Origin of the sequence: Pseudomonas sp. WMBT8 (assembly GCF_050916005.1) — a bacterium.
Classification (GTDB): domain Bacteria; phylum Pseudomonadota; class Gammaproteobacteria; order Pseudomonadales; family Pseudomonadaceae; genus Aquipseudomonas.
Genome location: NZ_CP188096.1, coordinates 5,966,269 through 6,022,924, shown reverse-complemented (window position 1 = coordinate 6,022,924; position 56,656 = coordinate 5,966,269). Strand labels below are relative to the sequence as shown.

Sequence of the window (56,656 nt, the reverse complement as noted above, 5' to 3'; positions counted from 1 at the left end):
GAAGACCAGCGCCGCATGGCGTTCCGACGTGCAATTGAAGATCGCTGTGAACAACGCCAACTGCTGCAAAGCATCAGTGACTACCCGGAGTTGCATTGGCAGGCACCCGCGGCTGCCCAGCGAAACGTTCAGCCAGCGCGCTGATCTGCACCCGTTCGCTGCGGATAAAGCCCAGGAACGCATGGGCCACCGGTGACAGGCGCTTGGCCTTGGCCTGCACCAGGCACCAACTGCGGTACAGCGGCAGCTCTTCCACCGGCAGCTCCTTGAGCCCACCGGTGGCCAGCTCCAGATTCAGGGCGTGGCGCGTCAGCAGTGCCACGCCCAACCCCGCCACCACGCACTCGCGCTGCGCCTCGGCCGAGGCCACTTCCACCGTCTGGGTGAAGTGCACGCGCTTTTCCTTGAAGTATTCCTCGCAGGCCAGCCGTGTCCCTGAGCCCGGCTCGCGCAGCAACAAGGTGTAAGGCTCCAGGTCCTGCAGGCGCAGCGGCCCTTGCAGGCTCAGCGGATGGTCCGGCGGGGCCACCGCCACAATCGGGTTATTGAGAAACGGCAGGAATTCCAGGCCCATGTCCTGGGGCACCATGGACATGATCACCAGGTCATCACGGTTGTCCGACAGCCGGCGGATCACCTGGGCGCGGTTGACCACCGTCAGGTGCAACTGCACCTCCGGGTGCTGGCGCTTGAAGGCGGCGAACAAGTGCGGCACGAAGTATTTGGCGCTGGATTCCACGGCCAGCTTCAATTGCCCCTGCAGCGAGCCTTGCATGTCCGAGAGCTGCATATCGAGGTTTTCCAGGCGCCCGAAAATGTCCCGGCTGGCCCGTTGCAGGGCTTCGGCGGCTTCGGTCATGTAGAGCTTTTTGCCGACGTAGTCGAATAGCGGCTGGCCGATCAGCTCTTCAAGCTGGCGAATTTGTAGGCTGACGGCGGGTTGCGTGAGGGACATTTCCTCGGCAGCGCGGCTGTAGGAACGCAAGTCGCAGACTTCATTGAAGATTTGCAACTGGCGTAATGTCATACGCATCAATGACTTACGCATAATTCAAGACGGCTCGCTGGGTTTGTACGGCCAACTATAAGTCTTTACTTATACACAACCCAATAATTATTGATTTTTGTTAATCCCTAAGTGCGCATAGTGTGTGTCTCGCGACTGGCTTGAAACATTTGGTCACGCGCCGACCTGGTCTAGCAGGTCGATGAACGCAGCAATCGGCTCAAGGGAATTTCCAAGTGATAACAAAGATCCTGATCGCCAACCGTGGTGAGATTGCCGTCCGCATCGTGCGGGCCTGTGCCGAAATGGGTATCCGTTCGGTGGCGGTCTATTCCGACGCAGACCGGCATGCCTTGCACGTCAAGCGCGCCGACGAGGCCCACAGCATTGGTGCCGAGCCCCTGGCCGGATACCTGAACCCGCGCAAGCTGGTGAACCTGGCGGTGGAAACCGGCTGTGATGCATTGCACCCAGGCTACGGCTTCCTGTCGGAAAACGCCGAACTGGCGGATATCTGCGCCGAACGCGGCATCAAGTTCATTGGTCCATCGGCCGAAGTGATTCGCCGCATGGGCGACAAGACCGAAGCGCGTCGCAGCATGATCAAGGCCGGCGTGCCGGTGACGCCGGGCACCGAAGGCAACGTCGCCGACATCGCCGAGGCGCTGACCGAAGGCGACCGCATCGGCTACCCGGTGATGCTCAAGGCCACCTCCGGTGGTGGCGGGCGCGGCATTCGTCGCTGCAACAGCCGTGAAGAACTCGAACAAGCCTTCCCCCGCGTGATCTCCGAGGCCACCAAGGCCTTTGGTTCGGCGGAAGTGTTCCTGGAAAAATGCATCGTCAATCCCAAGCACATCGAGGCGCAGATCCTCGGTGACAGCTTTGGCAACGTGGTGCATCTGTTCGAGCGCGATTGTTCGATCCAGCGCCGTAACCAGAAGCTCATCGAAATCGCCCCCAGCCCCCAGTTGACCCCCGAGCAGCGCGCCTATATCGGCGACCTGTCGGTGCGTGCGGCCAAGGCTGTGGGCTACGAGAACGCCGGCACCGTGGAGTTCCTGCTCGCCGAGGGCGAGGTGTACTTCATGGAGATGAACACTCGGGTGCAGGTGGAGCACACCATCACCGAAGAAATCACCGGCATTGATATCGTCCGCGAGCAGATCCGCATCGCTTCCGGCCTGCCGCTGTCGGTAAAACAGGAAGATATCCAGCACCGTGGCTTTGCGTTGCAGTTTCGTATCAACGCCGAAGACCCGAAGAACAACTTCCTCCCAAGCTTCGGCAAGATCACCCGTTACTACGCCCCCGGCGGCCCTGGCGTGCGTACCGACACGGCGATCTACACCGGCTACACCATCCCGCCGTTCTACGACTCCATGTGCCTGAAGCTGGTGGTGTGGGCGTTGACCTGGGAAGAAGCCATGGACCGCGGCCTGCGTGCCCTGGACGACATGCGCCTGCAAGGCGTGAAGACCACCGCCGCCTACTACCAGGAAATCCTGCGCAACCCGGAATTTCGCAGCGGCCAGTTCAACACCAGTTTTGTGGAAAGCCACCCTGAGCTGACCAACTACTCGATCAAGCGCAAACCCGAAGAGCTGGCCCTGGCCATCGCCGCCGCCATCGCCGCCCACGCAGGCCTGTGAGGAACATTCCAATGTCTAAGAAAATCTTCGTAACCGACACCATCCTGCGCGACGCCCACCAATCGTTGCTGGCCACCCGCATGCGCACCGACGACATGCTGCCGATCTGCGACAAGCTCGACAAAGTCGGCTACTGGTCCCTGGAAGTCTGGGGCGGCGCGACCTTTGACGCCTGCGTGCGCTTCTTGAAAGAAGACCCGTGGGAGCGCCTGCGCAAACTGCGCGCCGCGTTGCCTAACACGCGCCTGCAAATGCTGTTGCGTGGGCAGAACCTGCTGGGCTACCGCCATTACAGTGACGATGTGGTCAAGGCCTTCGTCGCCAAGGCCGCGGTAAATGGTATCGACGTGTTCCGCATCTTCGACGCGATGAACGACGTGCGTAACCTGCGGGTGGCCATCGAAGCGGTGAAAGCTGCGGGCAAACACGCCCAGGGCACCATCGCCTACACCACCAGCCCGGTGCACACCATCGAGGCGTTCGTGGCCCAGGCCAAGCAGTTGGAGTCCATGGGTTGCGACTCCATCGCGATCAAGGACATGGCCGGCCTGCTGACCCCGTACGCCACCGGTGAACTGGTCAAGGCGCTGAAGGCCGAGCAGAGCCTGCCGATCTTTATCCACTCCCATGACACCGCTGGCCTGGCCGCGATGTGCCAACTCAAGGCCATCGAAAACGGTGCCGACCATATCGACACCGCCATCTCCAGCTTCGCCTGGGGCACCAGCCACCCGGGCACCGAGTCGATGGTCGCCGCCCTCAAAGGCAGCGAATTCGACACCGGCCTGGACCTGGAACTGCTGCAGGAAATCGGCCTGTACTTCTACGCCGTGCGCAAGAAATACCACCAGTTCGAAAGCGAATTCACCGCCGTCGACACCCGCGTGCAAGTCAACCAGGTGCCGGGCGGGATGATTTCCAACCTGGCCAACCAGTTGAAAGAGCAGGGCGCCCTCAACCGCATGAGCGAAGTGCTGGCGGAAATCCCACGGGTGCGTGAAGACCTCGGCTTCCCGCCGCTGGTCACGCCAACCTCGCAGATCGTTGGCACCCAGGCGTTCTTCAACGTGCTCGCTGGCGAGCGCTACAAAACCATCACCAATGAAGTGAAGCTGTACCTGCAAGGCGGCTACGGCAAGGCGCCGGGCACCGTGAACGAGAAACTGCGGCGCCAGGCCATCGGCAGCGAAGACGTGATCGACGTGCGCCCAGCCGACCTGCTCAAGCCGGAAATGACCAAGCTGCGCGGCGAGATCGGCGCATTGGCCAAGTCCGAAGAAGACGTGCTGACCTACGCCATGTTCCCCGATATCGGGCGCAAGTTCCTGGAAGAGCGCGATGCCGGCACCTTGTCCCCTGAAGTGCTGCTGCCGATTCCTGAAGCCGGTGGTGTAGCCCGTGCTGGCGGTGAAGGTGTGCCGACCGAGTTCGTCATCGACGTACACGGTGAAAGCTACCGCGTGGATATCACCGGTGTTGGCGTCAAGGCCGAAGGCAAGCGCCACTTCTACCTGTCCATCGACGGGATGCCGGAAGAAGTGGTGTTCGAACCGCTCAACGAGTTTGTCGGCGGCGGCACCAGCAAGCGCAAGCAGGCCAGCGCGCCGGGCCATGTGAGCACGGCGATGCCGGGCAATATCGTCGATGTGCTGGTCAAGGAAGGCGACGTGGTCAAGGCCGGCCAGGCCGTGCTGATCACCGAAGCGATGAAGATGGAGACCGAAGTGCAGGCGGCCATCGCCGGCAAAGTCACCGCCGTTCACGTAGCCAAGGGCGACCGGGTCAACCCGGGCGAAATCCTGATCGAAATCGAAGGCTGATATCCAGCCTTCGACACTACCGCTTAATCCTCGGGGGGCATGTTGCCCCCTTTTTTTTGCCTGTAATAAAGCGCCAATCAGAAGCTCAGGGTCCATTGGCCCATGACGGCCTGGCTGTTGCTGCGGGCGCCAAAATCGCCGGTGTAGGTCAGGCCGACGCTTTGGCTGGTGGAGATGCCCAGGCCCAGCCCGGCTTGCAGCGCCATACTGTCGCGGTCCAGGGACGTGCCTTCGATGGTGAAGGTGCTGTTGAACTCGTCCTTGTTCACCCATGCCGACGACTGGCGCACGCGGCTGTCGACGTCGCCGTACAAGTGCTTCCAGCTGGCGCTGGCGTGGGGTTTGAGGGTCATCTGGTTGTCCAGGGTATAGAGGCTGGTCATGCGCAGGCCGAAGGTGCTGTTGAGGTTCGCCTGGGTCTGCTCGCCGACATTGAGGGCGCTGAGGCCGCCTTTTTCCTTGAAGCGCTCGCGTTGGTAACGCTGATAACCGACGCCCGCGAACGGTTCGACGGTGAAACTGCCGTGGTCCACGCGATAGCCCAGCTCGCTGAAAAGCGTCTGGCTTTGCGCAGAATACTTGCCCTTGAGCTGCTCTTGATGGTCGATGAAATCAAAATCGACACTGCGCTTGTTCAGCCCGGCGTGGTGGCTGTGGATTGCCCCCAGGCGCAACGCCAACGGTCCGTCCTGGCGCACCGCGTATGCCCCCAGGTGCCAGCTGTCGAGCGCGGCCTTGAAGCGTTTGGCGCTCAGGTCACTGGTCGTCTTGGCCCCCATTACACCCACGCGCCAAGCGGGGTCCACGGCCCAATCGGCGCCCAGCACCAGGCCCTGGTTACGCTGTTGCAAATCACCACCGCCGTGCTGGCCGTCCAGGCTGCCGGCGTTGCCCAGGCCTTGCAGCCAGACGCGGCTGTTGGCGTCGCCGTTCATCTCGCCCATGGCCGACAGCAAACTGCTTTGCAGTGGCTTGAGGCTGCTTTGGGTGACGTTGCCCAGGTTGGCGTTCTGGCTGCCGGCCAGTTGCTCAAGCACCGCGCCGATTCTTCCGGGGGCCAGGTTGCCCATATAGCGGGCGTCATCTGCAATCAGATACTGCTCGCGCACGCTCAGGTTGCCTGACTCCAGCAAGGCATCCACTGCACGGTCCAGCACCTGGGCCACGCCCCGGCCATTGCCGGTGGTGGCGTAGTCAATGAAATAAAAAGGGCTGGCCGGGTCCGGTTCGCTGGGCGGTGGCCCCATATCCCCGCGTGCGGCGGCCAATTGAATGCTAAAGGCACTCAGCATGAAAGTGATGGCAAGGGCGAGTCGCTTGGATGTGCAGTGCATAGGGTCCGACCTCTGATATGTGAGGCGGGGAATTTAGCGAGGCGGCGGAGGGATAACTGTCAGGAGCAGCGTTTTAGGTGGGAGGGAGATGTCTTTAGTCCGGGGCGAATACATACGTGCGGGTTGTGGCCTGGACACGCGCTTTGTTGATCCAGAGCGCAAAGCAGGGCCTGGCCGAAGGCACCCTGCAGATCGGCGAAGCCGTGCGTCGGCTGGGCGTGGACGCCACCGGAGTGCACCAGAGCCAATGCGCCAGGATGTGCAAGATTTCCCTGCGCACCCTGGTGCATATCGAGCATGGCGAGGGCAATCAGACGCTCAAGTTGTTGAACGCGGTGTTCCGGCCGTTCGGTTTGCAGATGGGTGTGGTCAAGGTCCGGCGGTCGCTGAACTGACCGTCAGCCCCGGCATTGCGCCAGGCTTTTCGCCTGCCCATCCGCTGTCTGGTTAGTCTCGGATAGCCACGCCTCAAACCCCGCGCCTACCTTCGGCCATTCCCCATCGAGGATCGAGTACCACGCGGTATCGCGGTTCTGCCCCTTGACCACCATATGCTGGCGGAACACCCCTTCAAAACTGAATCCCAGCCGCTCGGCGGCGTATTTGGAGCGGGCGTTGCCGTTGTTGCACTTCCATTCCAGGCGGCGGTAGCCCAGCTCGAACGAGTGCCGCGCCAGCAGGTACACGGCCTCGGTGCTTTTGGGCGAGCGCTGCATCGGTGCGCCGAAGGTGACGTGGCCGATTTCGATGCGGCCCTGGGCCGGGACGATCGACATCAGGCTGAGGATGCCCTGCACGTCGCCGCTGGCGCGGTCGATCACGCTGAAAAAGTATGGGTCGCTGTTGGCCGCGTGGTTGTTCAACCACGCGTCGAACGCGGCGCGCTCGGGAAACGGGCCGTAGGGCAAATAGTCCCACAGCTTGGGGTCGGCGCCGGGGCCCTGGAGGGCTTGCCACAAGCCATCGGCGTGGCGGGCCGGGTCGAGTTTTTCCAGGCGGATAAAGCGTCCTTCGATCAATTGGGCGGTGGGCGCGGGGGCGCCTTTCCAATCTGCAAGTGAGGTCGACATGGGATACTCCTTAAAGGCCTTTGCGAAATTGGATAAAGCCGGGACGTTCGGCAATGCGTTCATACAACTGGATCGCCGTGGCGTTGCTCTCATGGGTCAACCAGTGGACCTTGGCGCACCCCTCGGCCTTGGCGGTGGTGTAGACGAACTCGATCAGTTGGCGACCAACCCCGGTGCCGCGTTGGCCGGGCTCCACGAACAGGTCTTGCAGGTAACAGGAGTTTTCGATGCTCCAGTTGGAGCGGTGATAGATAAAGTTGACCATGCCCACCGCCTTGCCATCCTGCCAGGCCAGGGCCGAATGGGTCGGTTCGCTGGGGTCGAGCAGGCGTTGCCAGGTGCTGGCGCTGACCGCGTCAGGCAACTCGGTGTTATAGAAGCGCAGGTAGGCCTGCCACAGCGGTAACCAGGCGGCGTGCTCGGTGGCTGCTACCCGGCGGATTTCGATCTGGCTCATGTGCGGTCCTTGGGAATGAATCGGGCGAGGGTTTGGTCACGCATATCAACGCTGGCGGCCAGTCCTTCGCGCACCCCGGCAATGTCGGCCGCGCTGCGGTTCTGGCTGAGCTTGCGTTTGCCGATCAGGCGCTCGATTGGCAGGACGAAGCCGACGATGGCCTTGAGCATGCCGTCAATGTAGCTGGCCGGGGCGTCGCTGACTTTCCATGGCTGGACGCGGTGGCCTTCATGGCGATCGGTCAGCGCACTGACCACCGCCAGCAAGCGCTCGGCATCGGTAAACACCTGGGCCTTGCCGTAGGCGTGTACCGCCAGGTAGTTCCAGGTTGGCACCACTTTGCCGTGTTCGGCCTTGGCCGGGTAGAACGCCGGGCTGACGTAGGCCTCGGCGCCCGCGAAGATCACCAGCGCTTCGCTACCATTTTGTAGGTCGCGCCACTGAGGGTTGGCCTTGGCCAGGTGCCCGTAGAGGGTGCCGTTGGGGCCCTCGTCGGGGTTGAGCAGCAGCGGCAGGTGGCTGGCTTGCAGGCCTTGTTCGCCAAAGGTCACCAGTTGCGCCAGGCGCGTGTGCTGGATCAGTTGCTGCTGTTCGGGCAAATCGTCGAGAGCAAAGGCGGACGGTGTGTACATGAATATTTTCCTTGGCGAATACGTGCATCCTAGGCAGGCTAATGGTCCGTTGTAAGAGCCATCTCAGACCAATTTCATAGGTCCAATATGTCGCCCATGTCGTTTAACCCTGCTGGTATCGAGCTTGATCGTCGCCAAGGCCTGACACGCCAGTTGTACGAGGCGCTGCGCCAGCGCGTGCTGGATGGGCGACTGGCCAGTGGCACTCGCCTGCCGGCTAGCCGCGACCTGGCAGCGGCCCTGGGGATTTCCCGCAATAGCGTGGTGCGGGCCTACGACCAGCTGTATGCCGAAGGCTTTATCGAAGGGCGGGTGGGTGACGGGACCTATGTGGCGCAATTGGAAAAAAAACTATCCACAAAAGTGTCCACAGGGTTATCAACAGGCTTATCCCCAGCTTTATCCACAATTCACGCCGACCTGCCTGGATTTTCATCCAGTGCAGTTATCCACAGCGGCGCCTTGGGACGTCTGGAAAGCAACCATTTACCCTTGCCGCCGGCTGGCCCGCCACGGGCTTTTCGCGTGGGTGTGCCGGCCTTCGATCTGTTCCCGTTTGACGTGTGGGCCAAGCTGAATGCGGCTTTTTGGCGCAAGCCGAACCTGCAGCAGTTGTGCTACGGCGACCCGGCAGGGGACGCGCGCCTGCGCGGGCTGATCGCCGCCTACTTGCGTAGCTCGCGAGGCATGCAGTGCACTGCTGAGCAAATAGTGATCACCAGTGGCGCGCAACAGGCGATCAGCCTTTGTGCACAGCTGCTGGTGGAGCCCGGGGATGGAGTGGCGATTGAAAATCCCGGTTATCGGGCGGCCGGACATGCGTTCGCCATTGCCGGGGCGAAACTCCAAGGCGTGGCAGTGGACGCTGGCGGCATCGACTGCACCGCGTTGAACGCGCTCAGCGATTGCCGCCTGGCCTACGTCACGCCCTCGCACCAATACCCGACGGGAGTGGTGATGAGCCTGGCCCGGCGCCTGGAGCTGCTGGCCTGGGCCGAGCGCACCGGTGGCTGGGTCATCGAGGACGACTACGACGGCGAGTACCGCTACAGCGGCGCGCCCTTGGCCCCGCTGGCCGCCCTGGACCGCAGTGGCCGGGTGCTCTACGTGGGCACCTTCGGCAAGGTGGCGTTCCCGGCGTTGCGCCTGGGCTATCTGGTTTTGCCCCAGGCGCTGGTGAGTGCCTTCACCCGCCGCCGCGCCGTGGATGTGCGGCACTCTGAGGTCAGCACCCAGGCAGTGATGGCTGAGTTCATGGCAGCGGGGCACTTCCAGCGGCATATCCGCCGCATGCGTCGCGCCGCCCTGAGCCGGCGCAATGCCGTGCTGGCCGGCTGGCCGGCCGATGTGCCGGGCGTGGGGAGCCTGCCCGGTGTCGCGGCCGGCTTGCACCTCACCGTGCGGGTGCAGGGCCTGGCCCGTGAAGCGCAACTGGTGGCCCAGGCCTTGGCCGCGGATGTGGAGATCAACGCCCTGAGCAGCTACTGGCTGCCCGATACCGGGCCGGCACCGGAGCTGCGTGCCGGCCTGGTGCTGGGGTTTGCCGCCGTGCCCGAAGAGGCTATTGCCCAGGCGCTGGCCCGGTTGCGCCGGGCCTGGCAGGCCGGTTGAGCCTCAGTTCTGGAAGAACAGGGCACGCGCCAGTGGCGGGCGGATTTCACTGCGATAAATCGCGATCTGGTCGCGCTCGCTCAAGCCCGTACGGTGGATCGCGCCGCCGAGCTTTTGCTGGTCGCGGGTCTTGAGGTGGCCGGCGGTGTAGTTGTCGAGTTCGGCTTGCGGCGATTCGTAGTGGAAGTGCGCATACCACAGCACTTCCTGGCTTTGGTGATCGCGGATGGCGTACTCATCCAGATAGTTTTTGCCGGGCCCCTTGAGGCGTCGGCGGGTGACCACCTTGACGATGTTTACCTGCCCCAGGCTGTGCAGCCATTCCACCCGTTCGGCGGTGGGCAGTTGCTGCTTGGTCATGCTGATACGGGTGTTGGTGCCCAATTGGTAGAGGCGTTGCGCCGCCTCGTTGAGTTTGCGGTTGAGTGTGGCAGCAGAGGGACGATCGCTTTCGGTGAGGTTGCGCTGGGTCAGCGCCTCCTCGACCGTGTTAACCGCCTGCTCCAGGCGTGCCGCGTACTGATGCAGCATTTCTTCGATCTCTACCGGGATGCGTCCGGCTTTTTTGGCATGCGCCAGCACCCGCTGCGTGGCGGCGGGTTCCTCATCCAGCAGGTGCTGACCATCGTTCATGCTGGTATTGAGGTCGGCAGCCTGTGGCTTGGGCAGCTTTGCGGCAGGCCTTGCGCGTTCCACCCACACGCCGGGGCTTTTTTCGTGGAAGGTGGCAATGACCTTGCCCGTCACCGGCGCCCTGACATCCAGCAGGCCTGCCTCGTCAGGCCGCAACTCCCCCACCAGCACGCCGCTGAAACGGGTCTTGATAACCTTTTTTTTCGGCGTCTGCGGCGTTCTGGACGAGCCGGCCTTGGGTTCCGGGGGCTTGCGCTCACGCAGCAGCAGCACCAGTTCGTGAGTCGCCTGCTGGTTGAATTCGTCGATCCGCTGGCGCAGGTCTTCCAGGGGCTCTCGCTGCACGTGTTCAGGGTATTCGGCGTGCAGGTCCAGCAAGCGCTGGTCAATGATGGCGAACTGTTCTACCAGGCTGTTGAGCACATCGAGGCGCTCGTCCGGGTTGCTGATGGTCGATTCGCTCAGGGTCTCGACCCAGGTCAGGATGTTGATATCGGCGCAGTTGACGATTTCATCGAGCTGGCGGTGCGCATCGGTGAACGCTTCGCCGGTGCCTGGCGTGATGCACAGGTAGCGGGTCAGGGTGATTTGCAGGGCTTTGAGGTCGTACAGCTTGAAGTGGGGCAAGGCGCGCAGCGTGGTCTGGATGATTTTGGTGCCCTCGATACCGAGCTTTTCCAGCTCGCGATAACGCGACTCGGCGTATTGCAGGCGCTTGATCATGTCCAGGTTGAGCTTTGATACCGTTCCGGCGAGCTGCGCCTGAAGCTTGGCGTCCCGCGAGGTGATCGTTTCCAGCTCCTGGAGCGTGGTCAATAGCTTGGTGCGAAACATGGGCAGGCGTTGCGCAACGGCCGAACGGGTCAGCAGCAGTTGTTGGCTCAAATAGTCAATCATGTTGCCCTGGTAATTGGGCACCGTGTCGATGATGTTCAGTGCCCGCAGTTGGCGGATGGGCACGTCGTATTCGGCCATGCGGGCGTCGACCTTGTCGATGTACGCCTCGCGCTGGCGCTCGGAGGAGGGGCCTGGCTTTGGCTCTATCGCCGCATGTGCCTGGGTGATTTCGGTTTGCCCGCGTCGCTGGTCGGCGTTGAACGCGTTGAGTTTTTGCCGCAGGTCGAGGATGCGCGAAGGTGCTTTGGCTTGTGCGGCTTTGCGGCGGTTCCTGAACCCGGCACCGCGCAGGCGCAGGCGGGTGTCGACAAACCATTGGCCGGCCAGGTTGCTTAGCAGCAAGGGGCCGTTGTGGGTGGGGCGTTTGGGGTCGATGATCATGACGTTGTCGTTCTCATCCACCGTCACCTCGAACCAGCGTGGGCCGACCGGTGCGTACCATTTATCGGCAAGGGCATAGAGATGCAGGTGCACCCCGGCCTCCGTGATCGGCTCCCCCAACCCCTCGGGTTTGTCAATTTTGAAGCGATCCAGGGTCGCCCCCAGGCTTGAGGGCGCACGACTGAGTGCGCCGCTGCTGTGCAGGGGGCCTTGATGACGTGCGGCCAGGTCGCTCTCGGACACGTTGGCTTGCTGGCTGACGAGGACTTTGGGCGACGGCGGCAGTGCTTTTTGCGTCTTTTCCAGAACCGTGGTTTCAGGTTCTACCGGTGTGGGTTCAGTCTCCACCAGCGCCACCTTTTGCGCTGCTCGCTCAGGTGGATGGCGCAAGGTCACGTGCAGCACCAGGGCCATGCCCAGGTTGAGCAGCAGGTCGACCTGAGCCGTCCAGGAAACCTCCCCATCGGGCCCCGGTTCGGCCTGGGCCGTGGCTTGCAGGTCGTCCATGATTTGCCAGATCCATGCGGCGATCCCCACCGTGCGCCCCAAAAAGGGCAGCGCCGCGCCGAAGATCATCCAGCCGGCCTGCCGGTAACTGGCCCAGCGCTTCTGCACATTGGACACCGATTGGCGGTTGGCCAGCTCCACCAGCGCATTGGCGTTGTCCGTGAACAACGTCGCCAGGGCATCATTGCCCAGCACTTCGTCGCTCAGGGCCATGGGGCCACTCATTTGCAGCACCACTTGCGGTTCCACCAGCGCGCGCACCACCGTCCATGGCGAGGGCAGGGCGGCGGGGAACACGTACTGCTCGTAGTTAAAGCGTATGTCTTCGGCCAGCCAGGCCAGCACCGAATCGCGCAGGGTGCGCTGATGCTTGATCGCATACAGCAGGTTTTGCCGGGACGGGAACTGGATCAGCACCGGAGCCAGCAACGGGCGATACAGCAGGCACGGGCCCTGGGTGTGGTCGCGGGGGCCGATCACGAACATATTCGCCACCCCATCCTGTTCCTTGCTGGGGCGCAAGGTCGGGACAAAGGCCAGGCGGCGGAACACGATCTCTTGCCCTTCCACCTGGCGCTCGTGCGCCTCTGCCTGCACGGCCGCCGCCACATAGCGGTAACCGCGCTCGTCGATGCCATGCAGGCGCTGGATTTTCCACTGCAAGGCCAGCAGCGGCAGTTGCACCCGCAAGTGCGAGGTGTAGAGGGTCTGCCGGCTCTTCGACTCAGCAGGGTCGTCGAGCAGGGTGCGTTTGATCAGCGCCGGGTAGTGTTCGCCGATATCGAGGGTTTCGATCAGGTCCTTGAGGTAGGTGTAGGTCAGCCAGGTCGGGCTCTTGCCGCCGTTGTAGAGCACGCTGGTTGTTCCTGTGGGCAGCCCGGTGAGGTTTTCCAGGGCCAGGTCGATCAGGCTGCGCCGGGTGATGTCGCTGGCCCCGGGCAGCACAAAAGTGCCCCAGACCACCGGGCTCTCGATGCTGATCTCGACCTTGTCCAGGTTCAGGCTCGCGCCATTGGGTTGCTGTTTGAGTGTGCCTTGCAACTGCTCCCGGGCGTAGTCGCGGATTGCCGGGATACCGTCCTGGAACGTGCGCCCGTGGTTGTGGGTGTGCAGTTCGGCCAGGTCGATCAGGTAGCGGCTGTAGGTCGAGATGTCGAGGTCTGAGGCGCCGGTCAGCCACTCGGGAAGCTCTTCATGTATCTGGCGGATGTTCGACAGTGAGTGGCTGCTCAGGTCCTCAATCACCGGCAGGATGCGGGCGACCGCCTGGCCGCCGACCGCTGCTGCGGGAGGTGCTTCGATGCCGGACGAGCCCACCGAGCCGATGGCCTCCAGTTGCAGGGCGACCAGGTTACACGCCTGGCTCTCGAAGAAATCCCCCTGCGGTTCGTACAGGCGCCATTGCACGTTCACCTGCGCCGCACTTTGCGTCAGGCCTGTGGGCAGGGCTTGGCCGAAGGCGTCCAGGGAGTCGAATTTCGCATAACCAGTGCTCAGCGAATACGTGAGGATGCGCTGCTGTTGCTCGTGTACGCCGATCAGCACCGCGATATCCGACAGGCCAACGTGAATGGACTGGTTTTCGTGGCTGGCATCAATGTCGACCAGGTAAGCGTGGGTCTGGAAGGTATCGGAGGTTTTGCGCCTGGCCAGCTGCGGGAAGTGGAACAGCGTCCTGGCCATGGCGCAATCTTGCTCATCCCAGCCTTCCTGGGCCGTAACGTTCCATACGTTGCGCAAGGAATGGGCGAGTGTCTGCCAGCGGGGGCCTGCCAGGCCGTTGGAGGCATTCCAGTAGTCCAACTGCTGCTCCTGGAAAGCGCTGAAGATCAGGGCCGACAGCTCGTTGACCAGCCGTGCGATAGCATCGATCTTCACGGGCAGGTGGTCGGGGGGCTGGGCTGCGGGCTCCAGGGTGAGGAAATGCTCGCCGTCGATATAGATCACCGGCTCAGGCGACAGGGCCTGGTTGGCCAGGACCGAGGTCAGTGATTCGGTAGACGCCGGCGCTGCCTGGATCGCATCGCCGACGATGCGCCAATGCGGTGTGACGACCATGGCCAGGTCCGGCTCGATGTTCAGTGTCGGGTATTGCTCCTTGAGGGCTGCACGTAGCAGGTTCGCGGCGACTTCACGGATGGAGGGGCCGGTACTCAATTGCATCAGCAGCTCATAGGCACTTGGCGGACGGTTGTGGGGGGCGGGTGAGTCGTTGGGCATTTGCAGCTCCTTGGCCAGTGGAAGGCTTGAAGAGCTGCACGGTAGTTTCTGCGGCGGCGGCGAAGACGGTAGATAAATACCCTGGCCGGGGCCGGCGCGCCCAGGCCAAGGTCGATCAGGTGCCGGACTTGATCTTGCTCCAGGCCCGGGTCCGCGCACGCTCGGCGTCGCGCTCCAGGGGCTTGAGGGTGTAGAGCGTGGCCATCGCCGCCTCGGTGGGATACAGGTTGGGGTTGTTGCGAATCGCCGGGTCGACGTGCTCGGTCGCATCCTTGTTGGGGTTGGGGTAGCCGACAAAATCACTGATGGGCGCGATCACCTGGGGTTGCAGCAGGTAGTTGATGAAGGTGTAGGCGTCCTGCGGGTTTTTTGCACCCTTGGGAATGGCCAGCATATCGAACCAGATCGGCGCGCCTTCCTTGGGCAGGCGCATGTCGACAATCACCCCGTTCTTGGCCTCCCGGGCGCGGTTGGCGGCCTGGGAGAAACTGCCGGAGTAACCGACGGCCACGCAGATATCCCCGTTGGCGATATCGGCCATGTATTTGGATGAGTGGAAGTAGGTGATGTAGGGGCGGATCTTCATCAGCAACGCTTCGGCTTTGAGATAGTCCTTGGGGTTGCTGCTGTTGGGGTCCAGGCCCAGGTGCTGCAGGGCCAGGGGCAGGATTTCCGACGGTGAGTCCAACAGTGCCACGCCGCATTGCTTGAGCTTGCTGATGTGCTCTTCTTTGAAGATCAAATCCCAGCTGTCCACCGGTGCGTCGGCGCCCAGGGCGGCCTTGACCTTGTCCGGGTTGAAGCCGATGAGGATGGTGCCGTACATGTAGGGCACCGCGTGTTTGTTGCCCGGGTCGTTGGCCTCGATCAGCTTCATCAGCTTGGGATCGAGGTGGTTCCAGTTGGGCAACTGGCTGCGGTCCAGGGGTTGGAACACCCCGGCTTCGATCTGCTTGGCCAGGAACACATTGGACGGCACCACCACGTCATACCCGGAGTTGCCGGTCAGCAACTTGGCTTCCAGGGCTTCGTTGGTGTCGAAGATGTCGTACACCAGCTTGATCGCCGGGTTCTGCGCCTTGAAATCTTCCAGGGCCTTGGGCGTGATGTAGTCGAACCAGTTGTAGACCCGCAGGGTTTTTTCTTCGGCGTGGGCGGCGCTGCTGAGCACGGCGGCGCAGAGCACAAGCGACTTGAGCATGTTCATTGGGCTGCCCCTTCAAAACCTTCGAGAACGTTGACGGCATTGATGCCGATTTCTGCCACCGCGTAACCGCCTTCCATCACAAACAGCGTCGGCTTGCCCAGGCGGGCGATACGCGCGCCCATGGCCAGGTAGTCCGGGCTGTCGAGCTTGAATTGCGAGATGGGATCGTCCTTGAACGTGTCCACGCCCAGGGACACCACGATGATGTCGGCGCCATAGCCCTCGATCTCCCGGCAGGCCTGCTCCAGTGCCGCGCTCCAGGTGTCCCAGGCGGCACCAGCCGGCAGCGGGTAATTGAAGTTGAAGCCTTCGCCGGCACCCTCGCCCAGCTCGTCGGCATAACCGAGGAAAAACGGAAACTCGGCCTGCGGGTGCCCGTGGATCGAAGTGAACAGCACATCGCTGCGCTCATAGAAGATCGACTGGGTGCCGTTGCCGTGGTGGTAATCCACGTCGAGGATCGCGACCTTTTTGTGGCCCTGGTCGATAAAAGCCTGGGCGGCGATGGCGGCGTTGTTGAGGTAGCAGTAACCGCCCATCAAGTCGCCAGCGGCGTGATGCCCCGGTGGCCGGCACAAGGCGAAGGCGCTGTGGGCGCCTTGTTGGATCGCCTGCTGCGCGGTCAGCGCGACCTGCGCCGCGCTGTAGGCCGCCTGCCAGGTACCGGCGGTGATCGGCGCACCGCCGTCGAAGCTGTAATAGCCCAGTTGGCCGTGCAGGCTGGTGGGCAGCACGCGGCGCAAGGTCCGGGCGGGCCAGGTGTAGGGCAGCAGGTCGCCGTCCTGGCCGAATTCGACCCAACGGGCCCAGGCACCCTGGAAGAACTCCAGGTAGTCGCGGCTGTGGATGCGCTGCAGCGGCGCCAGGCCAAAGTCCTGGGGCGCTTGCACCGGGCCCAGTGTACGGTCCTTGACCCGTTGCAGCACATGGTCGGCGCGCGAAGGCATTTCGAAGCAGGGCATCAACTGGCCGTCCATCAATTCGCAACGGCCATGGTGCAGGTGGTGATCGTGCGAGTAGATCGTCAGCATTTTTATTGTTCTCCGCAGGCAGGTTGGGATGCCTTGCAGTGTTGCGGTGCGCGCAGGTTTGGAGAACGGCAGGAGCGGCCAAAAGGGGATAAATATGGCCAAATTGTCTGTCCGAAATTCGCCCCTGCATGGGGCGTCATGCTCGAAATTGACTCGGCGCTACACCGCTCCAGCGTACAAAGGCATGCCGGAAGCTCGCGGTCTCACTGAAACCCAACTGCTCGGCGATGCGGTAGATCGGCCACTGGTCTTGCGCCAACAACTGCTTGGCGCGCTCGAAGCGCAGTTCGTCCAGCAGTTCCTGGTAGCTGCAGCCCAGGTCATGCAAGTGCCGGCGCAGGGTGCGCGGCGAACAGTTCATCTGCTGGGCCAGGCCATCGAGCCCCGGTGCGGCGTGCAGTTGTGCCGCGAGCAACTGGCGGACCCGCCCCAGCCAGGCCTCGCGCCCGGTGAATTCGGTGTTCTGCTTGCGGCAGCGTTCGGCCATGGCCCGGTGGGTCACGGTGTCGGCCAGGGGCAAGGGTTGGGCGAGCCAGCGCTGGTCGAAGGCGAACGCATTGGCCGTGGCCTGGAACTGCAACGGGCAGTCAAAACACTCGGCATAGCGCGCCTGGTAATCCGGCGCAGTATGCTCAAAGCGCGCGCCCAGCAAGGGCAGCGGATGGCCGAGCAGGTCGTCGCAGATCACCTTCAGCGACCCCAGGCACAGCTCCACGTTGAAGGCGGTCAGCGCCGGGCTCTCGCGGTAATCGCTGGCGGTGAACCAGATACGCTCGCCGTCTTGCTCAAGGCTCAGTTCGAACAGTGTTCCCAACAGCGCCGGATAACGCAGGGCCAGGCGCAAAGCGTCACCGAAAGTGGCACTGGTGAGCAGGGCATAGCCGAGCATGCCGTACGCCGATACGTGCATCCGTCGCCCCACGATCAGCCCGATATCGCGCTGCAAGGCCACGGCATTGGCGCACACTTGCATTTCCTGGTGCGTGGCGATGCGTGTGTCGGCGCGGCTCAGGTCCGCCGCACAGATGCCACTGCCGGCCAGCAGCGCTTCGGCGGGCAAGCCTTCGGCCTTGAAGGTGCTGAGCACCAGGGAAACGGCGTTGAGGGTAGTGAGGTGGGAGTGCAGCATGGGAACTTCCAGCCAGGGGATGGCTGGAAGTGGAGCAAGTTATATGCCGCTCAGCTCAGTTCGCCGCACAGGTCCAGCTCGACCAGGCGCCGTACTTCGTCGTTGGGCAGCCCGGCGCCGAGCAAGGCTTGCAGCTTGCCGAACACGGCTTCGCGGGTCATGCCGCCACCGGACAACACACCGACCCCACGCAGGCGGCTGCCCGCTTCATATACGTCCAGTTCCACACCGCCTTCATGGCATTGGGTGATCGCGACGACCACGATGTGCCGAGCCTGCGCACGTTGCAGGCTGGCGAGGAACGCCGGGTTATCGCTGGGCCCGGTGCCGCTGCCAAAGCATTCGAGCACCAGTGCCTGGATGCCGCTGTCGACCAGGGCATCCAGTTGCCCGGCATCAATGCCCGGCACCAGCGGCAATACGCCGACATTGGCCAGGGCCTTGGGCTGGCGGTAGTCCAGGGCGGCAGGTAGCGCCTGGGCCTTGGCCACGCCGCCGTTGCGCTGCAGTGCAGCAAAGGGATGGCGACCAAAACTGCGGATTTTCGCACAGCGGGTCGGCGCCATCAGTGCGCCGTGGAAGTACAGGTGCACCCCGGGCGCCAGGCCTTCACCCAACGCTGCCAGGGCGCCGCTGACGTTTTCCCAGGCATCGCTGTCGGGCACGCCGGCCGGCAGCATCGAACCGGTGAACACCACCGGCGCCGGCAGGCCCAGCAGTTGGAAACTCATGGCCGCCGCGCTGTAGGCCAGGGTGTCGGTGCCATGCAGAATCAGCACGCCATCGCAGCCCTCGTCCACAGCCTCGACCACAGCGCTGCGCAGGTGCTGCCAGTAGGCGGGCGTCATATTGGCGCTATCGATCAGCGGCGACATTTCCCGAAAGCGCCAGGCTGGCGCTGGTAGGTGGGCAAGCTGTTCGCGCATGCGCGCTTCAAAGCCCGAAGCGGGCGCCAGGCCGTTGGCGCTGGCTTGCATGCCGATGGTGCCGCCGGTGTAGAGCACCATGAGGGTGTTAGCTTTGGACATCGAACAATCTCCTGAACGAAAAACGCCGCCGGGCCCAGAGCATGCCCAAGGCCGGGCGGCGTGTCATCTATCTAGGCTCAGCGTTGCACTTGGGCGTTCAGCTCAGCAGTCGCTTGAGCGGTTGGCTCAGGCTGCACCGGGTTGGCCGGCCAGGCTTTGCGGTCCAGGTCCAGGTCCGGGAACTGGCTGGAGTCGAACACCGGGGTCTTGATGCCCGCCGCGCGCTGGTTGTCGTAGTCGTTGAGGATACGCATGGCGATCTTGAACAGGAACGCCAGGGCGAACAGGTTGACGAACGCCAGCATGGTCATGGTGATGTCGGCGAACGCGAACACGGTGCTCAGGTTCTCGATCGAACCCCAGAAGATCAGCACCAGTACCAACGCGCGATAACCGATCAGCACCTTGCGGTTGTTGCCCACCAAAAAGCGCAGGTTGCTCTCGCCCAGGTAGTAGTTGTACATGATCGATGTAAACACGAACAACGCCAGGGCCACCGAGATAAACATCCGCCCCCAGTCACCGACCACCGCTGCCAGGGAGTTCTGGGTCAGGGCAATGCCGTCGCCTTCGAAGCCTGGGGTGTAGAAGCCCGAAAGCAGGATCAGCAGGGCGGTGCAGGTGCAGATGATGAAGGTGTCGAGGAACACGCTGAACGCTTGCACCACACCTTGGGCGACCGGGTGTTCCACCGAGGCCACCGCGGCCACGTTGGGCGCGCTGCCCAGGCCCGCTTCGTTGGCGAACACGCCGCGCTTCACACCCATGATGATCGCGCTGCCCACCAGGCCGCCGAAGGCCTGGTCCAGGCCAAAGGCGCTCTTGACGATGGTCGCGAGCATGGCCGGCACCTGGTCGAATTGCAGCACGATCACGTAGACCGTCACGGCGATATAGACCAGGGTCTTGACCGGCACCAGCAGGTCGGCAATCGAGGCAATGCGCTTGATCCCGCCGATAAACACCAGGCCCAGCAACACCGCCAGCGCCAGGCCGGTGTAGGTGGTGTCGAAACCAAAGGCGTTATTGAGCGAGTGGGTCACGGCATGGGCTTGCAGGCCGTTGAAGGCGAACCCGAAGGTCACCAGCAGCAGGAACGCCATGACCATCCCCAGCCAGCGTTTTTGCAGGCCGTGCTGGATGTAATAGGCCGGGCCACCACGGTAGGTGCCTTCGGCGTCGGTGCGTTTGTAGAGCTGGCCCAGGGAGCACTCGATAAAGCTCGACGACATGCCCACCAGCGCGGTGACCCACATCCAGAACACTGCGCCCGGGCCACCCAGGGTCACGGCAATGCCGACCCCGGCGATGTTACCGGCGCCCACCCGCCCGGCCAGGCTGAGCATCAGCGCCTGGAACGAACTGAGTTGGCCGGCGCTGCTTTTGAGGCTGTCGCGAAACACCGCGAACATATGAAAGAAGTGACGAAACTGAACGAAACGCGAGCGGATCGTGAAGTAACCACCGAGCCCGACAATGAGCACGATCAGTACTTTTCCTGAGAGGAAGTCGTTGATGACTTCTAGCATGGAGTATTCCTCGCTGTTTTTTTGTAAAGGCAAAAGCCGGACGGGTCGAAACATCGCGTTACACACCGTCGCGCAGGCAGCACGATAGGTGGGGCGAGTGCTCGTCCCGGTTCCAAGTCGCGGGTTGTTATTAGTTCGGCGTTCGCATGCGGTTGACGATCGTGCATGCGAAGAGGGGCGGCACTATACCTAGGTGTGCGCCAGCCGTCTGCAAGCAGCGCAACTGACGAAGCGTCACACTGGCCTGATGTGGGGGCTGTGGAGCTTTGGTGAGGCTGCGATAGGCATGAATCTCTACGTGACTCTTTTCTCTGGTGCTTTTTGGGTTTGTGTACATATCCGTTGCTGTGGTCATGGCCACTTCGGGTTCCGCCCTTACGGCGGCTCACTTTGGAAAAGCCCCAAAGTAAGCAAAGGGCTCTTGCCCCACCACTCGGCACCTCGCCTAGGCTCGGTGTGCCCGTCATCCGACATTGATTTGGGGGGCCGCCGCGATGGGCCATCCCTGGCCCAGCGCGGCTAACCCGGCGTCCTGCCGGGTTACCCCCCAAATCAATATCGGATGACGGCCAGCGTGGTTTAACGGGGCGCTGGGATCAAAATCACAAGCAACGCGAGGCGGCCTGACAGCCGACCTGATCGTCAAGGCGTACGCGTACCCTGTAGGAGCTGGCTTGCCTGCGATAGCGGTGTATCAGTCGATGAATCTGTTGGCAGACCTGCCGCCATCGCAGGCAAGCCAGCTCCTACAGGGGAATGCAGCTTCGCGCTCTGGCTTTGCTGTTGCTCTGTTTTTGATCTGGCTTTTGATCTTAGGCGCCCCGTTAACCACGATGGCCGCAGGCAGGTATTGCGCAGTGGGCACCCCGGCAGGATGCCGGGGTAGCCGCGACACGGCCATGGATGGCCGATCGCGGCGGGCCCACGGAGCAATGCCTGACTGCGGGCATGCCGAGCCTAGGCGAGGCACCGAGTGGTGGGGCAAAAGCGCTTTGGTTACTTTCGCGCTTTTCGAAAGTGACCCGCCGTAAGGGCGGAACCAATAGCCGCCATGACCGCAGCAACGGATATGTACTCCCCCCCCACCTTTGACTTTTGTTGTCTGGTTAGAAGTAGTAACCAATATTCACGTTGGTGCGGTAATACCACTCGTTGCTGCCCACCGAACTGGTGTTGGTAAAACCACTGCCATTCTCTGCGCCGCCATAGGGGTTGGCGTTGCGCGCCCAGGTAAAGTCGACCCAGGCCATCACCGGCATGGCCAGGAACTGCGCGCCTACGGTGAACATCTGCGAATCATCCCATTCGCTCTTGTCTTTCATCATCCGGCTGTAGTCGGTGTACAGCTTGACCTTCTTCAACTGCCCCAGCCTAGGCGTGTAGACGTCGTAGCCGAGGTTGATCGACGCCAGGCTGGCCTTGGACGCGATCAGGTAGGCCGGGGTCAGGCCGTTGCCGCCCATCAGTACCGAGTCCTTGCTGACGCCGGTGGGGTTTTCGGGATCGTATTCGTAGCGGATGGCCTGGGTGGTGACGGTCCACAGCCCCTTGTTGATGATGGCGTGTACACCGGCGGCCCAATAGTCGCCATCGTCCTTGGTGGTGGCGTTGTACAGCTGGGCGGTGGCCAGCGAGGCGCCGATCTCGGTTTTCCAGCCATTGCTGTTGAAGGTGCGCGCCACGCGGGCGTTGAGCTGGTTGCGCTTCTCGTTGTCCTGGCGCGACTGGGTGAAGGCAATCGCGTTGTCGTTCAGGTCGGCGTAACGCCCGACTTCAGGCGAGTAGCGAAGGTCGCTGGGCAACATGCGCGGGAAAAAGCCAAGCTGCACGTCCCAATCCTGATCCTTGTAGCTGTACTTGAGGCCGGTGCCGGCACTCGAGGCATAGCCCATGAAAAACGGCAGGTGGTAGCTCCAGCCAAATTGCGGATACGGCTCCAGGCCAAACGGCTTGAACGGTGCGCCCAGTTGCAGGTTGGAGTTGGCATTGAGCCGATAGCCAACGAAGCCACGGTCGATGGAGCGCTTGCCGTCGTCCTGGAACCAGTAGCCGATATCGCTATAGAGGCTCTTGTAGGTGGCCTGCACGTCCAGGCGGAATGTGTCGAAGAGGAAGCGGCCATTGTTCTCGGTGGTGTCCCAATGCTCGTCGCGATAGTTGGTGCGCAGCGCGCCGCCGATGTCCAGGCTGGCGTCCCCGGCGTCACTGCGCCAGGCAATATGCGGGAAAGGTTTATTGGCGGCGTTGGCCCGCACCGGCTCGGAAGGGATGGGTTCTGCGGCGAAACCGCTGAAACTGGCAAACATCAATCCTGCACATAAGACACGCTTCATAGAGACCTCTCTACCGGGTGATCGGCAACACTCGTCCGCTTGCCTTTAAAGGCAACTAAGGAGGGAGCGGGTCTTACCGGGTTTAAGTGTTGGTTCTTATTGTTTTATCGGCGAAACGCCGTTTAATCAGTGGATGCACGGGAGTAGAGCAGGAAGTGTGCCAGGCGGTAAATTAGTTTGGATTTTATAAAAAACCGCTTAAAAACAATTGTTTATATGGGAAACAAAGCGCTGTGTATAACCCATGAAACAATCCGTAAGTGCGGTAACAAAGTTGCCCGTGATAGGTGCGTCTTTATTGCACGCTGCCAATGAAACGGGCACTTTGCGGGTGATCCTGTAGGCGCGAGCGAAGAACTTGAGGGTAACGCGGTTATTCAGGATAAACCGCGTTATCGTTAACGTTCTTCGCGAGCAAGCTCGCTCCTACAGGGGGGCTAGAGGTCCAGCACCAACCGTTGGCTCTTGCAGCCCGAAACACACACCATCATCGATTTGTTCGCCGCGCGCTCGGCCTTGGTCAGCACCCCGTCGCGGTGGTCGATCTGGCCTTCCACCACCCGGGTTTCACAGGAGCCGCACACCCCCTCGCGGCAGCTGTGATCGATGTCGCAACCGGCTTCGAGCAGCACATCCAGCAAGCTCAAGCCGGGTTCCACCGACAGCGTCTTGCCGGACTTTTTCAACTCCACGCTATAGCGGTTCTGCGCATCTTCGCTGGGCGGCAGTTCGGCGGCGGTAAAGCGCTCGATATGGGCATGGGGATAACCCAGGCGCTCACAGGTGCCCTCGAACGCATCCAGCATCGGCGTTGGGCCGCAGCAGTAGAAGTGCGTATCCGCAGGTTGGCCGGCGAGGTAGGCGGCGAGGTCCGGCGGCACGCCTTTTTCGTCGTTGAAGTGGTACACCACCCGCGCATCCAGGCCGTTCAAGGCTTCCACCAATGCCGCTTCCTGGCGCGAGCGTGCGCAATAGATCAGCTCGGCGGATTTGCCCTGGGCCAGCAGTTGGCGAAACATGCAGTAGATCGGCGTAATGCCGATGCCACCGGCCACCAGCACACTGTGGCTGGCGCTCAGGTCCAGCGCGAAGTTGTTGCGCGGCGCCGAGATCGACAGCGCCATGCCGACCCGCAATTGGCTGTGCACATACTCCGAGCCGCCGCGGCTGTTGCGGTCACGCAGGATGCCCACGGTGTAGCGCCCCTGGTCGCTGGGAGAATTGAGCAGCGAGTAGCTGCGCACCAGGCCGTTGGCCAGGTGCAGGTCGATGTGCGAGCCGGCCTCGAACGGCGGGAACACGGTATCGCCCAACGGCCGAAACTCCACGCTGATGATGCCTTCGGCTTCATAGCGCAGGGTGTGTACGCGGGCGTTGAGCAGGGAGGGCTTAGACATCATTCACCTCTGTGACGGTACGCAGGTCGACATCGAGCCGGGCACTGGCCTCGATCTCGACCCGAAGTTCAGGAAACACCAGCGCGCTGACGGCCACCAGGGTGGACGTGGGAAATACGGCCTGCCCGGCGAAGAAATCGCGGCGTGCGCGGCCCACCTGGTCCTTGTCGGCGATATCGGTGAGGTACACCGTCAGCCGGTAGATATTGCCCAGATGCCCACCGGCCGCCGTCACCAGCGCCTGGATCTTGCCCAGCACCACCAGGGTCTGGGCGTAGCAATCCAGGGTCGCCTCGCGGCTGGCGGGGTGTGCGGTCATCCCGGACATCACCACCTCGCGGCCGATCAGCAGCGCACTCGACCAACTGGCCCCGGCGGGCGCCACCACGACCGGGTTCATGGCAGTTGCTTCGCGTCGATCAGTTCGAGCTGGGCCTTGGCCGCGTTCTTCAGGTAACGGCGCATGCGCACCACACCCAGGTCGTGCTGGTAGAGGTTTTCGCGCTGGTTGGCGTCCGGTTCCATGAACTCCAGCAGCACCCGATCCTGCTCCAGCACGGCCCAGTGCCGCGCTTCCAGGCGGTTTTTGTAGAGGAAGCGCCAGGTGTCGCGCTGCCAGCCGGTCAGCGGTCGGCAGCGCCAGTGGAACACCGCCGAGAGCGCGCGGCTGCTTGGGGTGTAGCTGCCGATAATGGTGAAGTTGCCGCCCGGGCCGCCGGTTTTCGGGTAGGGGATTTCCAGGCGCAGCCAATGGCAGCCGTTGTCCATGAACTCGGTCCAGTCGAAGTTCACCCCGCGCTGGCCTTCCTTCTCGAAGAAGAACCCGTTGTCGGTGTCGCGGGTGACGAACTTGGCGGTGGCTTCGCCTTCACTCATCGAGTGCGACATCTTGTGCAGGTAGGTGCCGTGCATCGGGTCCATGACGTTGTCGATCACGTAGCGGTAGTCGCCTTTCCACTCGGTGTAGCAGACGAAGCTGCTCCACTCCGGGGACGTCAGTTGCTCGGGCAGCACCAGGTCCGGCGGGGTCGCTAAATGCGGGTCGGTGGCATTGAACAAAAAGATCGCGCCTGCCGCTTCGCGGGTATGGAACATGCGGGTCGGGCGGCTGCCTTCGAGTTTGCAGCCGGGGCTGCCCGGTACCTTGGTCACGGTACCGTCACAGCGCACTTCGATGCCGTGATACGGGCATTGCAGGCGATCACCCAACACCGGGCCCTGGGACAGCGGCGCACCGCGATGGGGGCAATGGTCTTCGAGGGCGTGCACGCGGCCATCGTTATCGCGCCACAGGGCGATCTTGTAGCCCAGGCGGCGTACCGATACCGGCTTTTCACCCAGCAGGTCCGAGGGTAATACCGGGAACCAGAGGTCTTTGAGGCCATTGGCCAGATGGTTTTCAACAGGGTCGACGGTCAATTGCATAGTCATTGTTTTATTCCTTCTGCCGGGTCATTCGCCCAGCCGGGCCATCAGGGTTTGATAGGCATCTGCCGTCCACTCGCCGCTGGTCAGCGGGCAGGGCGGGCCGGCCAGGTTGAGGTGGGCGAGCAGGGCCGCCAACTCGGTAACGCCGTTGCCGAAGGCGCGCTCGATGGAGTCGCCCAGCAGCTCTTCAAACTGGGTATTGGGCCGTTTGCGCGCCTGATGGGGCTCGAGGAATCGTTCGGTAGTGCTCATGTCATTGACCTCCGTTGCGTACCCGTTCGCGGATGGTTTCGCGCACCGGGATAAAGTCGTATGTCGGGAAAACTTCAGTGCTGAACACGCCCCACGCCGAGCGCTCAAGCTCCACGTTAAGGGACGGCAGCAGGCCCGGCGCCAAGCGCAGGGTGACGATCTGGCCCAGGCCCATGGCCACGGTCCAGCTCACCACCTCCACGCCTTGCGGTGGAAAGCGCTCCCACCAGTCCTGCTGCTTCATATGCCGCTGAATGTCTTCCAGGTTTTTTGATTGGTCGTGCTTGAGCAGCACGGTCACCAGCAAGGTGTCGCTCATGGTCAGGCCGCGCTTTGGGTGGGGATGGTCCAGGCGTCGTAGCCGTAGACCCAATCGGCGTTGCCGCCGTCCTTGAGCCACTGGTTGCCGCGCGAGCCGATCTGGATCTGGCTGGTGCGTTCCAGGCGCGCCTGCTGATAGCCCTGCAAGGCAGCGGCGACCTGGGACGGGCTGTCGAGGTCTTGCAGGTAACGGGCGAGCACCACCGCATCCTCGATGGCCTGGCCAGCACCCTGGGCCATGAACGGCATCATCGGGTGGCACGCATCGCCCAGCAGGGTGATCGCGCCCTTGGACCAGAACGGCAGCGGGTCGCGCTCATACAGCGCGGTCTTGAGCACATCGCTGCACGCATCCAGCAGGGCACGGGCGTCGGGGTGGAATGCCTGGTAGTGGCTGCGCAGTTCGTCGGCATCGCCGGCGCTGGTCCACGACTCTTCGTGCCAGCTGTCCTGGGCGGTGGTGGCGAAGATAAAAATATCTTTGCCCTGGTTCAGCGGGAACGTAACGATCTGGCTCTGCGGGTTGGGGCCCCACCATTTGGTGAAGGCCTGGATATTCGGCACATGGGCCACCAACTCGGCCGGCACCACCGCGCGGTACGCCACCACCCCGGTAAAGCGCGGGTGCTCTTCGCCGAACAGCGCGTTGCGCACCACCGAGTGGATACCGTCGGCGCCGATCAGCACGTCACAGTGGTGCTGGCTGCCATCCTTGAAATGCAGGCAGATGCCGTCGTCAGTGTGCTCGATCCGTTCGGCACGCTTGGCGAACTGCACCTGCTCCAGCGGGAACACTTCGGCCAGGGCCGCCAGCAGATCGGCGCGGTGGATGGTCAGTTGCGGGGCGCCATATTTCTGCTCGGCGGCGTCGGACATTTCCAGGCGTGACGTCTCTTCGCCGCTGTCCCACATCCGGCTGATACGGTGGGTCGGCCGCGCGGCCGGGATGCGCACGGCGGCGCCAATTCCCAAGCCATCCAGCGCCCGTACCGCGTTGGGGGTGAGGTTGATGTCGGCACCGACCCGCAAAAAGGCCTTGGACTGTTCAAACACGGTGACCTGGTGACCGGCGCGGTGCAGGGCGATCGCGGCGGTCAGGCCGCCGATGCCGGCGCCGGCGATAGCAATATTTAAGGAAGGCATGTGCGACTCCTGCTCAAGGTTTCGGTTTGTCGGTGAGGAACTTGCCTTGCGGCGCCTCGACGTGTTGCTGGCGCCGGGTATTGCCGTCGATACCGCCGGCAATCGCCCATTCGGCGAACACCGTGGGCCCCGGCTCAAAGGTGCGGGGCTGCCATTCGCCGGTCAGTTGGTCTTCGTCGGCGTAGTACTCCACCAGCGCGCCGGCGGGGTTTTTGAAGTACCAGAAAAACGCCGAAGACACCGGGTGGCGCCCAGGGCCGATCTCGGTCGGCCAGCCGCTGCGGGACACGTGCATGCCGCCGCCAAACACCTCGTGCACATCGCGTACGGTAAAGGCCACATGGTTCAGCCCCGCCCGTGGCGCCGGCAGTTGCAGCATGAACAGGTCGTGATGGCCGCCTTCCTCGGCGGTGCGCAAAAAGGCCCCGCGATCCGGGTAGCGGTCCGAGGCCTGGAAGCCGAAACGTTCGTGGTAGAAGGCTTCGCAGGCGTTTACGTCCTTGACGAAAAACACCACATGACCGACTTCAATCGGCGTGGCGCGCTCGTAGATCGGCGCCGCCTTGTTGATCCGACCCTTGGTCTGCCAGGTGTTGTGGCCGCTGCATTCAATCTCCAGCTCACGCTTGCGCGTCACTTGCAGGCGGATCGCCAAGCCGTTGGGGTCGGTGCAGCCGATACGCCCGTTGCCCTCGACAAACCCCGGGTCGTTGGCGATGCGTTCGGCGTACAGCGCAAGGTCCGCCGCGTCGGCCACGCCCCACACCACTTCGCGCACGGTCGAGCCGGCCTCGATGGCGGGCGGCAGGCCGGGTTTGTTCAGGTCGGCGAGCACTACGCGGCAGCCGTTGAGGGTCTCGAAGATCACCTCATCGGGTTGCGCGCTGACCTGGGTCAGGCCCCAGTCGCTGAAAAAACGCACGCAGGTGTCGAGGTCCTCGACGCCATAGGTGACTTCATCAATACCTAAAACGCTCATCACGCTACCTCGTGTGGCACACCGGCCCAGGCCAGTGGCTGTTGGTTCATGCCCCAGTAGAGGCTCTTTTGTTCCATGTATTGCAGGATCCCCAGGCGGCCTTTTTCGCGGCCCAGGCCGCTGTCGCGCCAACCGCCGAACGGCGTGGAAATCGAGAACTGCTTGTAGGTGTTGATCCACACCGTGCCGGCCTGCAAGCGCCGGCCCAGGGCCCAGGCGCGCTTGTAGTCGCGGCTCCAGATGCCTGCCGCGAGGGCGTACAGGCTGTCGTTGGCCTGCTCCAGCAGTTGCTCTTCATCGTCGAAGGGCATGGCCACCAGCACCGGGCCGAAGATTTCTTCCTGGCACACCTGTTGTTGGTTGTGCAGGCCTTCGAGGATGGTCGGCGGGTAGAAGTAGCCCTGGTCATACAGGCCACCGCTGGGGCGCTGCCCGCCCAGGCGCAGGCGCCCGCCTTCGGCCAGGCCGAGGGCGACGTAGCGTTCCACCGATTCACGATGGCTGGCGCTGATCAGCGGGCCCATCTGCGTATTTTCGTCGGCCGGGTCGCCCATGCGCAGGTTCGCGGCGGCGGCTACCAGGCGTTGCATGAAGGGTTCGTACAGGGCGCGCGCGACAAACAGCCGCGAGCCGGCAATACAGGCCTCGCCCGAAGAGCTGAAGATGCCGTAGAGCACGCCCGCCACCGCGTGGTCGAGGTCGGCGTCATCAAGGACGATGGTCGGCGACTTGCCGCCCAGCTCCAACGACACCGGCATCATCTTGTCGGCGGCGATATGGGCGATGTGCTTGCCAGTGCGGGTGCCGCCGGTGAACGACACGCGCTTGACCAGCGGGTGGCGGGTCAGCGCGTCGCCCAGCAGCGAGCCTTTGCCGGGCAGCACGCTGATCAGGCCCTTGGGCAGGCCGGCCTCTTCACACAAGCGCGCCAGGCGCAGGGCCAGCAGCGGGGTGATTTCCGCTGGCTTGATCACCACCGCATTGCCCGCCGCCAGGGCTGGCGCGACCTTTTGCGCCTCGCTGGCAATCGGCGAATTCCACGGGGTGATCGCGGCGACCACGCCCATCGGCTCATACACGCTCATGCTGACGAAATCGCCGCGCGAGGGGGTGATGGTTTCTTCCAGGGTTTCGCAGGCGGCGGCGAAGAACTGGAAGGTGCCGGCCGCACTGGCCACCAGCGCGCGGGTTTCATTGATCGGCTTGCCGTTGTCCTGGCGTTGCAGCTGCGCCAGCTCTTCACTGTGCAGGCGGATCAGCTCGGCGATGCGGTACAGCACGCTGGCCCGCTCATGGGGTTTGCGCTGGGCCCAGCCGCTGTGCAGGAAGGCCTGGTGTGCGCCCTGGATGGCGTCTTCCACATCCTGCAAATCGGCAGCATTGAGCCAGGCCACGGCCTCGCCGGTGGCCGGGTAGCGGCTGGCGTAGCGTTCGCCACGGCCCAGGCGCCAGTGGCCGGCGATGCAGATCGGTAAAGTCTGTTCGAGAGTCATCGACGGGCTCCTAAATTGAGATGGCATGGGCGTGGTTGCCCAGCGCACGGACCACGCTGTACACGGTCAGCGCCGAGGTCTTGGGGTTGGCCAAAAGCGGCTTGCCGCGCAGGCTCAACTCGAAACGGCCAAAGGCGCCACGGGCTTCGAAGTGGTGGACGTTTTCGTCGCTGTGGGGGTCGGCGATCAGCGTGACGTGGGTGCGATCCAGGCCCAGCCCGGCCAGGGACAGGGTGGCGGCGACGTTGGCGTTTTTCGGATACAGCCGCGCGGCTTCGCGGGCGCTGCCCTGGAAGATCACCGTGGCTTGGCTGATGGTGTCCAGGTCGCACGCCTGCTCGCCGGGAGTGTTTTTCCAGGCGCGGGCCGGCTTGCGCCCGGTGTAGTTGACCGAATCCAGGCCGCCGACCTTGGCCGCCGACAACGCATCAATACCGCCAATCGCACCGGGCAGCAGCTCGATGCGGGTCTTGCCGCGCTCAGCGGCTGCTTCCAGGCGCTCGACCAGACCCACTTCGGACAAGGCGCCGACCGACACAATCAGGCAGGCAATCCCACGCTCCAGGGCCGGCAGCACATGTTCCTCGATAGCGCGGTGGCCGGCGCATTCCACCAGCAAATCCGGGCGCGTATCGGCGGGCAAGGCGGTGAGCACCTGCGGCGGTCGCTTGAAACTGGCCAGGCGCTGGCGCACCAACGCCTCTGAGCCCTCGGAGGCAATGACGTAATCCACGCACAACTGCGGATCGTTCTCCAGCAGCTCCAGCACGCCGACGCCAATGGCGCCGCAGCCGATCATGGTGATATGCAACATGCGGCGATCCTCAGGCGGTGGCCTTCTGGGCTTTGGTTTCGCTGTTGGGCGGGCCGGCGAACTGGGTGGCGAAATTGCCCACGCTGAGCATGTCCACTTCCAGCAGGAACGGGCCGGGTTGGCTCAGGGCGCTGTCGACCACCTTGCCGAAATCCTTGAGGTCGGTGACCAGGCCGTGGCGCAAGCCCATGGATTCGGCGAGCTTGGTGTAGTCCGGGGTGTGCAGGTCGACATAGCAATGCCGGCTGCCGTAGACCGCGTCCTGGATATTGCGGATCACCCCATAGCGCTGGTCGTTCATCAGCAGGATCACCAGGTTGGCGCGCTCCTGGACCAGGGTCGCCAGCTCACCCAGGTTGAGGATGAAACCGCCATCGCCCGCCAGGGCGAACACCTTGCGCTCGGGCGCGGTTTCAGCGGCTGCGACCGCGGCGCCGATGCCCATCGCCAGGCCTTGGCCGATACCGCCGCCCAAGGCGTGAACCCCGGCACGCGGGTGGTACAGGTTGAGCAGGCGGTTGCCCCAGATGCTGTTGGACAGGGTCACATCGCGCACCCAGGAGAAGTTGCGCCCGGTGCTGGCCTGCAATTGCTCGACCATCGCCGAGTACGGGCCCAGGTCCGCCACCAGTTGGTTGCGCGATTGCTCGCGCACGGCCTTGAGTTCGACGAGGAATTGCGGATCGGTATGCAGGCGGCCTTCCAGGCGGTCAGCCAGGCCGTCCAGGGCCAGGGCCGTATCGCCGCAGATAAACAGCTCGCTGGCATAGCTGCGGCCTTCGATGGCCGGGTTGGCGTCGATGCGCAGGGTGTTCTGCGGCAGCTTGAGCGCGTACTTGAAGGTCTCGTTGCTGCGCAGGCGCGACCCGGCGATCAGCAGTGCATCGCAGGTTTGCAGGAACTGCTCGACCCGTTTGTTCTGCGAAAAGGCCCCCAGGCAGCGCTCGTCGTCTTCATTGACCACGCCACGGCCTTGGGTCGAGGTGATCACCCCCACGCCCATCGCCAGCAGGCGCTTGACCTGCGCCCCGGCATGCCGTGCGCCGCCACCGAGCCAGAGCATCGGGCGCTTGGCACTGGCCAGGCGCGCGGCCACCAGGTCGAGGGCTTCCGGTGCCGGCACGGCGACCGGGATCGGCAGCGGCGACAGGTCGGTAGGCATCGGGATAAAGGTCGACTGGATATCGATCGGGATCTCGACGCTGACCGGGCCGGTGGGCGCGGTGAGGGCGGTCTGTACCGCGAGCTTCAGGGTGCTGATGGCGGTCTCGACGCTGCGCACGCGAAAGGCGGCCTTGGACACGGCCTTGAGCATGTTCAACTGGTCGCGGGCTTCGTGGATATACGCCAGTTCCTGATCCAGGTATGGCGTCTCGATCTGCCCGGTGATGTGCAGCAGCGGGGTGCCGGCAGTCTGCGCTTCAACCATGGCGCCGGCGGCATTGCCGGCGGCGGTGCCGGTGGAGGTCAGGCACACGCCCAGGCCGCCGGTGGTACGGGCATAGGCGTCAGCCATGTTGGCGGCGCCGGCTTCACCCCGGGCCATGACAAAGCGGATATTGCCGCGCACGGCGAAGGCATCGAGGATCGGCATGTTGTGGATCGAGATCACGCCAAACGCGGCCTTGACGTCGCATTGTTCGAGAAAGGCGGTGATGGCAGCGCCCACGGTGACAGTGTTTTCATTACGCATGGCGGGACAGGCCTCCGGATACATCGATATGGCTGCCTGTGGTGTAAGCCGACAGAGGCGAGGCCAGAAACAGGATCGCGCGGGCCGCTTCAATCGGCAGGCCCAGGCGCCCCAGGGGAATATGTTTTTGTTGGGCCAGGCGGGCGGTCCATTGCGCCCAGTCGAGGTCGCGTTCTTCACGCGCTTCGAAGCGGCGGCGCCATTGCCCGGACTCCACCAGGCCAATCAGGATGCCGTTGACGCGGATGCCTTGCGGGGCGAACTCGGTGGCCATCGAGCGCACCAGGTTCTTGATCCCGGCGCGGGCGGCCGAGGTGGCGACCATGTGCGGCTCCGGCTGGCTGGCCAGCAGTGAGTTGACGCAGACGATGGCGGCATCGGCCTGGTTTTGCAGCTGCGGCTTGAAGGCGCGGACCGGGTTGATCACCGAAAAAAACTTCAGGTGCAGCTCTTCGGTCCAGGCGCTGTCGGTGGTGTCTGCGAAGGTCGAGACCCGGCCTTGCCCGGCGTTGTTGATCAACACACTGGCGGCGCCCAGCGCGGCCTGGCTGGCGCTGGCAAAGGCGTTGACCGCTTCGCCATCGAGCACATCGCACACCTGGGCCAGCAGTTGGCCTTGGGGGAAACGTTGGCGCAGGTCGCTTTCGGCACGGCGCAGGCGTTCTGCATCGCGGCCGCAGAACGCAACGGCGGCGCCGGCTTCCAGCAGCAGCTCGACGCACGCCAGGCCAATGCCCGAGGAGCCTCCGGTGACGATTGCGGTGCGGCCCTGCAATGGATAAAGGCTCATCTCAATCTCTCATCAAGGCAGTGACGCGGGGCTGGCTGCTGTGGGCGCCGCCGTTGTAGTTGAGCAGGCGCGACAGCTCGTCGGCGCTGCGCCGTACCTGGGTCAACAGCTCTTCAAAATTCACATGACCGATCTGCGTGGTCGGGATGGTCACGCCGAGGGCGGCCACGATGTCGCCGCTCTGGTCGCGCACGGGCGCGGCCACTGTGGAAATCGCCGATTCAAAGAACCCTTCGCCGCTGACAAAGCCGCGCTGGCGGTCGGCCTGGAGCATGTCGAACAGCTCCATCACGGTTTTGGGGGTGCAGTGGGAGTGCTGTTCCAGGTGTTCCTCGGGGTACAGCTCGCGCAGTTCGGCCAGTGACAGGTCTTCGAGGAGGATGCGCCCCAGCACCGTGGCATGGGCCGGCAGGCGGGTGCCGACGTTAACCGCGTTGGAGAACACCGACGGCGGCGAAACCTTGGCCACATAGACGATGGAACGCCCGTCGCGCACCACCAGGTTGCTGGGGTAGTTAACCCGGTCGCACAAACGGGCCAGCAGCGGCTGGCCGAGTTCGGTCAGCTCCAGCGAGGCCAGGTACTCGAAGCCCAGGCGCAGCACCGACATGCCCAGGCGGTATTCGTTGCCGCTGCGGGTGACGAAGCCCATGGTTTCCAGGGTGGTCAGCAGGCGGAAAATGGTCGAGCGCGGCAGCGCCAGGCGCCGTGCCAGTTCCGGCGCGGTCAGGGTGCGGTTGCGCCGGCTGAACTCGCAGAGCAGCAGCAAGCCGCGCTCCAGGCCCGGCACGATGTATTTGTCCTGAGCATCCTTCAGCAGATCTGAGTCGTTCATAGGGTTCTACCTGTCAGGGATTGTTTGAGGGCGTAGGCCAGGCGACCGGCAACCACCAGCGGTTGTTCGATGGGGCTGGCATGGCCTGCGTCGGCGATCAGGTTGAAGCTGGCACCCAGGGCCTTGGCCACGCCCAGGCAGGTGTCGGGCGTGGTGATGGCGTCGGCTTCGCCGCAATGCACTTCGCAGGGCATTGCAGGTTGGCCGTGGCGCAGCAGGTCGTCGCCGCACAGCAGCTCGACGGCCTGGCGATAACCCAGCGGGTTCAGGCGGGCCATGTTCCAGTGCACCCAGGCCAACGCTTCGGGCTGGGCCCGCGACGAGAGCATGTGGGCGCTACGTTGTGCGGCCAGGCCGGCGATACCCAGGCGTTGCAGGTTATCCAGGCGTTGCTGGCGTACTTGCTGGCGCTGCTGGCTGCGCTCGGGTGCGCCATAGCCGCGAGCCGGGCTGATCAGCACCAGGCGGCTCACCCGCTTGGCCTGGGCACTGCGGGCCAAGGCCAGGGCGGTCAGTGCGCCCAGGGAATGGCCGACCAGCACGCACTCGTTCACCTCCAGCGCATCGAGCATCTGCACCAGGCGGGCGGCGTATTGCTCGGCCTTGGGCACGTCCGACTCCAGGGGGCTGGAGTCGCCATAGCCGGGCGCGTCCCAGGCGATGACCCGGGCCTGGGCCGCCAGGTGCTGTGCCACTTGCAGCCAGGACGCCGCGCCCGAGCCGATACCGTGCAGCAACACCACCGCCGGCCCCGTGCCGCATTCGCGCAGGGCCTGCTGGCCACCGGCGGCGGCGACCAGGCGCTGGGGGAAGTCGCGCTGCAGTTGGGCTTGCAGGTCGGCCGTCGGCGCGGCTTGGGTGAGTCCTGGCAACATGGGCTTACCCGCGCTTGATCGAGGCCAGAGGGTGCTCTGGCGGATAGGTCGGGGTGATCGGCTTTTTCGCGCCGAGCATCACGCACATCAGCGCGTCTTCGTCGCCGATATTGATCTCTTCGCGGTACACGCCCGGCGGCACGGAAATCACGTCGCGGTCGGTGAGGATGGTTTCGAAACGCTCGCCGTCCTTTTCCAGTACCACCTTGAGTTTGCCGCGCAGCACGAAAAACACTTCTTCGACGTCAATGTGCAGGTGCGGCGGGCCTTCGTGGCCGGCCGGGATGACCATGGTGGAAAAGGTGAAGTGCTCCGACGGGATGGTGTTCATGTCGGTGCTGATGCCGGTGCCGCCAGTGCCGATGTAGCGCATTTGCGCACGGCGGAACTTGGGGTCGTAGTCGGCCTGGAACTTCAGGGCATCCCAGTCGTACTTGCGCGTCTCGTAGCGGGCGATGCGCGTGCTCATCCAGCTTTCCAGGCTGGCGCCGGCAGGGCGGTCCCAGCTTTTTGGGGTGTCGTTTTGGGCAGATAGATCAGTCATGACAGTCTCCAGATCAAGGCATGACGAACCCGCCGTTGACCGGCAGGGTTTGTCCAGTGATAAAGCGGGCAAGGTCGGACAGCGCGAACAGCACGGCGCCGCTGACGTCTTCGGGCAATTGCGGGCGTTGCAGGGCCCGTTGGTCGTTGTACAAACGGTGGCGCGCCTCGGGCACGTAGGCGGTGGCTTCCACCAGCACCAGGCCAGGGGCGATGGCGTTGACGGTGATGTTGTCGCTGCCCAGCTCACGGGCCAGGCTGCGGGTCATGGCGATGATCGCGCCCTTGCTGGCGACGTAGGCCAACAGGTTCGGTGCACCCCACAGCGGGGTGTCCGAGGCCAGGTTGACGATGGCGCCCTGGCCGCTGGCGCGCAGGGCCGGCAGGCAGGCGGTGGTCATCAGCCAGGTGCCGCGCACGTTGACCTGCATCACCTGGTCCCAGGTGTCGATGCTCAGCTCTTCGCAGCCCTTGCCCCCGGAGTTGGTGATCGAGGCGTTGTTCACCAGGCCGTCGAGGCCGCCCAGCAGGCTGATCGTCGCGTCGACACAGGCCTGGATCGAGGTGGGTTGCGCCAGGTCGACAGCCACGGCCTGCACGTCCAGGCCCAGCGCCCGTAATTCACCGGCGGCCTGCTGTACACGCTCGTGCAGCACATCGGCAATCACCACCCGGGCGCCGGCCTGGCCGATGGCCTGGGCAAAGGCATAGCCCAGGCCCCGTGCGCCACCGGTGACCAGCACGCGGCGGCCTGCAAGCAAAAGGTCATGGCGGCTCATCATTGGGTGCTCAACATGGCTTTGGGCATGTAGTGCAGGACGCGTTTTTCCGCCCACACCACTGCGCCGTAGGCGATCACCCCAATCAGGGTCAGCGCGACAATGGCGACGAACACCCCAGCGGTGTTGCCCTGGCCCTCGGCGTCTACCAGCAAGAAGCCCAGGCCCTGGTTGCCGCCCACCAGCTCACCGACGGTGACGCCGATCACGGCCAGGGTCGAGGCGATACGCAGGCCGGAAAACAGTGCGGCCATGGCCGACGGGAACTCCACCAGGCGGAAGATCTGCCAGCGGCTGGCATTCATGGTGCGTACCAGGTTGATCATGTCCGGGTCGACGGTGCGGATTGCCGAGAGCACGTTGATCATCACTGGGAAAAACACGATCAGGATCGCAATCAGAATCTTCGGGTAGATGGTGTAGCCCAGCCACATCACGAACAGCGGCGCGAAGGCGACTTTCGGGGCGATCTGCAAGGCCAGGATGTACGGCGACAACATGGCTTCGGCCGCCGGCGACAGGCCCAGCGAGACGCCGATCATCACTCCCAGCAGGGCGCCGAGGGCGAAGCCGACGACGATCTCCAGGGCGGTGATCAGGGTGTGTTGCAGCAGGCCGCCGGTTTGCCACATCACCAGGCCTTCCTGGGCCACGCGGCTGAGTTTGGGCATGACGAACTCGGGCATGCCGAGCAGGCCGGGGCCCCATTGCCAAAGCACCAGGAACAGGATCAGCAGCGCGACGCTACCGAGCACGGAGTTGTTGTTTTTCATCGTGTACGTACCTCAATGTCCCGGTGGTTCACTGTGCGGCGACCGGGCTGTCGACGAATTGGTTGGTGAAGAGGTCTTCAAGCGGAGTCGCCTGGGTGACGATGCCCTCGCTGACATAGAACTGCAGGACCTTGTCCAGGTGCTGCGGATCGATGTGCCCGAGCACGGCCTGCTTGGCGTAGACGTGTTCGACGTAGAGCTTGAAGATCTTCTCCAGCGAGTCTTCCTTGCCGGCGTAGGCCGGTACCGCCTTGGCGAAGGTCACGGCGGCGGCGCGCGGGTCCTGGATGATGTCGCGCATGCCTTGCAGGGTGCCCTGGACCACGCCGCGCACAATCTGGGGCTGGTTCTTGATCGCGTCGTCGGAGGCGAGAATCGCCTGGGCCATGCTCTCGAAAATCTGGTCCTGGGGGATCAGCTTGATCTGCACCCCGGCTTCCTCGGCATTGATCACCCAGTCCGGCACGCCCGCCATGGCCTGGGCCTTGTTGGCGGAGAACAATTGCCAGACCCCGGCGGGGCCGGCGGCCTGGATGTTCACGTCGTTCTTGCCCAGCCCGGCTTTGCGCAGCGAGGCGAGCAGGGCGTAGTAGGTGGTGTCGGAGTACGACATCACCGTCATGGTCTTGCCCTTGAGGTCGCTGACGCTGTTGATGTTGTCCTTGGCGTTGGTGGCGATCATCGTCACCCCGCCGTCGCCCAGCACCGCCACGGCGCGCACCGGGATGCCATTGGCCCGCACCACGATCGGCGTGTCACCGATGGCCCCGCCGATCAGCGCATTACCGGCGCCGATCTGCTTGGCCACGTCCACGCCACCTTTGGCGGCGATAAAGGTCAGGTCCAGGTCCTGGGCCGTGTAGTAGCCCTTTTCCTTGGCGATGATCCACGGAGCGAACGCGGGCGAGTTGGGCGGCGCCGGCAGCAGGTAGGTGACCTTGGTCGGCTGCGCCTGGGCGGCACAGGCCATGCCGAGGCCCAGGCTGAGGGCGCAAAGACGTTGAAACAGAGACTTGAGCATGGGGACTCCTGAATCGGTTGGGGGCCGCAAGGGCGGTGATCAGTGCAGTTCGGTGTCGGCGCCGACTTGGAGCAACTCCATCAGGCGGCCGACCAGCGGGCCGATTTCCGGCAGCTTGCGGCGCTCCAGGGGGTTGTCGCGAAACGGCAGGTCGATACTGATTTCTTCGATGATCGTGCCGGGGCGGGCGCTCATGACCAGCAAGCGGTCGGACATGGCGATGCCTTCGATCAGGTCATGGGTGATGAACAGCGCGGTCTTCTTCTCGTCGAACAGCATCCGCGCCATGTCCTGTTGCAGGATCATCTTGGTCTGGGCATCGAGGGCCGAGAACGGCTCGTCGAGGAACAGCACCTGCGGGTCGATGGCCAGGGTGCGGGCCAGGGCGGCGCGCTGGCGCATGCCACCGGATAGCTGGAACGGGTAGTGATCGGCGTAGCCATTGAGGTGGCAGCGCTCGAGCAGGTCGAGGGCGACTTTCTGCCGGGTGGCGGCGGGTACGCCCTGGATCTCCAGGCCCAGTTCGACGTTGCGGCGGATGCTGCGCCAGGGCATCAGCAGGTCTTTTTGCAACATGAACGCAACCTGCGGCACCGGCCCGGTGACCGGCTCGCCACCAACGAACACTTCACCTTCGCTGGGGCGGTACAGGCCTGAGCCCATATTGAGAATGGTGCTCTTGCCACAACCGGAAGGGCCGATGATCGACACCACTTCACCCCGGCGAATCTTGAAGTTCACCTCGCGAATGGCGAAGGGCGCGTCTGCTTTACCCTTGGCCGGGAAACATTTACCGACATTGCGAAATTCAATTTCAGTCGGCTCCAGCTCTTCCCTGAGAGCTTGGTTATTCCATTGGGGCGTCACGGCGTACATCTCTTTCACAGCCATCAGGTAGGTACTCTGGTCTGTTTTATAGGTGATACGCCGTTTAGTGCATGAACAATGCCAGGGGGTTATTTCCTACAAACTATTAGTAAATATCCTTTGATATTAGTGATTTAGGTTCTAGTAGTTGGAAGTTGGTTGTTTCATATATGAAACGTTGGTTCTTATATGGCACGAAATTGCACACTGCTTGAGCGTGTAATGGGAAGTTGCAAGAAGTCGGTGCTTTATTGGGTAACGCGGGGAAGTTGCGAAAGGCGTTATTTGTTTTATATGTAAAACGCATTCGAGGGACTGGTTGCGTTTATGTAGGAGCCGGCTTGCCGGCGATGGCGTTCTTGAAATGTTGTACCTGCCTTGAGGACCTCATCGCCGGCAAGCCGGCTCCTACAAAGGTTGGGGGTTGGCAAATTGCGGGCAAAAAAAAGGGCCTGAAGAGCAAGTCTTCAAGCCCTCAAAAGGGTGAGAGGTGTCTAGTCCCTCAACCTGGTGAGCGGTGCTACATGCGTTCAGGCCTTCAAAGGCACCAGACGCGGGGCAATCATGTTTTCCGGGCGCAGGATGTCGTCGAGCATGGCGTCGTCGAGCAAGCCTTCTTCGCGCACCAGTTCCAGCACGCCGCGACCGCTTTCGAGGGCAATGCGGGCGATGCGGGTGGCGTTTTCATAGCCGATGTACGGGTTCAGCGCGGTGACCAGGCCGATGGAGTGCTCCACCAGTTCGCGGCAGCGTGCTTCGTTGGCGGTGATGCCGACGATGCAGTGCTCGCGCAGCATGTCCATGGCGCGTTGCAGCAGGCGGATCGAGTCGAAGATCTTGAAGGCGATCAGCGGCTCCATCACGTTCAGTTGCAGCTGGCCGCCTTCGGCCGCCATGGTCAGGGCCAGGTCGTTACCGATGACCTGGAAGGCCACCTGGTTCACGGCTTCCGGGATGACCGGGTTGACCTTGCCGGGCATGATCGAGCTGCCTGGCTGACGCGCTGGCAGGTTGATTTCGTTGATCCCGGTACGTGGGCCGCTGGACAGCAGGCGCAGGTCGTTGCAGATCTTCGACAGCTTCACCGCCGTACGCTTGAGCATGCCGGAGAACAGCACGAACGCGCCCATGTCGGAGGTGGCTTCGATCAAGTCGGCCGCCGGTACCAGCGGCTGGCCGCTGATGGTGGCCAGGCGCTGTACAGCCAGGGCCTGGTAGCGCGGGTCGGCGTTGATGCCGGTACCGATGGCGGTGCCGCCCAGGTTGACTTCGGTCAGCAGCTCCGGCGCCAGGGTCTTGAGGCGTGCCAGGTCTTCACCCAGGGTCGTGGCGAAGGCACGGAATTCCTGGCCGAGGGTCATCGGCACGGCATCTTGCAGCTGGGTACGGCCCATTTTCAGGACGTGGCCGAACTCGACACCCTTGGCGGCGAACGCCTGGATCAGGCTGTCGAGGCTGGCCAGCAGCGCGTCATGGCCCAACAGCAGACCCAGGCGGATCGCGGTCGGATAGGCGTCGTTGGTCGACTGCGCCATGTTCACGTCGTTGTTGGGGTGCAGATATTGGTACTCGCCCTTGTTGTGGCCCATGGCCTCCAACGCGATGTTGGCGATGACTTCGTTGGCATTCATGTTGGTTGAAGTGCCAGCGCCGCCTTGAATCATGTCCACCACGAACTCTTCGTGGAAGTCGCCGCGGATCAGGCGGGCGCAGGCTTCGCTGATGGCAGCGTGCTTGGCTTCGCTGAGCTGGCCCAACTCGCGGTTGGCATCAGCGGCGGCTTGCTTGACCATTGCCAGACCGACCACCAATTTCGGGTAATGCGAAATCGGAACGCCGGAGAGACGGAAGTTATTCACGGCTCGCAGGGTCTGGATGCCGTAATACGCTTGGGCAGGTACTTCGAGTACGCCAAGCAGGTCTTTTTCTGTGCGGAATGATGCAGCGGAGGACATGACGGAAATCATCTCGATATGGACCCGGGCTAGGCCGGAACGCTGTGAATGCTAGGCTTGTGGGAGTTTTTGGGCCAATGCTATTAAGCGCTGGCCTATGCACAAACGGCATAATGTTGATGTGACCCGGTTAACATGGCGGGCGTGTGTGCCAAAATGGTGCATGCCCTGGAGAATCAGATGAACCTTGAAAGCAAATGGCTGGAAGACTTTAGCGCCCTGGCGGCCACGCGCAGCTTCTCCCAGGCGGCGGAGCGGCGCTTTGTCACCCAGCCGGCCTTCAGTCGACGCATCCGCAGCCTTGAGGCGGCCCTGGGGCTGACGCTGGTCAACCGTTCGCGCACGCCCGTCGAATTGACGGCGGCGGGGCAGTTGTTCCTGGTAACGGCGCGCACGGTGGTCGAGCAACTGGGCGAAGTGCTACGCCATTTGCATCACCTTGAAGGCGGCCAGGGCGAAGTCATGCAAGTCGCGGCGGCGCACTCCCTGGCGCTGGGCTTTTTCCCACGCTGGATCGCGCAATTGCGCAACGAAGGGCTGAACATCGCCACGCGGCTGGTCGCGACCAACGTCGGCGACGCGGTGCATGCCCTGCGCGAAGGTGGCTGCGACCTGATGCTGGCGTTCTACGACCCGGATGCGGCAATGCAGATGGACCCGGATATTTTCCCGTCGCTGCACCTGGGCAATACCGAAATGCTCCCAGTGTGCGCCGCCGATGCCGATGGCAAGCCGCTGTTTGACCTGGAAGGCGAGGGCAGCGTGCCATTGCTGGCCTACAGCGCTGGGGCATTCCTCGGGCGTTCGGTGAACCTGCTGCTGCGCCAGCGCGCCCTGCGCTTTACTACGGTGTATGAAACCGCCATGGCCGACAGCCTTAAAAGCATGGCGCTGGAAGGGCTGGGGATTGCCTGGGTACCACAGTTGAGCGTGCGCGCCGAGCTGGCCCGGGGTGAACTGGTAGTGTGCGGCGGGCCGCAGTGGCATGTGCCGCTGGAGATCCGCCTGTATCGCTGCGCGTTGGTGCGCAAGGCGAACGTGCGGTTGTTGTGGCGCAAGTTGGAAGGTGGGGCAACGCAGAATCCGCCGGCCGAACGCGGTTAACTGTAGGAGCTGGCTTGCCAGCGATAGCAGTGTGCCAGTCGAATATTTGGTGCTGATTGACCGCAATCGCCGGCAAGCCGGCTCCTACAGGTTTTGGGTGTTTTGGCTGACTCTGAAGTCAATAAAACCGCAGGTTTGACCGGTAAGACAGATGGTCATTCCAGGGGCTGTTTATCTGCATTATTACGGTATACTGCGCGGCCTTCGGCCGGTCCAACCGGCCTTAATTCGTACAACAAGCCACGCCGGATTTCCCGCGTGGCTTGTTGTTTTTTGACGCGCCTGCGGGCGCCCAGAGAGAAGAGGCACGACGATGAGTGCATTGGTTGGCGTGATCATGGGCTCCAAGTCCGATTGGTCCACCCTTAGCCACACCGCCGATATGCTGGAAAAACTCGGCATTCCGTTTGAAGTGAAGGTGGTTTCCGCCCACCGCACGCCGGACTTGCTGTTCCAGTATGCCGATGAAGCAGAATCCCGTGGCATCGAGGTGATTATCGCCGGTGCCGGTGGCGCAGCCCACCTGCCGGGCATGTGTGCGGCCAAGACCCACTTGCCGGTACTCGGTGTGCCGGTGCAGTCGTCGATGCTCTCGGGCGTGGATTCGCTGCTGTCCATCGTGCAGATGCCCGCCGGCATTCCGGTGGCCACCCTGGCGATCGGCAAGGCTGGCGCGATCAACGCGGCATTGCTGTCGGCCAGTATCCTGGGCGCCAAGCATCCACAGTTCCACGCGGCCCTGAAGAAATTCCGCGCCGAACAGACTGACAGCGTCCTGGACAATCCAGACCCACGCATCGCCTGAGGTTGTTGATTGATGAAAATCGGTGTAATCGGTGGCGGCCAACTGGGTCGCATGCTGGCCCTGGCGGGTACGCCGCTGGGGATGAACTTCGCGTTTCTTGATCCGGCGCCGGACGCCTGTGCGGCGGCCCTGGGCGAACACCTGCGGGCGGACTACAGCGACCCGGACCACTTGCGCCAACTGGCCGATGAAGTCGACCTGGTGACCTTCGAGTTCGAAAGTGTGCCGGCCGAAACCGTGGCGTTCCTGTCGCAATTCGTGCCGGTGTACCCGAGCGCCGAAGCCCTGCGCATCGCCCGTGATCGCTGGTTCGAAAAGAGCATGTTCAAGGACCTGGGCATTCCGACCCCGGCCTTCGCCGACATCCAGTCCCAGGCGGACCTGGACGCTGCCGTCGCCAGCATCGGCCTGCCGGCTGTGCTGAAAACCCGCACCCTGGGGTACGACGGCAAGGGCCAGAAAGTCCTGCGTACTGACGCCGATGTGGTCGGCACCTTCGCCGAGCTGGGCAGTGTCGCCTGCCTGCTGGAAGGCTTCGTGCCGTTCACCGGCGAAGTCTCGCTGGTGGCCGTGCGCGCCCGTGATGGCGAAACGCGCTTCTACCCGTTGGTGCACAACACCCACGACAGCGGCATCCTCAAGCTGTCCGTGGCCAGCACCGACCACCCGTTGCAGGCCCTGGCCGAAGACTATTCCAGCCGCGTGCTCAAGCAACTGGATTATGTTGGCGTGATGGCCTTCGAATTCTTTGAAGTGGACGGTGGCCTCAAGGCCAACGAAATCGCCCCGCGCGTGCACAACTCCGGGCACTGGACCACCGAAGGCGCCGAGTGCAGCCAGTTCGAAAACCACCTGAGGGCGGTTGCGGGCCTGCCACTGGGTTCCACGGCCAAGGTGGGCGAGAGCGCGATGCTCAACTTCATTGGTGTGGTGCCGCCGGTAGAGCAGGTCATTGCGATTGATGACTGCCACCTGCATCACTACGGCAAGGCCTTCAAGGTCGGGCGCAAGGTCGGCCACGCCAACCTGCGTTGCAAGGACCGCGCGACACTCGACGCGCAGATCGCCAAGGTCCAGGCACTGATCGCCGCGCAATAACCCACGGGCTGGCGGGAACCATTGGTGACCGCCATCCTCTGATTGCAGGATGCCAAAGTCTGACTAGGCTTCAGCTAACTTTCATTCAGAGGGAAATGCCATGGGTATCATTGGGACCATCTTTATCGGTTTGATCGTCGGCCTGCTGGCGCGTTTCCTGAAACCAGGCGACGACAGCATGGGCTGGATCATGACCATCCTGCTGGGTATCGCCGGCTCCCTGGCGGCGACCTATGGCGGCCAGGCGCTGGGTATCTACCAGGCAGGCCAGGGCGCAGGCTTCATTGGCGCGCTGGTCGGTGCCATCGTGTTGCTGGTGATCTACGGTCTGCTGAAAAAGAAATGATTTAGCGACAAGCCCTCTGCGCTGCGCAGGCGCAGAGGGCTAGAATGCCGGCACTGTGTTCATTTGCCGAGCCCCTTCATGCGCCGCCTCCTGTTGACTGTCCTTTTGCTGGGTTCAAGCCTGGCCCACGCCGCCCAATTGCCGGAAACCGACTGGCTGGAACTGATGCCTGAGTCAGACCAGAAAGCCCTGGAGCAAATGCCGGATATCGACCACAACTCCCCGGAAGCCTTGGGCACCTTTACCGAAAAGGGTGGCTTGAAGCAGAGCAAAGGCTTGCCGGCGGTGATGTATTCGACCAAGACCGTGGCCGCCCTGAACGGCAAGCATATCCGCCTGGGGGGCTACCCGGTGCCATTGGAAACCGACGCCAAGGGCCGCAGCACCTTGTTCTTCCTGGTGCCTTACCCGGGCGCGTGCATCCACGTGCCGCCGCCGCCGCCAAATCAGTTGGTGTTGGTGCGCTATCCCAAGGGCTTGAAGCTGGATGACATCTACACGCCGCTTTGGGTGACCGGCACCTTGAAGGTAGAGACGGTCAACAACGACCTGGCGGATGCGGCGTATGCGCTGGATGCGGGAGTGGTGAGGGTGGTGCAGGAAGCGGATCTATAACCAGCGCTACAAAACCCCGGGCTTGGGTGGGAGCGGGCTTGCTCGCGATAGCGGTGTATCAGTCGCCGAATGTATCGGCTGAAACACCGCCATCGCGGGCAAGCCCGCTCCTACATTTTGGTTAGGTTACAGGGGCAGACTGGCGATGCTCACGCCCATGGTGTGACTAGCGCCCGGTGCCAGTGCCACCACATCGTCCAGCACATTCGCCGTCTCGATGCACAGCATGCCCTGCCAGCCGTCATCGGCCATGTCATCGAAGGCCTTGGCGCGTTCAGTCCAGGGGTTCCAGATCACGGTCGATTTTGATCCTTGGCTGGTGAGCTGGATCTGGCGCTGCCAGTCTTTATCGACAATGTTCAACTGTGCCGGCGTGTCGAGGTAGATACGGTCGGTCTCGGCGCTGAAGTGCAGTGCGCCGACCTGTTGCTTGGTCACCCAGCCGTCGGCGGTATCGATATAGTCCAATCCGTCCAGGCCTTCGACCTGCACCTTGCGTACGTCGCTGACCGCGAAGTAGCTGTGCAGCGCCTGGCTGATGGTCACGGTGTCGGTGCTGCGGTTGTGGCTGGTCAGGCGGATATGCAGTTGCTCGTCGAGCAGGATGCTCATTTTCAGATCGACCTGATGGGGCCAGCCAGGGAAGCCGTCAGCAGGTGCCGGCAGGACCAGTTCAACCCGATTGTCTTCGACGCCGGCCAAGGTCCAGATGGCCGTGCGCGCGAAACCATGGGCGCCGGCCGGCTGATCACTCTGGCGCATCGCCTTGACGCTTTGCGGGTTGCGCTCGAACACACCAAACCACGGCCAGCACACCGGCACGCCCGTACGGATACCTTTGCCAGCCTTGAACACAGCCTGCTCGTTTGGCCAGATCACCGGCTTAGCGCCAGCGGGCTGGTAACTGAACACGTGCGCACCCTGTTGGGCCACCAGCACTTCGGCGCCGTTGTGGCGGATGCGCCAGCAGTCCAGCTCATCCATTTTCACGGCTTCAACGTGGGGCGTAGGCATACAAGGCTCTCTTAGTGACAGGCAATGGGGCAATGGACCGTCAAACCGCCGCGAGGTTTAACGCGCCCGCGACGGAACCGACCGGGTGCGCCCGCTGCCATCAATGGCGACGAACACAAACACCGCCTCGGTGACTTTGCGCCATTCGCTGGACAGCGGGTCATCGCTCCACACTTCGACCATCATCTGGATCGAGCTGCGGCCGATTTCCAGGGCCTGGGTGTAGAAGGACAACTGCGCGCCCACCGCCACCGGAACCAGGAAGGCCATGCGGTCGATGGCTACGGTAGCCACGCGGCCGCCGGCGACCTTGCTGGCCATTGCCGTGCCGGCCAGGTCCATCTGCGCTACCAGCCAGCCGCCGAAAATATCGCCGAAACCGTTGGTTTCACGGGGCAGTGCGGTGATTTGCAGGGCGAGATCGCCTTGCGGGATAGGATCTTCTTGTTCGAGTTCGATCATGCCGGGGGTGCCTCTGACCCGTGACTCTTGGACTATGTAATCGGTGAATAGCCGTCTTGGAAAAACGATTCAGCCCCGAACATACTACGTTCGTCACGTTTTTCGAAAGGCGCCTTGAGGGAAACTCTGCGAAATCGGCTGGCCGGTGCCAACGACGTTTTCGCGCAACTTCCACTGATATGCCGGTGCAAGGCGGGCAGTATATCGGTCGCTAGCCTGCGCGACGACCATTGGGGCCGGATTTTGTACATCTATCTGCGTGGCTTTGAAGGTGTCGGGCAAATGGCCAAAACAGTCATGCAACTTGAGGGGTTTGACCATTGTTTCTTTTAAACCCTGCACCCCAGTATTTGCTGGCGTTTTTGGTCCCCGACAATAATTCGAAGAAGGAAGAGGCGGGCCTTGCAAGGTGGTGACTTTGCGAGTCGGCGCCAACCGCTGTGCAGGTGTTTAGACTGTGCTTTTCCAGGCAATTTGTTATCTTGCCGGACCTGCCAGGCCAAACCAGCACTGTTGCGGATTCCTGATCTGACCTAATAAGAGAAGCCTTGCCATGACCACAGTGCCTTCAAGCATTGCGCCGCCCGCACGACCGCTGAACCGCAACGACTACAAAACCCTGTCGCTGTCGGCCCTGGGCGGCGCGCTGGAGTTCTACGACTTCATCATCTTCGTGTTCTTCGCCACGGTGGTCGGGAAGCTGTTTTTCCCCGCCGACATGCCCGAATGGCTGCGCCTGATGCAGACCTTCGGCATCTTCGCCGCCGGCTACCTGGCGCGGCCGCTGGGCGGGATCATCATGGCGCACTTCGGCGACCTGCTGGGGCGCAAGAAGATGTTCACCTTGAGCATCTTCATGATGGCCGTGCCGACCCTGATCATGGGTCTGTTGCCGACCTACGCGCAAATCGGCCTGTGGGCTCCGATCCTGTTGCTGCTGATGCGCGTGATCCAGGGCGCGGCGATTGGTGGCGAAGTGCCGGGGGCGTGGGTTTTTGTTTCTGAGCATGTCCCACCACGCCATATCGGCTACGCCTGCGGCACCCTGACCAGCGGCCTGACCGCCGGGATCCTCCTGGGTTCGCTGGTGGCCACCGCCATCAACACCCTGTACACCCCGGAGCAGGTGTCGGACTACGCCTGGCGGATCCCGTTCCTGTTGGGCGGTGTATTCGGCCTGTTTTCGGTGTACCTGCGCCGCTGGCTGCACGAAACGCCGATCTTCGCCGAAATGCAGCAGCGCAAGACCCTGGCCGCCGAGCTGCCCTTGCGTGCGGTCCTGCGTGACCACCGTGGCGCCATCGTGCTGTCGATGCTGCTGACCTGGCTGCTGTCGGCCGGTATCGTCGTCGTGATCCTGATGACCCCGACCGTGCTGCAGACCATCTACCACTTCAGCCCGACAGTCTCGTTGCAGGCCAACAGCCTGGCGATCGTCACACTGAGCCTGGGCTGCATCCTCTCCGGCGCGCTGGCTGACCGCTTTGGCGCCGGGCGCGTGCTGATCGCCGGTTGCGCATTACTGCTTGCGACCTCGTGGACGCTGTATCACAGCCTGCTGGACCACCCAAACTGGCTGTTCCCGCTGTACACCCTTACCGGCCTGTTCGTCGGCGTGGTCGGCGTGGTGCCCTACGTGATGGTCAAGGCCTTCCCGCCGGTGGTGCGCTTCAGCGGCCTGTCGTTTTCCTACAACGTTGCCTACGCGGTGTTCGGTGGTCTGACGCCGTTGGTGGTGTCGCTGCTGATGAAAGAAAGCCCAATGGGCCCGGCGTACTACGTTGCCGTGATCTGCACGATGGGGATGCTGGTGGGTGCCTACCTGTGGAAACGCGGGCGCTGAACCTGGCAAGTCCCCTGTAGGAACCGGCTTACCGGCGATGGCGTCCCTTGATCAGTGCACAATTCAAGGGCCCATTGCCGGCAAGCCGGCTCCTGCAACGTTTACAGAGTGTTTCTGAAATTACCGCAATCCCTCGCCTCGCCCCCGCGTTTACTCAGCGTCCCCCCCCGCATCCGCTTTCCTAGCCAATACTGGCCTTTCATCTAATTGTCATATTCCAGACATAGAGTGTTCACACGGCCTACCGATACTTGGCCCCGATCCAACTATCCCTATCTGCTAGGAGTAAGGCATGAAACTGAAGCGTTTGATGGCGGCAATGACTTTTGTCGCTGCTGGCGTTGCGACTGCCCACGCGGTGGCCGCTGGTGTTGACCCGGCAATTCCGGCCTATACCAAGACCACTGGTGTATCGGGCAACTTGTCCAGCGTCGGTTCCGATACCCTGGCCAACCTGATGACCCTGTGGGCCGAGAACTACAAAAAAGAATACCCGAACGTAAACATCCAGATTCAAGCCGCCGGTTCTTCCACCGCGCCGCCTGCACTCACCGAAGGCACCGCTAACCTGGGCCCGATGAGCCGCAAGATGAAGGACAACGAACTGCAGGCTTTCGAGAACAAATACGGCTACAAGCCGACGGCTATCCCGGTGGCCGTGGACGCCCTGGCTGTATTCGTACACAAGGACAACCCGATCAAGCACCTGACCATGGCTCAGGTCGATGCCGTGTTCTCGTCGACTCGCCTGTGCGGCGCCAAGGCTGACGCCAAGACCTGGGGTGACCTGGGTGTGACCGGTGACCTGGCCAACAAGCCAGTGCAACTGTTCGGTCGTAACTCGGTATCCGGCACCTACGGCTACTTCAAGGAAGAAGCGCTGTGCAAAGGTGACTTCAAGCCAAACGTCAACGAACAACCAGGCTCGGCTTCGGTCGTGCAGTCCATCAGCTCCTCGCTGAACGGCATCGGTTACTCGGGCATCGGCTACAAGACTGCCAGCGTGAAAACCGTTGCCCTGGCCAAGAAAGAAGGCGGCGAGTTCGTCGAAGACACCGAAGAAAACGCCCTGAACGGCAAGTACCCGCTGTCGCGTTTCCTCTACGTGTACATCAACAAGGCTCCGAACAAGCCTCTGGCCCCGCTGGAAGCCGAGTTCGTGAAACTGGTTCTGTCCAAACAGGGCCAGGAAGTTGTAGTCAAGGATGGCTACATCCCACTGCCAGCCAAAGTTGCCGCCAAGGCACTGGCTGACCTGGGTCTGAAAGAAGGCAAATAAGCCTGCACTACCTGGTGTAGATGCATGCTCTTGTGTGGGAGCGGGCTTGCCCGCGATGCAGGCGACGCGGTTTAAAATTGAAATCGTGTTGATGCCATCGCGGGCCAACCCGCTCCCATGACAAGCCGGTCTACACTCCTAATTTTTCGGTCCGCTGCCAGCCCTGCTACGCGGCGGATTTTTTGCGTCACTGCATTGTCATCTTTCTGTCATACAGGATCGCTAGGGTGTGCGCATGAATGATCTGGCCAATTCCACCATGACGACGACTTCTCCTCCCAAGCGCATTGATTTCAATACGCCTGAGCTGCAACGCAAGCGCCGCATCCGCGCGCTCAAGGACCGCCTGACCCGTTGGTATGTACTGGTCGGCGGCCTTGCCGTCCTCGGCGCTATCACGCTGATTTTCTTCTTCCTGGCCTACGTGGTCGCGCCGCTGTTCCAGGGTGCCAGCCTGACCAAGGACGAGGCCCTGAGCCCGGCCTGGATGCAGGATGCCGGCAAGCCGTTGCTGATCTCGCTGGAAGAGCAGAACCAGGTCGCCATGCGGGTTTCCGACAAGGGCCAGGCGTTGTTCTTCAGCGTTGATACCGGTGCTGAACTCAAGCGTGTCGACCTGGCCCTGCCGGCCGGCGCCAGCGTGGTGTCCATCGGTGAAGACCAGCCCGGCAGCCCGCTGGTAATCCTTGGCTTGTCCAATGGCCAGTCCCTGGTGTTCCGTCACTCTTATAAAGTGTCGTACCCGGACGGCAAGAAGACCATTTCGCCCGAGATCGAATACCCCTACGGCGACACGCCAATGGTGCTCGACGAAGCCGGTCGGCCGCTGGAACATGTCGCCCTCAACGCCACTGACAGCTCGCTGATCGTTGCCGGTTCTGCCGGTTCGCACCTGAACGTGTTGTCGGTGAGCCGCGAAGAAAACATGATGACCGGCGAAGTGGTCAGCGAGCAGAAGCGCATCGACCTGCCGCAAATGACCGAGCCTGTTAAAGCGATCTTCGTCGATCCGCGCCAGCAATGGCTGTATGTGATCAACGGTCGCGCCCTGGCCGATGTGTTCAGCCTGCGGGACAACAGCCTCAACGGTCGATACAAATTATTGGAAGATGGCAACGCTGAAATCACCGCCAGCACCCAACTGGTGGGCGGTATCTCGCTGATCGTCGGCGACTCCAAGGGTGGCCTGGCCCAGTGGTTCATGGCCCGTGACCCGGATGGCGAGCAACACCTCAAGCAGATCCGGACTTTCCAGATGGGCACCACGCCTATCGTTGAAATCACCGCTGAAGAGCGTCGCAAAGGCTTCACCGCCCTGGATGCCTCCGGCAAGTTCGGGGTGTTCCACAGTACCGCGCACCGCACTTTGCTGGTGGACCCGGTGGTCGAAGGCCAGGGCATCTTTGGCATGTCGCCACGGGCCAACCGCGTGATCGTCGAAGCCGGCGGCAAGCTGCAGCCGTTGACCCTCGACAACCCGCACCCGGAAGTGTCCTGGAGCGCGTTGTGGAGCAAGGTCTGGTACGAAAACTACGACGAGCCTAAATACGTCTGGCAATCGACCGCCGCCAACAGCGACTTCGAACCGAAGATGAGCCTGGCGCCACTGACCTTCGGTACGCTCAAGGCCGCGTTCTACGCCATGCTGCTGGCTGCGCCCCTGGCCATCGCCGCGGCGATCTACACCGCTTACTTCATGGCTCCGAGCCTGCGCCGCAAGGTCAAGCCGGTGATCGAGCTGATGGAAGCGATGCCGACGGTGATCCTCGGCTTCTTCGCCGGCCTGTTCCTGGCGCCGTATGTCGAAGGGCACCTGCCGGGGATTTTCAGCCTGCTGATGTTGTTGCCGATTGGCATCCTCGTCGCCGGCTTTGTTTTCAGCCGCCTGCCTGAGTCGATCCGCCTGCGGGTTCCCGATGGCTGGGAAAGCGCGATCCTGATCCCGGTGATCCTGTTTGTGGGCTGGCTCTCGCTGTACATGAGCCCGTACCTGGAAACCTGGTTCTTCGGTGGCGACATGCGCATGTGGATCTCCCACGACCTGGGCATCACCTACGACCAGCGCAACGCCCTGGTAGTCGGCCTGGCCATGGGTTTTGCGGTGATCCCGAACATCTACTCCATCGCCGAAGACGCCGTGTTCAGCGTGCCGCGTGGCCTGACCCTGGGCTCCCTGGCGCTGGGCGCTACGCCTTGGCAGACCATGACCCGTGTGGTGTTGCTGACCGCAAGCCCGGGGATTTTCTCGGCGCTGATGATCGGCATGGGCCGTGCAGTGGGCGAAACCATGATCGTGCTGATGGCCACGGGTAACACCCCGGTCATGGAAATGAACCTGTTCGAAGGCCTGCGAACGCTCGCCGCCAACGTCGCGGTGGAAATGCCCGAGTCGGAAGTGGGCGGCAGTCACTACCGCGTGCTGTTCCTCTCGGCGCTGGTGCTGCTGCTGTTTACCTTCGTCATGAACACCCTCGCCGAGCTGATCCGTCAGCGTCTGCGCAAGAAATACTCGTCGCTTTAAGAAAGGTAGAAGTCTGTGAAACAGAACTCCCTGAATGGATGGTTCAAGAGCGGCGCCCCTGGCGTCTGGATCAGCGGTGGCGCGGTGGCCATCGCGGTCATCATGACCATTGGTTTGCTGGCTGTGATTGCCGTACGCGGCTTGGGTCACTTCTGGCCGGCCGACCTGATCCAGGCCAACTACAACGTGCCGGGCCAGGCCAACCACATCGTCATCGGCGAAGTGGTACAGAAAGAACAAGTGCCGCGCGAGCGCCTGAAAAGCGCTGGCCTGCCGGTGCCGGACGAAGGTCCGGAGTTCATGACCCGCGAGCTGATCAAGGTCGGCAACCGGGACTTGAACGGTAATGACTTCACCTGGATCGTCGGCGAGTGGCTGACCAACCAGACCACGCCTGTCGAGTTGATGGCCATCGAGCGTCGTGAGTGGGGCAACTTCTACGGCACCCTGGTCAACGTCAAGCAGGATGGCAAAGTCATCGCCGAAGGCGAGGCGGCGTGGCCTGAGCTGCAGGCGCGGGTTGAGCGGGTGAACAGGTTGGCCGCCGATCTCAAGACCCTTGAGAAGAGCGACATTGGTGCGATCAACGCCGGCCTGGAGCGAATCCGCCTGCACGGTCGCAAGCTGGAACTCAGCGGCAAGCTCGACGCTGCCGCCCAGGCTGACATGGATGCCGACCGCGCCGAGCTGAATGCGCGTTACCAGGCCGTCGAGGCGCGCCTGACCGACCTGCACGCCCAGTTCAACCGCGACAGCCTCACGGCCCGTGATGCCAACGGCAAAGAGCTGGAAATCAACATCGGCCATGTGGTGCATGCCTACCAGCCGAACGCCATGGGCACCCTGACCAAGATGGGTTTCTATGTCAGCAAGGTCTGGGAATTCCTCAGCGATGACCCGCGGGAAGCCAACACCGAAGGCGGGATCTTCCCGGCGATCTTCGGCACCGTGATGATGACCCTGATCATGGCGATGATCGTGACTCCGTTCGGCGTGCTGGCGGCGGTCTACCTGCGTGAATACGCCAAGCAGAACACCTTGACCCGCATTATCCGTATCGCGGTGAACAACCTGGCGGGCGTCCCGGCGATTGTCTACGGCGTATTCGGCCTGGGCTTCTTTGTGTACGTGCTGGGTGGTTCGGTGGACCGCCTGTTCTTCCCCGAAGCCCTGCCGGCGCCGACCTTCGGTACGCCGGGCCTGTTGTGGGCCTCGTTGACCCTGGCGCTGCTGGCGGTGCCGGTGGTGATCGTGGCCACCGAAGAAGGCCTGGCGCGAATCCCACGCACGGTGCGTGAAGGTTCCCTGGCACTGGGTGCGACCAAGGCCGAAACCCTGTGGAAAATCGTCCTGCCCATGGCCAGCCCGGCGATGATGACCGGCATGATCCTCGCGGTGGCCCGCGCCGCGGGTGAAGTAGCACCGCTGATGCTGGTGGGTGTGGTCAAGCTGGCGCCATCGCTGCCGCTGGACGGCAACTACCCGTACCTGCACCTGGACCAGAAGATCATGCACCTGGGCTTCCATATCTACGACGTCGGCTTCCAGAGCCCCAACGTCGAGGCCGCCCGTCCGCTGGTGTACGCCACCGCGTTCCTGCTGGTGCTGGTGATCGCCACCCTGAACCTGTCGGCGGTATGGATTCGTAACCACCTGCGCGAAAAGTACAAGGCACTGGATAGCTGACACGGTCCAATGTGGGAGCTGGCTTGCCTGCGATGCAGACGACGCGGTGTATCAGTAAGACCGCAGTGATGCCATCGCAGGCAAGCCAGCTCCCACAGACACAGAATTTGAGTAAGCCGCTCCGGCGGTTCAACGAAACGAATTGGTAGCACAGGGAGCATCCCATGCAACATGAAACCCATTCCCACGGCATCAACATGTCAGCCCTGGGTCGCGACAAGCAGAGCCTGAGCCTGGCCGAAGAAACCGTGGCCATCGAAGTCCCGGGCCTGAGCCTGTACTACGGTGAGAAGCAGGCCCTGTTCGACGTCAGCATGAACATCCCCAAGCAGCGCGTGACCGCCTTTATCGGCCCGTCGGGCTGCGGCAAGTCCACGCTGTTGCGCACCTTCAACCGCATGAACGACCTGGTGGACGGTTGCCGTGTGGAAGGCGCGATCAACCTCTACGGCAGCAACATCTACCGCAAGGGCGAAGACGTGGCCGAGCTGCGTCGCCGGGTGGGCATGGTGTTCCAGAAGCCTAACCCGTTCCCCAAGACCATCTACGAAAACGTGGTCTATGGCCTGCGGATCCAGGGCATCAACAAGAAGCGCATCCTTGACGAAGCGGTGGAGTGGGCCCTCAAGGGCGCGGCGCTGTGGGACGAGGTCAAGGACCGCCTGCACGAATCGGCCCTCGGCCTGTCCGGCGGCCAGCAGCAGCGTCTGGTGATTGCCCGGACCATCGCCGTGGAGCCGGAAGTGCTGCTGCTCGACGAACCGTGCTCGGCACTCGACCCGATCTCGACGCTGAAAGTCGAAGAGCTGATCTACGAGCTCAAGTCCAAGTTCACCATCGTCATCGTGACCCACAACATGCAACAGGCGGCGCGGGTTTCCGACTACACCGCGTTCATGTACATGGGCAAACTGGTGGAGTTCGGCGATACCGATACCCTGTTCACCAATCCGGCGAAGAAGCAGACCGAAGACTACATCACCGGTCGCTACGGCTAGGAAGCTGTGGTTTTTATTGCACTGACGCTGCGGTTCTCCGCACCTTACCGGACGCTCCAAGGACGCCAACATGATTAGCAAAGAAGGCCTTACCCACCACATCTCCGCGCAGTTCAACGCCGAGCTTGAGGAAGTGCGCAGTCACCTCCTGGCCATGGGCGGGCTGGTGGAGAAGCAAGTCAACGACGCGGTGACCGCGCTGATCGAGGCCGACTCGGGCCTGGCCCAGCAAGTGCGCGAGATCGACGACCAGATCAACCAGATGGAGCGCAACATCGACGAGGAATGCCTGCGCATCCTCGCTCGTCGCCAGCCGGCGGCCTCTGACCTGCGGTTGATCATCAGCATTTCCAAGTCGGTGATCGACCTGGAGCGCATCGGCGATGAAGCCACCAAGATCGCCCGTCGCGCCATCCAGTTGTGCGAAGAAGGCGAAGCGCCGCGCGGTTACGTCGAAGTGCGTCACATCGGCGACCAGGTGCGCAACATGGTGCGCGATGCGCTGGATGCGTTTGCCCGCTTTGACGCCGACCTGGCGTTGTCGGTGGCCCAGTACGACAAGATCATCGACCGCGAGTACAAGACCGCCCTGCGTGAGCTGGCGACCTACATGATGGAAGATCCGCGCTCCATCTCGCGGGTATTGAGCATCATCTGGGTGCTGCGCTCCCTGGAGCGGATCGGCGACCACGCGCGCAATATCTCGGAATTGGTCATTTACCTGGTACGCGGCACCGACGTACGGCACATGGGCCTCAAGCGCATGAAAGCCGAAGTTGAAGGCACGGCCGATCAAATCCCTAATGTTCCGGCCGAATCTGACGATAAGTAAGATTGCCCGAGAAATAAACGCCCGGCCTCTGGTCGGGCGTTTGCGTTTGTGGCGTATGAGTTTTGCGCTGCGGGCAGCCATAAAGTCCCGGCGTGACTGACGAGTTTTTGGCAAAATGCCATCAGTTAAGCGTTTTGCTTGCCGGGGTTTTGAGAGGATGAAGGGTCGATGAGTAAAGTCAGTGTGTTGGTGGTGGATGACGCCTCGTTTATTCGCGACCTGGTGAAGAAGTGCCTGCGTAACTACTTCCCCGGTATCAAGATTGAAGATGCGGTGAACGGCAAAAAGGCCCAGGCCATCCTGATGCGCGAAACCTTCGACATGGTGCTGTGCGACTGGGAAATGCCGGAAATGTCTGGCCTGGAACTGTTGACCTGGTGCCGTGAGCAGCCACAGCTCAAGTCCATGCCGTTTGTCATGGTCACCAGCCGTGGCGACAAGGAAAACGTGGTCCAGGCCATCCAGGCCGGCGTCTCCGGCTATGTCAGCAAGCCGTTCACCAACGAACAGTTGCTGAACAAGGTCAAGCAGGCCCTGAATAAGATCGGCCGCCTCGACGCTTTGCTGGCCAGTGCGCCGACCAAGATGAACTCGGCTTTCGGCAACGACTCCCTCAGCGCCCTGACCGGTGGCAAGCCCGAAGCGGTCAAGCCCGCCCCGGTGGCCGCGCCGAGCAAAGGCCTGCTCAACAGCCCGCCCGTGCAGTCCACCGCCGCCCCCTCGGCCGCCAGCGGTCGCGGCCAGGGCCAATTGCGCCTGTCCAGTGGCACCCAGCAATGTGTGATCAAGGGCCTGAGCATCAAGGAGGCGCTGCTGGTGGTGCGCCGTGGCGACGTCCTGCCGCAAGTGCTGGAAAGTGCTGTGCTTGACCTTGAACAAGGCGAGAACGCTGAAACCGCCCGCCTCAACGGCTACCTGCACGCCATCGTCGCCTATGAACCACGCCCCGACAGCGACTGGCTGCAACTGACCTTCCGCTTTATCGACCAGGACGCGCAGAAGCTGGACTACATCTCCCGGCTGATTGCCCGGGGTACCGCGCAGAAGCATTTTGTGCCGGGTGCCTGAACCAACCCCCTGATCCCTGTAGATGCTGGCTTGCCAGCGATGGCGTGGCGCGGTGACTGATAAACCGCCATCGCCGGCAAGCCGGCTCCTACAGGGACGTCGGTCCACACAACAGTGTCATGAACCCTTGCTAGCCTGCCGTTCAGTCATACCCGGCAGGTTTATCCGATGCTTGTGCGTTTTATGTTGTTTTGTGGCCTGTGTGCGGTCGCTTCATCGACCCTGGCCATGACCCTCTATCGTTCCACCGATGCCCGTGGCGTGGTGTTTTTCAGCGAGCAGAAGACCCCCGGCGCCCAGGCGTTTGTGTTCCAGGAACGGCGGGTGGTGCCGGTGAAGCGCCAGGTGCTTGATCCCCAGCCGCGGCGTAACTTGCGGCCGGCGCAGTTCCAGCGCTACCCCTTGCCCTGGCGTGGCGGGCCTTTCCGCCTGACCCAGGGGCCTGGCGGCACGTTCAGTCATTCTGACGTCAAGAGTCGCTACGCCATGGATATCGCCATGCCCGAGGGCACGCCGATCATCGCTGCGCGGAGTGGCTTGGTGGTGAAGA

The 56,656-nt window shown here is 62.7% G+C and carries 51 protein-coding genes (2 of these 51 running past the window's edge); 18 read left to right on the top strand and 33 right to left on the bottom strand.

The window, feature by feature from the left end:
* On the top strand, window positions 1–144 hold the 3' portion of the coding sequence (locus ACO77H_RS27600) for a PA3496 family putative envelope integrity protein (protein WP_262376960.1). 54 nt of this gene lie to the left of the window's left edge; only the last 144 of its 198 coding nucleotides appear in the window; its start codon lies off the left edge, out of view; the stop codon is at window positions 142–144.
* Here the strand turns inward: ACO77H_RS27600 and ACO77H_RS27595 are convergent.
* Window positions 74–1,048: a LysR family transcriptional regulator gene (locus ACO77H_RS27595; RefSeq protein WP_169954022.1), complete on the bottom strand. Its 975-nt coding sequence runs from the start codon at window positions 1,046–1,048 to the stop codon at window positions 74–76. The genes ACO77H_RS27600 and ACO77H_RS27595 overlap by 71 nt on opposite strands.
* A 194-nt stretch (window positions 1,049–1,242) precedes the next feature.
* Here ACO77H_RS27595 and ACO77H_RS27590 point away from each other — a divergent pair, with 194 nt between their 5' ends.
* The gene (locus ACO77H_RS27590; protein WP_029290035.1) at window positions 1,243–2,658 is read left to right on the top strand and encodes an acetyl-CoA carboxylase biotin carboxylase subunit; all 1,416 of its coding nucleotides are present in this window, start codon (window positions 1,243–1,245) and stop codon (window positions 2,656–2,658) included.
* 11 nt (window positions 2,659–2,669) lie between these two features.
* Window positions 2,670–4,478 (top strand): sodium-extruding oxaloacetate decarboxylase subunit alpha, encoded by a 1,809-nt coding sequence (gene oadA / locus ACO77H_RS27585; protein WP_170042035.1) that lies wholly within the window; start codon window positions 2,670–2,672, stop codon window positions 4,476–4,478.
* A 77-nt stretch (window positions 4,479–4,555) separates the two neighbouring features.
* Here oadA and ACO77H_RS27580 read toward each other — a convergent pair whose 3' ends face one another.
* Complete coding sequence (locus tag ACO77H_RS27580) at window positions 4,556–5,812, bottom strand: autotransporter outer membrane beta-barrel domain-containing protein (protein WP_432754796.1); 1,257 nt, start codon at window positions 5,810–5,812, stop codon at window positions 4,556–4,558.
* Window positions 5,813–5,928: 116 nt separating this feature from the next.
* On the opposite strand from ACO77H_RS27580, the gene ACO77H_RS27575 reads away from it, so the two are divergent.
* Window positions 5,929–6,207 carry a transcriptional regulator gene (locus tag ACO77H_RS27575; protein WP_170042037.1) on the top strand — a complete coding sequence of 93 codons (279 nt, stop codon included), beginning with the start codon at window positions 5,929–5,931 and terminating at the stop codon, window positions 6,205–6,207.
* A 3-nt stretch (window positions 6,208–6,210) separates the two neighbouring features.
* Here the strand turns inward: ACO77H_RS27575 and ACO77H_RS27570 are convergent, their stop codons facing one another.
* Genes ACO77H_RS27570 through ACO77H_RS27560 form a run of 3 tightly spaced genes read right to left on the bottom strand, consistent with a single transcriptional unit; the run spans window position 6,211 to window position 7,971 of the window.
* Window positions 6,211–6,882 carry a GNAT family N-acetyltransferase gene (locus tag ACO77H_RS27570; protein ID WP_172313798.1) on the bottom strand — a complete coding sequence of 224 codons (672 nt, stop codon included), beginning with the start codon at window positions 6,880–6,882 and terminating at the stop codon, window positions 6,211–6,213.
* 10 nt (window positions 6,883–6,892) lie between these two features.
* Entirely contained in the window at window positions 6,893–7,339 is a 447-nt protein-coding gene (locus tag ACO77H_RS27565) for a GNAT family N-acetyltransferase (protein WP_169954017.1), read from the bottom strand.
* Window positions 7,336–7,971 carry an FMN-binding negative transcriptional regulator gene (locus tag ACO77H_RS27560; protein ID WP_432754795.1) on the bottom strand — a complete coding sequence of 212 codons (636 nt, stop codon included), beginning with the start codon at window positions 7,969–7,971 and terminating at the stop codon, window positions 7,336–7,338. Before ACO77H_RS27560 ends, ACO77H_RS27565 begins: the two co-directional genes overlap by 4 nt.
* Before the next feature lie 87 nt (window positions 7,972–8,058).
* Between ACO77H_RS27560 and ACO77H_RS27555 the strand changes: the two genes are divergently transcribed.
* Window positions 8,059–9,582, top strand: a complete 1,524-nt coding sequence (locus tag ACO77H_RS27555) for a PLP-dependent aminotransferase family protein (protein WP_170057511.1) — start codon at window positions 8,059–8,061, stop codon at window positions 9,580–9,582.
* A 3-nt stretch (window positions 9,583–9,585) separates the two neighbouring features.
* Here the strand turns inward: ACO77H_RS27555 and ACO77H_RS27550 are convergent, their stop codons facing one another.
* From ACO77H_RS27550 to aspA, 26 genes are all read right to left on the bottom strand, one after another.
* A complete protein-coding gene (locus ACO77H_RS27550; protein ID WP_432754794.1) occupies window positions 9,586–14,220 on the bottom strand; it encodes a dermonecrotic toxin domain-containing protein in 4,635 nt (1,544 codons plus the stop codon).
* A gap of 115 nt (window positions 14,221–14,335) precedes the next feature.
* Window positions 14,336–15,427, bottom strand: coding sequence for a polyamine ABC transporter substrate-binding protein (locus ACO77H_RS27545; RefSeq protein WP_432754793.1), 1,092 nt, complete (start codon window positions 15,425–15,427; stop codon window positions 14,336–14,338).
* Window positions 15,424–16,458 carry a histone deacetylase family protein gene (locus ACO77H_RS27540; RefSeq protein ID WP_170042043.1) on the bottom strand — a complete coding sequence of 345 codons (1,035 nt, stop codon included), beginning with the start codon at window positions 16,456–16,458 and terminating at the stop codon, window positions 15,424–15,426. The genes ACO77H_RS27545 and ACO77H_RS27540 overlap by 4 nt, the downstream gene beginning before the upstream one ends.
* A 136-nt stretch (window positions 16,459–16,594) precedes the next feature.
* Window positions 16,595–17,587, bottom strand: coding sequence for an AraC family transcriptional regulator (locus ACO77H_RS27535; protein WP_170042044.1), 993 nt, complete (start codon window positions 17,585–17,587; stop codon window positions 16,595–16,597).
* A 50-nt stretch (window positions 17,588–17,637) separates the two neighbouring features.
* On the bottom strand, window positions 17,638–18,615 hold the full coding sequence (locus ACO77H_RS27530; protein WP_170042045.1) for an asparaginase: 978 nt from the start codon (window positions 18,613–18,615) through the stop codon (window positions 17,638–17,640).
* 77 nt (window positions 18,616–18,692) lie between these two features.
* Window positions 18,693–20,144 (bottom strand): alanine/glycine:cation symporter family protein, encoded by a 1,452-nt coding sequence (locus tag ACO77H_RS27525; protein WP_432754792.1) that lies wholly within the window; start codon window positions 20,142–20,144, stop codon window positions 18,693–18,695.
* A 1,106-nt stretch (window positions 20,145–21,250) separates the two neighbouring features.
* Window positions 21,251–22,477, bottom strand: coding sequence for a hypothetical protein (locus tag ACO77H_RS27520; protein ID WP_170042047.1), 1,227 nt, complete (start codon window positions 22,475–22,477; stop codon window positions 21,251–21,253).
* A 437-nt stretch (window positions 22,478–22,914) separates the two neighbouring features.
* Window positions 22,915–23,874 carry a PDR/VanB family oxidoreductase gene (locus tag ACO77H_RS27515; RefSeq protein ID WP_169955450.1) on the bottom strand — a complete coding sequence of 320 codons (960 nt, stop codon included), beginning with the start codon at window positions 23,872–23,874 and terminating at the stop codon, window positions 22,915–22,917.
* Window positions 23,867–24,274 (bottom strand): Rid family hydrolase, encoded by a 408-nt coding sequence (locus tag ACO77H_RS27510; protein WP_432754791.1) that lies wholly within the window; start codon window positions 24,272–24,274, stop codon window positions 23,867–23,869. The genes ACO77H_RS27515 and ACO77H_RS27510 overlap by 8 nt, the downstream gene beginning before the upstream one ends.
* Window positions 24,271–25,305, bottom strand: coding sequence for an aromatic ring-hydroxylating oxygenase subunit alpha (locus ACO77H_RS27505; RefSeq protein ID WP_172313786.1), 1,035 nt, complete (start codon window positions 25,303–25,305; stop codon window positions 24,271–24,273). Before ACO77H_RS27505 ends, ACO77H_RS27510 begins: the two co-directional genes overlap by 4 nt.
* 21 nt (window positions 25,306–25,326) lie before the next feature.
* Window positions 25,327–25,554 carry a recombinase-like helix-turn-helix domain-containing protein gene (locus ACO77H_RS27500; RefSeq protein ID WP_029289990.1) on the bottom strand — a complete coding sequence of 76 codons (228 nt, stop codon included), beginning with the start codon at window positions 25,552–25,554 and terminating at the stop codon, window positions 25,327–25,329.
* A gap of 1 nt (window position 25,555) precedes the next feature.
* A complete protein-coding gene (locus ACO77H_RS27495; protein ID WP_169955447.1) occupies window positions 25,556–25,873 on the bottom strand; it encodes a hypothetical protein in 318 nt (105 codons plus the stop codon).
* Between the two features lie 2 nt (window positions 25,874–25,875).
* Window positions 25,876–27,018: an FAD-dependent monooxygenase gene (locus tag ACO77H_RS27490; protein ID WP_432754790.1), complete on the bottom strand. Its 1,143-nt coding sequence runs from the start codon at window positions 27,016–27,018 to the stop codon at window positions 25,876–25,878.
* A gap of 13 nt (window positions 27,019–27,031) precedes the next feature.
* Window positions 27,032–27,997, bottom strand: a complete 966-nt coding sequence (locus ACO77H_RS27485; protein WP_169955445.1) for a VOC family protein — start codon at window positions 27,995–27,997, stop codon at window positions 27,032–27,034.
* Complete coding sequence (locus ACO77H_RS27480) at window positions 27,997–29,490, bottom strand: aldehyde dehydrogenase (RefSeq protein ID WP_170042051.1); 1,494 nt, start codon at window positions 29,488–29,490, stop codon at window positions 27,997–27,999. Before ACO77H_RS27480 ends, ACO77H_RS27485 begins: the two co-directional genes overlap by 1 nt.
* Window positions 29,491–29,500: 10 nt before the next feature.
* Window positions 29,501–30,304 (bottom strand): aspartate dehydrogenase, encoded by an 804-nt coding sequence (locus ACO77H_RS27475; RefSeq protein ID WP_169955443.1) that lies wholly within the window; start codon window positions 30,302–30,304, stop codon window positions 29,501–29,503.
* 10 nt (window positions 30,305–30,314) lie between these two features.
* Window positions 30,315–31,997, bottom strand: a complete 1,683-nt coding sequence (locus tag ACO77H_RS27470) for a thiamine pyrophosphate-binding protein (protein ID WP_170057517.1) — start codon at window positions 31,995–31,997, stop codon at window positions 30,315–30,317.
* Window positions 31,990–32,787 carry an SDR family oxidoreductase gene (locus ACO77H_RS27465; RefSeq protein ID WP_170057518.1) on the bottom strand — a complete coding sequence of 266 codons (798 nt, stop codon included), beginning with the start codon at window positions 32,785–32,787 and terminating at the stop codon, window positions 31,990–31,992. The genes ACO77H_RS27470 and ACO77H_RS27465 overlap by 8 nt, the downstream gene beginning before the upstream one ends.
* Before the next feature lies 1 nt (window position 32,788).
* On the bottom strand, window positions 32,789–33,622 hold the full coding sequence (locus tag ACO77H_RS27460) for an IclR family transcriptional regulator (protein WP_169955440.1): 834 nt from the start codon (window positions 33,620–33,622) through the stop codon (window positions 32,789–32,791).
* Window positions 33,619–34,497, bottom strand: coding sequence for an alpha/beta fold hydrolase (locus ACO77H_RS27455; RefSeq protein ID WP_432754789.1), 879 nt, complete (start codon window positions 34,495–34,497; stop codon window positions 33,619–33,621). The genes ACO77H_RS27460 and ACO77H_RS27455 overlap by 4 nt, the downstream gene beginning before the upstream one ends.
* A gap of 4 nt (window positions 34,498–34,501) precedes the next feature.
* Window positions 34,502–35,041 carry a cupin domain-containing protein gene (locus tag ACO77H_RS27450; RefSeq protein WP_029289969.1) on the bottom strand — a complete coding sequence of 180 codons (540 nt, stop codon included), beginning with the start codon at window positions 35,039–35,041 and terminating at the stop codon, window positions 34,502–34,504.
* A 13-nt stretch (window positions 35,042–35,054) separates the two neighbouring features.
* Entirely contained in the window at window positions 35,055–35,819 is a 765-nt protein-coding gene (locus ACO77H_RS27445; RefSeq protein WP_170057521.1) for an SDR family oxidoreductase, read from the bottom strand.
* Complete coding sequence (locus ACO77H_RS27440) at window positions 35,819–36,592, bottom strand: ABC transporter permease (RefSeq protein ID WP_076963115.1); 774 nt, start codon at window positions 36,590–36,592, stop codon at window positions 35,819–35,821. Before ACO77H_RS27440 ends, ACO77H_RS27445 begins: the two co-directional genes overlap by 1 nt.
* A 28-nt stretch (window positions 36,593–36,620) precedes the next feature.
* Complete coding sequence (locus tag ACO77H_RS27435; RefSeq protein WP_169955437.1) at window positions 36,621–37,613, bottom strand: ABC transporter substrate-binding protein; 993 nt, start codon at window positions 37,611–37,613, stop codon at window positions 36,621–36,623.
* Window positions 37,614–37,652: 39 nt separating this feature from the next.
* Complete coding sequence (locus ACO77H_RS27430; protein WP_262376972.1) at window positions 37,653–38,489, bottom strand: ABC transporter ATP-binding protein; 837 nt, start codon at window positions 38,487–38,489, stop codon at window positions 37,653–37,655.
* Between the two features lie 521 nt (window positions 38,490–39,010).
* Window positions 39,011–40,435 carry an aspartate ammonia-lyase gene (aspA, locus tag ACO77H_RS27425; RefSeq protein ID WP_038444539.1) on the bottom strand — a complete coding sequence of 475 codons (1,425 nt, stop codon included), beginning with the start codon at window positions 40,433–40,435 and terminating at the stop codon, window positions 39,011–39,013.
* 180 nt (window positions 40,436–40,615) lie between these two features.
* Here aspA and ACO77H_RS27420 point away from each other — a divergent pair, with 180 nt between their 5' ends.
* The 5 genes from ACO77H_RS27420 (at window position 40,616) to ACO77H_RS27400 (ending at window position 44,403) form a co-directional block, all read left to right on the top strand.
* Window positions 40,616–41,539, top strand: a complete 924-nt coding sequence (locus ACO77H_RS27420; RefSeq protein WP_432754788.1) for a LysR substrate-binding domain-containing protein — start codon at window positions 40,616–40,618, stop codon at window positions 41,537–41,539.
* Window positions 41,540–41,852: 313 nt separating this feature from the next.
* Window positions 41,853–42,344 carry a 5-(carboxyamino)imidazole ribonucleotide mutase gene (gene purE, locus ACO77H_RS27415; protein ID WP_057440545.1) on the top strand — a complete coding sequence of 164 codons (492 nt, stop codon included), beginning with the start codon at window positions 41,853–41,855 and terminating at the stop codon, window positions 42,342–42,344.
* Window positions 42,345–42,356: 12 nt separating this feature from the next.
* On the top strand, window positions 42,357–43,442 hold the full coding sequence (locus ACO77H_RS27410; protein WP_032856724.1) for a 5-(carboxyamino)imidazole ribonucleotide synthase: 1,086 nt from the start codon (window positions 42,357–42,359) through the stop codon (window positions 43,440–43,442).
* A gap of 100 nt (window positions 43,443–43,542) precedes the next feature.
* The gene (locus tag ACO77H_RS27405; RefSeq protein WP_029289950.1) at window positions 43,543–43,788 is read left to right on the top strand and encodes a GlsB/YeaQ/YmgE family stress response membrane protein; all 246 of its coding nucleotides are present in this window, start codon (window positions 43,543–43,545) and stop codon (window positions 43,786–43,788) included.
* 78 nt (window positions 43,789–43,866) lie between these two features.
* A complete protein-coding gene (locus ACO77H_RS27400) occupies window positions 43,867–44,403 on the top strand; it encodes a DUF3299 domain-containing protein (RefSeq protein WP_169955434.1) in 537 nt (178 codons plus the stop codon).
* Between the two features lie 126 nt (window positions 44,404–44,529).
* Here ACO77H_RS27400 and ACO77H_RS27395 read toward each other — a convergent pair whose 3' ends face one another.
* Together ACO77H_RS27395 and ACO77H_RS27390 are read right to left on the bottom strand one after the other, a co-directional pair.
* Window positions 44,530–45,417, bottom strand: coding sequence for a D-hexose-6-phosphate mutarotase (locus ACO77H_RS27395; protein ID WP_432754787.1), 888 nt, complete (start codon window positions 45,415–45,417; stop codon window positions 44,530–44,532).
* A 57-nt stretch (window positions 45,418–45,474) separates the two neighbouring features.
* Window positions 45,475–45,879, bottom strand: coding sequence for an acyl-CoA thioesterase (locus tag ACO77H_RS27390; protein ID WP_003176975.1), 405 nt, complete (start codon window positions 45,877–45,879; stop codon window positions 45,475–45,477).
* 562 nt (window positions 45,880–46,441) lie between these two features.
* Here ACO77H_RS27390 and ACO77H_RS27385 point away from each other — a divergent pair.
* From ACO77H_RS27385 to ACO77H_RS27350, 8 genes are all read left to right on the top strand, one after another.
* Window positions 46,442–47,722 (top strand): MFS transporter, encoded by a 1,281-nt coding sequence (locus ACO77H_RS27385; protein ID WP_170042267.1) that lies wholly within the window; start codon window positions 46,442–46,444, stop codon window positions 47,720–47,722.
* 292 nt (window positions 47,723–48,014) lie between these two features.
* Window positions 48,015–49,001 (top strand): phosphate ABC transporter substrate-binding protein PstS, encoded by a 987-nt coding sequence (locus ACO77H_RS27380; protein WP_169955432.1) that lies wholly within the window; start codon window positions 48,015–48,017, stop codon window positions 48,999–49,001.
* Between the two features lie 487 nt (window positions 49,002–49,488).
* The gene (locus tag ACO77H_RS27375; RefSeq protein ID WP_169955453.1) at window positions 49,489–51,522 is read left to right on the top strand and encodes an ABC transporter permease subunit; all 2,034 of its coding nucleotides are present in this window, start codon (window positions 49,489–49,491) and stop codon (window positions 51,520–51,522) included.
* 15 nt (window positions 51,523–51,537) lie between these two features.
* Entirely contained in the window at window positions 51,538–53,208 is a 1,671-nt protein-coding gene (gene pstA / locus ACO77H_RS27370; protein WP_169955431.1) for a phosphate ABC transporter permease PstA, read from the top strand.
* Between the two features lie 164 nt (window positions 53,209–53,372).
* Window positions 53,373–54,206: a phosphate ABC transporter ATP-binding protein PstB gene (gene pstB / locus ACO77H_RS27365; protein ID WP_029289934.1), complete on the top strand. Its 834-nt coding sequence runs from the start codon at window positions 53,373–53,375 to the stop codon at window positions 54,204–54,206.
* 70 nt (window positions 54,207–54,276) lie between these two features.
* On the top strand, window positions 54,277–55,038 hold the full coding sequence (gene phoU / locus ACO77H_RS27360; RefSeq protein ID WP_057961181.1) for a phosphate signaling complex protein PhoU: 762 nt from the start codon (window positions 54,277–54,279) through the stop codon (window positions 55,036–55,038).
* 168 nt (window positions 55,039–55,206) lie between these two features.
* On the top strand, window positions 55,207–56,106 hold the full coding sequence (locus tag ACO77H_RS27355) for a response regulator (RefSeq protein ID WP_169955430.1): 900 nt from the start codon (window positions 55,207–55,209) through the stop codon (window positions 56,104–56,106).
* A gap of 168 nt (window positions 56,107–56,274) precedes the next feature.
* A protein-coding gene (locus tag ACO77H_RS27350) for a M23 family metallopeptidase (RefSeq protein WP_432754786.1) crosses the window boundary here: on the top strand, window positions 56,275–56,656 show its 5' portion. 299 nt of this gene lie beyond the right edge of the window; 382 of the gene's 681 nt are visible here — the first part of the coding sequence; the start codon lies at window positions 56,275–56,277; its stop codon lies beyond the right edge, outside the window.

Coding starts and splice junctions, on each gene's coding strand:
- ACO77H_RS27595 (WP_169954022.1), bottom strand. CDS start 1,048: ATGCGTAAGTCATTGATGCGTATGACATTACGCCAGTTGCAAATCTTC.
- oadA (WP_170042035.1), top strand. CDS start 2,670: ATGTCTAAGAAAATCTTCGTAACCGACACCATCCTGCGCGACGCCCAC.
- ACO77H_RS27580 (WP_432754796.1), bottom strand. CDS start 5,812: ATGCACTGCACATCCAAGCGACTCGCCCTTGCCATCACTTTCATGCTG.
- ACO77H_RS27570 (WP_172313798.1), bottom strand. CDS start 6,882: ATGTCGACCTCACTTGCAGATTGGAAAGGCGCCCCCGCGCCCACCGCC.
- ACO77H_RS27565 (WP_169954017.1), bottom strand. CDS start 7,339: ATGAGCCAGATCGAAATCCGCCGGGTAGCAGCCACCGAGCACGCCGCC.
- ACO77H_RS27560 (WP_432754795.1), bottom strand. CDS start 7,971: ATGTACACACCGTCCGCCTTTGCTCTCGACGATTTGCCCGAACAGCAG.
- ACO77H_RS27555 (WP_170057511.1), top strand. CDS start 8,059: ATGTCGCCCATGTCGTTTAACCCTGCTGGTATCGAGCTTGATCGTCGC.
- ACO77H_RS27550 (WP_432754794.1), bottom strand. CDS start 14,220: ATGCCCAACGACTCACCCGCCCCCCACAACCGTCCGCCAAGTGCCTAT.
- ACO77H_RS27545 (WP_432754793.1), bottom strand. CDS start 15,427: ATGAACATGCTCAAGTCGCTTGTGCTCTGCGCCGCCGTGCTCAGCAGC.
- ACO77H_RS27540 (WP_170042043.1), bottom strand. CDS start 16,458: ATGCTGACGATCTACTCGCACGATCACCACCTGCACCATGGCCGTTGC.
- ACO77H_RS27535 (WP_170042044.1), bottom strand. CDS start 17,587: ATGCTGCACTCCCACCTCACTACCCTCAACGCCGTTTCCCTGGTGCTC.
- ACO77H_RS27530 (WP_170042045.1), bottom strand. CDS start 18,615: ATGTCCAAAGCTAACACCCTCATGGTGCTCTACACCGGCGGCACCATC.
- ACO77H_RS27525 (WP_432754792.1), bottom strand. CDS start 20,144: ATGCTAGAAGTCATCAACGACTTCCTCTCAGGAAAAGTACTGATCGTG.
- ACO77H_RS27520 (WP_170042047.1), bottom strand. CDS start 22,477: ATGAAGCGTGTCTTATGTGCAGGATTGATGTTTGCCAGTTTCAGCGGT.
- ACO77H_RS27515 (WP_169955450.1), bottom strand. CDS start 23,874: ATGTCTAAGCCCTCCCTGCTCAACGCCCGCGTACACACCCTGCGCTAT.
- ACO77H_RS27510 (WP_432754791.1), bottom strand. CDS start 24,274: ATGAACCCGGTCGTGGTGGCGCCCGCCGGGGCCAGTTGGTCGAGTGCG.
- ACO77H_RS27505 (WP_172313786.1), bottom strand. CDS start 25,305: ATGACTATGCAATTGACCGTCGACCCTGTTGAAAACCATCTGGCCAAT.
- ACO77H_RS27500 (WP_029289990.1), bottom strand. CDS start 25,554: ATGAGCACTACCGAACGATTCCTCGAGCCCCATCAGGCGCGCAAACGG.
- ACO77H_RS27495 (WP_169955447.1), bottom strand. CDS start 25,873: ATGAGCGACACCTTGCTGGTGACCGTGCTGCTCAAGCACGACCAATCA.
- ACO77H_RS27490 (WP_432754790.1), bottom strand. CDS start 27,018: ATGCCTTCCTTAAATATTGCTATCGCCGGCGCCGGCATCGGCGGCCTG.
- ACO77H_RS27485 (WP_169955445.1), bottom strand. CDS start 27,997: ATGAGCGTTTTAGGTATTGATGAAGTCACCTATGGCGTCGAGGACCTC.
- ACO77H_RS27480 (WP_170042051.1), bottom strand. CDS start 29,490: ATGACTCTCGAACAGACTTTACCGATCTGCATCGCCGGCCACTGGCGC.
- ACO77H_RS27475 (WP_169955443.1), bottom strand. CDS start 30,304: ATGTTGCATATCACCATGATCGGCTGCGGCGCCATTGGCGTCGGCGTG.
- ACO77H_RS27470 (WP_170057517.1), bottom strand. CDS start 31,997: ATGCGTAATGAAAACACTGTCACCGTGGGCGCTGCCATCACCGCCTTT.
- ACO77H_RS27465 (WP_170057518.1), bottom strand. CDS start 32,787: ATGAGCCTTTATCCATTGCAGGGCCGCACCGCAATCGTCACCGGAGGC.
- ACO77H_RS27460 (WP_169955440.1), bottom strand. CDS start 33,622: ATGAACGACTCAGATCTGCTGAAGGATGCTCAGGACAAATACATCGTG.
- ACO77H_RS27455 (WP_432754789.1), bottom strand. CDS start 34,497: ATGTTGCCAGGACTCACCCAAGCCGCGCCGACGGCCGACCTGCAAGCC.
- ACO77H_RS27450 (WP_029289969.1), bottom strand. CDS start 35,041: ATGACTGATCTATCTGCCCAAAACGACACCCCAAAAAGCTGGGACCGC.
- ACO77H_RS27445 (WP_170057521.1), bottom strand. CDS start 35,819: ATGAGCCGCCATGACCTTTTGCTTGCAGGCCGCCGCGTGCTGGTCACC.
- ACO77H_RS27440 (WP_076963115.1), bottom strand. CDS start 36,592: ATGAAAAACAACAACTCCGTGCTCGGTAGCGTCGCGCTGCTGATCCTG.
- ACO77H_RS27435 (WP_169955437.1), bottom strand. CDS start 37,613: ATGCTCAAGTCTCTGTTTCAACGTCTTTGCGCCCTCAGCCTGGGCCTC.
- ACO77H_RS27430 (WP_262376972.1), bottom strand. CDS start 38,489: ATGTACGCCGTGACGCCCCAATGGAATAACCAAGCTCTCAGGGAAGAG.
- aspA (WP_038444539.1), bottom strand. CDS start 40,435: ATGTCCTCCGCTGCATCATTCCGCACAGAAAAAGACCTGCTTGGCGTA.
- ACO77H_RS27420 (WP_432754788.1), top strand. CDS start 40,616: ATGAACCTTGAAAGCAAATGGCTGGAAGACTTTAGCGCCCTGGCGGCC.
- purE (WP_057440545.1), top strand. CDS start 41,853: ATGAGTGCATTGGTTGGCGTGATCATGGGCTCCAAGTCCGATTGGTCC.
- ACO77H_RS27410 (WP_032856724.1), top strand. CDS start 42,357: ATGAAAATCGGTGTAATCGGTGGCGGCCAACTGGGTCGCATGCTGGCC.
- ACO77H_RS27405 (WP_029289950.1), top strand. CDS start 43,543: ATGGGTATCATTGGGACCATCTTTATCGGTTTGATCGTCGGCCTGCTG.
- ACO77H_RS27400 (WP_169955434.1), top strand. CDS start 43,867: ATGCGCCGCCTCCTGTTGACTGTCCTTTTGCTGGGTTCAAGCCTGGCC.
- ACO77H_RS27395 (WP_432754787.1), bottom strand. CDS start 45,417: ATGCCTACGCCCCACGTTGAAGCCGTGAAAATGGATGAGCTGGACTGC.
- ACO77H_RS27390 (WP_003176975.1), bottom strand. CDS start 45,879: ATGATCGAACTCGAACAAGAAGATCCTATCCCGCAAGGCGATCTCGCC.
- ACO77H_RS27380 (WP_169955432.1), top strand. CDS start 48,015: ATGAAACTGAAGCGTTTGATGGCGGCAATGACTTTTGTCGCTGCTGGC.
- ACO77H_RS27375 (WP_169955453.1), top strand. CDS start 49,489: ATGCAGGATGCCGGCAAGCCGTTGCTGATCTCGCTGGAAGAGCAGAAC.
- pstB (WP_029289934.1), top strand. CDS start 53,373: ATGCAACATGAAACCCATTCCCACGGCATCAACATGTCAGCCCTGGGT.
- phoU (WP_057961181.1), top strand. CDS start 54,277: ATGATTAGCAAAGAAGGCCTTACCCACCACATCTCCGCGCAGTTCAAC.
- ACO77H_RS27355 (WP_169955430.1), top strand. CDS start 55,207: ATGAGTAAAGTCAGTGTGTTGGTGGTGGATGACGCCTCGTTTATTCGC.